Source organism: Shewanella sp. SM32 (genome assembly GCF_025654235.1).
GTDB classification, from domain to species: Bacteria; Pseudomonadota; Gammaproteobacteria; order Enterobacterales; family Shewanellaceae; genus Shewanella; species Shewanella oncorhynchi.
Window position 1 is genome coordinate 115,344 of the sequence record NZ_JAKKRO010000004.1, and the last position, 48,773, is coordinate 164,116.

The window sequence follows — 48,773 nt, forward strand, 5'->3', positions numbered from 1 at the left end:
GCTTATTATTAGCCGCAGAAAGCCAAGCAAAGGAGCGCGGCTGCCAATTTGCCCTACTCGATACCTTAGATTTTCAAGCTAAGCCCTTTTATGAGCGCCACGACTATCGCGTGCAGTGGATACAACAAGCCTATCCAGAAACCGGCAGTAAATTTTTTATGGTAAAAGTGTTGTGATGTTTAAGGTCAGCGGTCATAACCGAACCCAATGCTTAGGCTACCATTTCTGATATCTAACTCAGACCGCTTCAATGAACTTGAGCTAATTGCGAGTGGTTAATGATTTGCGCACCTTTTACTCGCAAAGCTACAAACGGAAAAATAAGACATAGGACAGACGTCCTCAGCCAAAGCGATCCAATTGAATTAAAGCTTTAACCTAATCCGGCTTAAACACGCCGATCACAGCGCCGGTGGCTTTTTCAGTGACCTTTTCATCGGTTTGCTGTTCACGGTAGTCACACTCTGTGCATTCAACGGTTTCGATGCCGTTTTCCTTGTAGAGTAAAATGCTGTCTTTGGCGCTGCATTTTGGGCACTTAGCACCGGCTACGAAACGCTTTTTGATTTTAGTGTTTGTCATAATAGATAAAGGACCAGATAGCAGGGCCAAGGGACTCGGCCGAAGAAATTGGCGCTATTTTGCCACACTGATGATTGAATGCCAGTGTTACCTGAAAGTGTGAGGCCTTAGGTCGATGTGATGCGATTCACTGAAGATCGTCCTGAAAAGTCGAATAATTGTCCGAGTTATCGGGTCAGGCTGTGGTTTGATACGGGGTTGTACGCTATTATCTGTGCCCTGACGAATTCACGTTCTAACCAAGTTGTAGTCAATGATCAGCATCAACCAAGCGCAATTAATCCGTGGCAGCAAAACCCTGCTAGATGAGACCTCTCTCACGATTTATCCCGGCCATAAGGTCGGTTTAGTCGGTGCTAACGGCACAGGCAAATCTTCACTGCTCGCATTAATTTTAGGTCACTTAAGCCTAGATAAAGGTGAATTTAGTCTGCCTTCTGGCTGGCAAATTGCCACTGTGGCCCAAGAAACCCCTGCGCTCGACGTCTCGGCACTGGAATATGTGATCGATGGCGATAGCGAATATCGTCAATTAGAAGCCTTATTACACAAGGCCCAAGAAGATAACGACGGCAATGCCATCGCACTCTTACACGGCAAAATCGACGCTATCGGTGGTTATGCGATTCATTCGCGCGCGGGTTCATTGTTAGCGGGTCTGGGCTTTAGTGAAGCCGATCAAAGCAATCCAGTGAAAAGCTTTTCGGGCGGTTGGCGTATGCGCCTCAACTTAGCCCAAGCGCTACTGTGTCGCTCTGACTTATTGCTCCTCGACGAACCGACCAACCACTTAGACTTGGATACCATGTACTGGCTCGAAGGTTGGATTAAGTCCTATCAAGGCACGCTGATTTTAATCAGCCATGATAGGGACTTTATCGATGAAATCGTTGATGAAATCGTCCACGTTGAAAATCAAAAACTCAATTTCTACAAAGGCAATTACAGTGCCTTTGAGCGCATTCGTGCCGAACGTATGTCGCAGCAACAAGTTGCCTTCGAACGCCAACAAAAAGAACGTGCACACATGCAGTCCTTCGTTGACCGTTTCCGTTATAAGGCGAGTAAAGCCAAACAAGCGCAGAGCCGCTTAAAGGCGCTAGAGCGCATGACTGAGTTGTTGCCGTCTCAAGCCGATAGCCCATTTTATATGGAATTTCGTGCTCCAGAAGCCCTACCCAATCCGCTGATTAAGATGGAGCAAGTCGCTATCGGTTATAGCGATAAGCCAATCCTGAGCAAGGTGCATTTAAACTTAGTACCGGGTGCGCGCATTGGTTTACTCGGCCGTAACGGCGCGGGTAAATCGACATTAATTAAGCTGTTATCGGGTCAATTATCGCCAATGACAGGTTTGTATGAACCTAATCCTGGCGTCAATATCGGCTACTTTGCTCAGCATCAAATCGAATTTTTACGCCTCGACGACACGCCGATGCAGCATTTAGTACGTCTTGCACCCAATGCCAGAGAGCAAGAGCTACGCAACTTCTTAGGCGGTTTTGGTTTTAACGGCGATATGGCGCTTTCACCTGTGCGCCCCTTTTCTGGCGGCGAGAAAGCCCGTTTAGTGTTAGCGCTATTAGTTTGGCAACGCCCTAACCTATTGCTGCTCGATGAACCCACCAACCATTTAGACTTAGAGATGCGCCACGCCCTGACAATGGCATTGCAAACCTTTGAAGGCGCTATGGTTGTCGTCTCGCATGATAGGCATTTACTACGATTAACCTGTAGCGATTACTATCTGGTGGATCAAGGTGAAGTACGCGCCTTCGACGGCGACTTAGACGATTATCACCAATGGTTGCTCGATGCGGCGAAAGCCAACTCGAATCAAAACAGCACCAGCGACGAGATCAAACCTGCCGCCGATAAGAAGATACAGAAACGCCTCGAGGCCGAGATCCGCCAAAAGGTATCGCCGCTCAAGCGCAAACAAACTAAGTTAGAAACCGAGCAACAAAAGCTGAGCGAACGCCTCGCCGAGCTAGAACACTTGCTGGCCGATAGCGAATTGTATGATCAAGATAACAAAGCCAAGCTAACCTCGGTATTAACCGAGCGAACGAGCTTGACGCAAACCTTAGAAGACAGTGAAATGCAATGGCTCGAGTTGCAAGAAGAGATAGATGCAATGGAGCAAGAGGTCATGGAGCAACAATAACTCCAGCGTTCTTTTAAATAAAAGTCAGTAGCAGCGGCAATACAAGGAAATAGTATGGCGGTTTTAACCCAGTTCGACAGTCAACTCTGGCAATGGTGTGATATGAGCTATGCGCAAAACAAAGCGCTCTGTCTCGAATTGCAAAATAGCTGTCAGGTGAACGTCAATCTACTGCTACTGGCACAATATTTAGATATCACTATGGATGTGTCTGGGCCGCAGCAATACAGCACGGACCAATGGCAAACGCTGATGAATGCTGTGGGTGAATGGGATGAAAGGTTTCTCATGCCCTATCGCAAATTACGTAAACTCGCTAAGTCCAGCCTGAATGAACAAGAGTATCAGCAGATGCTCGCCGTTGAGCTGATGATGGAACGTAAAGCGCAACGAACCATCTTGAATAAACTCAATGAACTCAGCCCAAGCGGCCAAGCGACAAATCTAGTGAGCTACTTAAGCCTGTTTGGACTCAGTGACATTGACGCCAACGAAATCGGCCTCATTGCGCCCTGATCTCCCCCAAACAAATCACGTTAAATCAAGCACCGCCAAGTTAGCTCGATCAAATCAACGCAGTGATCATCTGATCCGCTAACGGCTTCGTGCTTGCGGATAGCGTTCACAGTCATCCTTAATCACCAACCAGTTCAGCTGACTCTCAGTATAAATATGGTACTTAGGCTGAACTTGGTTAGCATCGTCCAGACTCGCTATGCTCAAGGTCGAATAATCAGGATATTGAGTATGCCGGTAAGTTAACGATGTACCGCATTGGTCACAAAATCCACGGCGAATAAACTCGGACGATGCGAACTCAGTCACCTGACCTTTAAGCCAAATCACTTGGCTGAGTTTAAAATCCATCCAAGCCCCAAATGCAGAGCCCGTGCTTTTTTGGCACGAACGGCAGTGGCAATAATCCGTATCAAAGGGTTCACCTTCAATCTGATAACGAATCGCCCCGCATAAGCAACCACCTTCCCGTAATATGTTTTCAGACATTCACACCCCATCAAGCTTTATCAAGCTAAGCTGCATTTTGATAAGATAACATCACCCTTTACCGTCAGTGAGCTTCTGTGCGAGTGCGGTGGCATTACGTGCCGTGATGCCATAAATCGACAGCTGCGGGTTAGCACCAAGGCTGGTCGGAAAGATAGAACCGTCCATTACAGACAAGTTTTCTAAATAGTGCGACTGACCATAACTGTTCACCATAGAAAGCTTTTCATCTTCGCCGAAGGGACAACCGCCCATCACATGCGCCGATGCAACGATAGTGCGCAGTGGCGCGAGTGACATCTGCGCAATGCTCTCTTTGGCGTCTTTCCACGAGGACAAGTAAGGCATGCCATCGCTGATCGGCAACACTTTTAAGGCGCCCGCCGAGAATTGTAACTCCGCCATACTAGCAAAAGCGCGTCTCGCGGCCCGCCAAAAAGCATCGGTCAACGGATAATCTAAAGCAAAGCCCTTATCCGTTAAGTGTACTTCACCGCCTTGACTGTCGGGATGATAGCCATCGCGGATCAAAGCGATAGTTACTTGTAACTGATTGAATTGTGACATTAACTCAGCATGACTCGTACCATAACCTAAAGTTTTAGAGGCGATTAAAATCGGATGCACCGGCGGCACTTCGAGTTTATAACCCAACTCACCATCGGCGCCATTGTTCCACACAAACTCATCGGAATAGATAGATTGCGGCGCACCGCTATGGCCATTGATCGAATCGGCAAATACGCCGCCGGATAACAAAGTAGGATGTAAAAAGGTGCGTTTACCCAAAAGTTGGTGGGGATCGGGCACTTGCGAACGCATCAAAATCGTCGGTGTATGGATAGCACCCGCACTCAAGATATAATGTTTAGCCTTAAATAACAGCTCAACGTCAGTGGGTCGTAAATTCACATCCAACGCCTGCGCCTTTAACGCAAACACTTGGCCATTATGGTGCTCAATCTTAGTCACTTTAGCGCGACTGATCAGCTGCGCGCCTTTCTCAAGTGCCGCGGGAATAGTAGTGACTAACATAGATTGCTTCGCATTGACCGGACAACCCATGCCGCAATAGCCAGTATTCCAGCAACCCGCCACATTGCGTTTAATCACAGTGTATTCCCAGCCAAGATTGATACAACCTTGCTTCAGGGCGGCATTATTGCGATTAGGCTCATAATTCCATTCATGAATGTTGAGCCGTTGTTCCATTTGCTCAAACCAAGGATCTAAACTCTCGCGATTAAGCCCAGCAACCGATTTATGTTGCGCCCAAAAAGCTAACGCCTCGGTCGGAGTGCGGATTGAAGTGGTCCAGTTAACTGTGGTTGAGCCACCGACTGCGCGGCCCTGAAAAATTCCAATCGCCTTGTCGGCGGTTTTCATCGCCGCAGCTTGTTGATACAAGTTGGGATAAGCAACTCGCTCTTCCATATTAAAATCGCTGGAGGATTTTAGCGGTCCCGCCTCAATCATGATCACGCTCAGCCCTGCTTGGGTGAGGATTTCAGCCGCCACACCGCCGCCAGCACCTGTACCGACAATAATCACATCGGCTTCAAACTGCTGGTTTTCTTGCAATTGGCTCGCATCAGTGTGCAACCAACCAGAGTTTAAACCATTCACTATAGGATCTATGATTGCCAACTTGAGTGCTCCACTGTCGCGGGTAAGATGCTTATTATTCGGCGTTTGATTAGGTTAAAAATGGACTCGCTATTTGAACAGTTCAGGCTTGGCATAATGCAGGCGGCTCCAGTGCTCAGGACAAGCGTAGTAACTTGCCATCACTAATTCCCGCAATCCGAGATAAGCCGTTTGTAACAAAGCAAAATAACTGTGCCGCCAGGTTTCTAACATATCAGTTAACTCGGCGGGAGAGCGCATCAATAGCGGCGTCATGCTCGAGGTGAGTACCAGTAAACCAAGACGATTTTCGAGCATATCGAGCAGCTCAAACAATTCGGTCTGCTGCTCATCGGGTAACACAGCAATCGACTGTTTGATGGCATCTAAAGTGCGGTTTTGCGCCGCTAACTTATGAATGGCCACATCAGGCAAGGCGCCGTCGAGCATCACAGGCAAAAGCACGCTAAACAACAAACGATAATCTTTGCCTTCGCTATCCTCGGGCAAACTAAACTCAGGAGAATAGAGATTAACCCCTAAGGCTAACGCCGCCGTACCGGCAAACGCGCCCATAATAAAGGTTCGTCGCTTCATCTCTATCTCCTAATTATCAACCTAAATGTCGGCCTAAATATCAGCATAAAAAACAATTGTGCTACAATGGCCGCGAGTTTATACCCAAGCGACCTCAAAATACGAATTTCAGCATTTTGAGTTGGTTTGGGTATAAATTAAACACACGTTTTAATTTTCAGCAATAGCCGATACCAAGATAAACATCTATGCCAAATTCCTTTATGCCACCTTGGTGGGCCAAGAGCCCCCATATACAAACGATTTTACCCGTATTCACTAAAGTGGCCAAACCAGCATTACAGCGGCAGCGCTTAGAGTTACCCGATGGCGATTTTATCGATTTAGATTGGCAGGATGTTCCACAGTCTGGCAAACCGATCGTGGTGATCATCCACGGCTTAGAAGGAAGTGCTCAATCCCATTATGCGCGGCGGATACTGCAAGCCTGTAAGGAACAGCAACTCGCTGCCGTCGTGCATCATCACAGAAGTTGTTCGGGTGAGGCCAATCGCCTCGCCCGCAGTTATCACAGTGGCGATACGGACGATTTACAGTTTAGTCTATCGACACTGAAAAGCGCGTATCCGCAATCGCCCTTATTAGCCGTAGGTTACAGTTTAGGCGGCAATGTGCTGACTAAGTATCAAGGCGAATATCAGGATGATAGTTTATTAGCCCGCGCTGTGGTTGTCTCTGCGCCGCTGCAATTGTCAGCCTGTGCTAAACGCTTGGAAAATGGCTTTTCAAAGGTGTATCAAAGTTATTTAATCAAACAGTTGCAACAGAAGATAAGCCATAAACTGAATGATCCCGATTTAGCCATCTCTATGCCGCTAAGCCAGTTGCAGGTCGACCGTTTAAATACCTTCTATGATTTTGACGATAAAGTCACAGCGCCATTACACGGCTTTGACGGCGTCGACGATTACTATACGCGTGCCAGTGGCTTACCCTTTATCAGCCGTATAACTAAACCGACGCTCATCATACATGCTAAGGACGATCCCTTTATGACCGATGAAGTGATCCCCCAATCGAGTCAATTGTCGGGCTATGTGGAATACGAACTGCATCCCTATGGCGGCCATGTCGGCTTTATTGAAGGCGGTACACCTTGGAAACCGCGCTTCTACCTTGAGCGACGGATTTTACACTTTTTACTCGGCGATCAAAGTGTTGACCCACTTAGCGTAGACCCAATCAACGGCGACAATATTACCCAAGGAAACACCGATGCTCATTCCCTATGAAACCCTGTTACAACTCCCCAAGGAAACGCTCGCCAATGTGATCCGCGAATATCTCTTCGGTCAAGTGGAGGATGGCAGCTTTGCCAGTCTCGATGAACAGGAGCTTGCTCAGGCGATAGTCCAATGTCAACAAGCACTTAAACAAGGTAAGCTGAAATTAGAGTACAGTGAAGATGATGAATCCTTCGCGATACGTTCAGCGGAACAAATAGCACAGCAGCAAGATTGACCAGTCCTACCTCTGTACCGTATAAATAGTACTCGCGTTTTTATCGCTTCCCCATAAGCGGCTCTTTTGGTTCCTAGCTAGGTAGAAAAAATGTCAGCAAAACATCCCATTATTGCAGTTACAGGCTCATCAGGCGCGGGAACCACCACGACGACCACCGCCTTTAGCCATATTTTTCGCCAACTCGGGATCAACGCCGCCTTTGTCGAAGGCGACAGTTTTCATCATTTTACCCGCGCCGAAATGGAAGTCATGATCCGCAAATCCCAAGCTGAAAATCGCAATCTTAGCTATTTTGGCCCAGAGGCTAATAACTTTGCTCGTTTAGAGCAATGCTTTCGCGATTACAGCACCACAGGCCAAGGTGAAACCCGCAGCTATTTACACACCTTCGATGAGGCAGTGCCTTTTAACCAGATGCCCGGCACTTTTACTCAATGGCGACCACTACCTGAAAATACCGATATGCTCTACTACGAAGGCTTACATGGCGGCGTAGTTACTGGTGATGCCAATGTCGCCCAGCATGTGGACTTGCTGATCGGCATGGTGCCCATAGTCAACTTAGAGTGGATCCAAAAAATTATCCGCGATACTTCGGAACGTGGTCACAGCCGTGAAAAAGTCATGGGCTCGATTGTGCGCAGTATGGATGATTATATTAAGCACATGACGCCGCAGTTCTCCCGCACTCACATTAACTTTCAGCGAGTACCGACGGTCGATACTTCTAACCCATTTAGTGCCAAAGATATTCCGAGCTTAGATGAGAGCTTTGTGGTGATCCGCTTCCGCGGTATCAATAATGTCGACTTCCCCTATTACCTCAATATGATCCAAGGTTCATTTATGTCACGGGTCAACACACTCGTCGTCCCCGGCGGCAAAATGTCGCTGGCGATGGAGCTGATCCTAACGCCTTTGATTAAAGATTTGATGGAAAAACGTCAACAACTTAATACCCCAGAGGCGAACTGAAACCTTGAGGATTTACGGGTAAGTTTGACTAAAGGCTAAGGAAATAAAGTCTTTTTTTGCAATGGATTAAGTTTTATTTAAGCCACTAGCGCTAATCTTGTCGGCATCGGGATTTCAGGCGAAAGAACGATAGTTGGCATACTCTTGGGAGTTAATTCCCCCATCTTGATCTGTTGATTTCCTTGAGTATGTCAGCAACCTTTTTAACGAAACTATATAAGTTAATTCCGCATCCATGCTTGATCTCTTGATTCCCTTGAGTATGTCAGCAACCTTTTATGAAGAATGAATTCCACATCTATGATTGATCTGTTGATTCCCTCGAATATGTCAGCAACCTTTTTAACGAAACTATATAAGTTAATTCCGCATCCATGCTTGATATATTGATTACCTTAAGTATGTCAGCAACCTTATCTTAAACTCTAAATCTTCAGAGTTAATTCCACATCCATACTTGATCTGTTGATTTCCTTGAGTATGTCAGCAACCTTATATGAAGAATAAATTCCACATCTATGCTTGATCTGTTGATTCCCTCGAATATGCCAGCAACCTTATCTTAAACTCTAAATCTTCAGAGTTCATTCCACATTCATACTTGATCTCTTGATTCCATTGAGTATGTCAGCAACCTCTCAGAAAATAGGTTCTAGGCTTTAGATTCTAGGAAAACAGAACGTTCGTAAACTCACTCATAGAACGCTGCACTTACCGAAAGGGCAAAGCCTGTTCCGTAAATCGTGAGTCACAAAGTGACGTTCTGTAGCAGTTTGCTGCATGCCGTTATCCGTAGCCGCAACGCGACGCGACGTTCTAGCAGTTGCGAAGCAACGCCCTAGCAGACCAAAGACCGTCCTAGATTTTTATACATCACCATGCACTCTAAGGCTATTCCTCTGGGCGAACAGTAGATAGATTCCTCCTCTAAACCCTCACCACCAAAACCACAGTGGCGATAGAAATCCACCGCATTTAAAGTTGATTCTAATCTGAGCTGGGCAATCCCCTGATTAAAAGCCATAGTTTCAATAAATTGCAGCAGCACTTTACCAACTCCTAACCCCATAGCATTGGGGGAAACAAACAAGGCTTCTAACTGGGCATAGGGTTCATCCAACATGGCAGTGCCGACCACAGTCTTAAGCTGCGACTCGTCAGAGGACAACTCTGCCACATAAAAATGTGCATCGACGATACGGCTAAATTGCTCGGTCAGTTCGCCCTCGGTCCAAATCACCAGATCGCCCGCATCATAAAATCCAGCGCAGCCCTTATTGATCGCCGCATTGCGGATATCCCAGCAGGCCTGAGCATCCGCTTTCGTTGCTTTTCGTATAGTTATCATCATGTTTCCCTATTAAAAATGCTCAGCCATAACATGCCATGAAGCCGCTAAAACGCCAAGTAAACGAGTGTTCTCATCTTTCAACCAATAAAAAACCGCCCGTAGGCGGTTTTAATCAAAGCTACAGAATCTTAATGGATCTTAGCTAACATATCTGATTTAGTCTTAGCGCTTGGCTTAGCCTTTAATCAATTCACTAATGGTCAATACGCCGTGGGTTGTTGCACCCGCGCCCCACATGGCAGAAGCTGAATCTTCAAAAGCGCCTGCTAAATCAACGTGTAACCATTTAGCTTCGGGTGACACGAAACGCCATAAGAAACCAGCAGCATTAGAAGCACCACCTGCACCACCGCCTTTCATTGCGCGGCTGTTGGCGGTGTCAGCATAGGCAGATGGACACATTTCTTTGTGCCAAGGATCCAGCGGCAGCGGCCATACGCGCTCGGCAACGCTAGTGGCTTTTTGCTGGGCCAGTTGCAACACATCCGCCTGTGGCGAGAAAATCGCGTTGTAGTTAGAACCCACTGCCATCACAGCGGCGCCTGTAAGGGTCGCTGCATCGATAATAAAAGGTGCGCCTGTCGCAGAAGCAGCTTGTAGGCCATCGGCCAACACTAAGCGCCCTTCCGCATCCGTGTTCACCACTTCAACTGTTACACCATTTTTGTAGGTCAGAATGTCACCTAACTTATAGGCGCGACCGCTGATCAAGTTTTCAGCACAACATAAGAAGAGTTTAACGCGTTTGTTGAGGCCAGATTTGATCGCTAAACCAAGTGCTGCAGTCACAGTCGCCGCGCCGCCCATATCGCATTTCATGCCTAACATGCCTTCAGAGGCTTTGATGCTGTAGCCGCCAGAATCAAAGGTAATCCCTTTACCCACAAGCGCCACAGACACAGGTGCATCGGCGGCTAATGGGTTGAAGTCTAACTCTAACATTGCCGGTGGACGCTCACTGCCGCGACCGACGGCATGGATACCAATCCACTGTTCTTCCAGCAGCGCTTCACCTTCGATAATCCGATAACTCACCTTGTCGCCACCAACCTCAGCCAACCATTTTGCGGCTTGCTGGGCGAGTTTCACTGGCGACAGGTTCTCAGGCGTATCGTTGATCAGTTGACGGGCAAAAGTCGCCACATCGAGTCGACGTTGCAATTCTGCTTGCACTGACTCATCACCACACCAATGGATTTGATAGCCTGGTTTTGCCGTCGCGAAACCTTGGGCAAACACCCACTGGCTATTGAGGTCCCAAAACTGCCCAGCTAATTCCACACAGCTAATACCTTGATTGCGCAGTTTACGGGCCGCCATTTGAATTTGACGCAGCTCATCGCCACCCGCTAAATGAATTTGCGCACCGTCGGCAGTATAAGTCACATCAGCCTTGCCCCAGTGCGCGGCGGGTGCTTCTTTGGTTAATTGCACTTTCATCAATTCAGTTACTTTTAGTTCACTCATTAGGGATCCTTATTTTTCGATTCGTTTTAGAACAATCAATCAGCAATCAGAACAAACTTTATGGCGGCAGTTTACTGCTAGCAGGCGATGACGCAAAGCGATTGGCTGAAGTTACTCAGGTAAAATCTGTAAACATTTGCGAAATTTGCTAGGCTTTGCGACCTAGAACAGCCGAGATAGGTATACCTATGGAATTTACACCGCCACTACAACAGGGCATTTTATTGCGCCGCTATAAGCGTTTTCTGGCCGATGTGCAGCTAAGCGATGGCAGTGAGATCACCCTACATTGCCCCAATACCGGCTCTATGCGTAATTGCCTGTATCCCGGTGAAACCGTATGGTTTTCTACCTCTGATAACCCTAAACGTAAGTACGCCCATACATGGGAACTGATGACCACGCCAGATGCTGGCTTAATCGGGATCCACTCGGGTCAGGCGAACACCTTAGCCGAAGAAGCCATCAATAAAGATATCATCAAGGAGCTCACGGGTTATGATAGCCTCAGCCGTGAAGTCAAATACGGTGATGAAAATAGTCGCATCGATATCCTGCTACAGGGTGCTCAAAAACCCGCCTGTTATATAGAAGTCAAAAGTTGTACTTTGCTCGAGGATGGCCAAGGTTATTTTCCCGATGCTGTGAGCCTACGCGGTCAAAAACATTTACGTGAATTGATGCTCATGGTGAGTCAAGGCTATCGAGCCGTATTGCTATTTGTGGTGCAGCATAGTGAAATATTCAGTGTTGCCCCCGCAGCACATATCGACCCTGAATATGCTAAGTTACTGAAAATGGCTGTGTTAGCCGGCGTTGAAGTGCTAGCCTATCGCTGTAAAATCTCCCCTACAGAGATTCACCTAGCCCAAGCCTGCGATGTACGAGTATGATGTTAAGGCTGAGTTAAATTTGATTTCATTTGAATTAGCGAACATAGTCAAAAAATTCAATCAAAGCAGAATGAAAAGTTTGCCTCGATGTGAAGATTCTGCTATAGATAGCGGCCGTTCTTAAGGACGCCCTACAAACGCAAATGATTACAGGAGATGCGTTATGCCTGAAGGCACCAAAAAACTTGGCGTACTCGCTATCGCAGGTGTAAATCCTTACCAGGAAAAGCCGGGTGAGGAGTATATGAACGCTAAGCAACTGGGTCACTTCAAGACAATTCTTGAAGCTTGGCGCAATCAGTTGCGTGAAGAGGTCGACCGTACTCTTAGCCACATGCAGGACGAAGCCGCAAACTTTCCCGATCCTGTTGACCGTGCAGCACAAGAAGAAGAGTTCAGCCTCGAACTTCGTGCTCGCGATAGAGAACGTAAGCTGATCAAAAAAATCGAAAAAACACTGCAAAAAATTGAAGAAGACGATTTCGGCTTCTGTGATTCTTGCGGTATCGAAATCGGCATCCGCCGTCTCGAAGCGCGTCCAACAGCCGATCAATGCATCGACTGTAAAACGCTTGCAGAGATCAAAGAGAAACAAATGGCTGGTTAATCAAGCATACTGGGCGGGGATTTCCCCGCCTATTTGTTTCTAGCAACTCGTAAACTCGACGAGCTTAAGCCAAGCTCACTCCAATTTACCCCGATTCGCTTTTCTCTTAGCATCCCTCTAAAATACATCCACTTTTACCGTCGCGACTTTAAAACGCCATCTAGTTGTTATGTCAAAGCCATTACATTCCTATTTATCCAGCCAGCCCTATGTCGGCCGCTTTGCGCCTTCGCCTTCGGGTGCCTTGCACTTTGGCTCGCTTATCGCCGCCCTTGGCAGCTATCTGCGCGCACGCTCGCTACAGGGTAAATGGCTAATTCGCATCGAAGATATAGACCCACCGCGGGAAGTCAAAGGCGCCGCCGATGATATCTTACGCACCTTAGAAGCCTATGGATTTGAGTGGGATGATGTGCCTCTGTATCAAAGCCAGCGCACAGTGGCTTATCAAGCGCAAATTGACTCGCTGCTCGCCCAAGATAAAGCCTATTTCTGCCAATGTAGTCGCAAGCAAATTCAAGCCATGGGCGGCGTCTACGATGGCCGCTGCCACCGATTGCCACAAACCCAGTCTGCAAATCTTGTTAGGTTGGGTGCGGTGCGAATCGTCAACACGGCGCAAGTGCAAGAATTTGATGACAATCTAATGGGCCATATTTGCGTTGATAGCCATTTTGCCGCAGAGGATTTCATCATCAAACGCAGTGATGGTCTGTACGCCTATCAATTGGCCGTAGTACTCGACGATGCTTATCAAGGGGTCACCGAAGTGGTTCGAGGCTGCGACTTAATCGAGGCCAGTTGTCGCCAACTGAGTTTGTATCAAAGCTTTGGTTTAGCCGCACCGCAATGGCTGCACTTGCCACTCGCCTGCATAAGTAAAGGCTTTAAGCTCTCAAAACAGAATCATGCACAGGCAATTGATACACTTAATCCACAGGCGAGCCTCAATGCGGCACTGGCATTTTTAGGCCAAACACCCGTCGAAACCCGCGGCTCTGTGGCGCAAATGCTCGCTCAAGCCGTGGATCAGTTTCAATTATCCACTATACCGCAACAATCTGAGATACTGATCGAGCCCTGATATACTCATTAGGCCGCATTTGGTATATGATAGCCGCCAGATTATTTAATCAAATAACAGATCATATTTCGAGGTGTCCCATTTTTCGCCGTATCAGCCAATTCTGCAAACAGCTATTTGAAGACGCGCCTAAAACGACCGCTCCGACTCCAGCTCAGATTGAACCAACAACACCTGAACAAAGTTCCGGTGCTTTGAGTTTAGAGTTAGTACCAAGAGATGCCCATACCATCTCGCGCAAACAAATCAGCGAGAATGCCCTTAAGGTATTATACAGACTGAATAAATCTGGCTTTAAAGCCTATTTAGTCGGCGGCGGTGTACGCGATTTACTCTTAGGGATTGAGCCTAAAGATTTCGACATAGTGACCAATGCAACACCGGAAGAAATCAAAAAATTATTCCGTAATTGCCGTGTTGTCGGTCGCCGTTTCCGCTTAGCGCACATTGTTTTCGGCCGCGATGTGATTGAAGTCGCCACCTTCCGTGGTCACCATGGCGAAAGTAATGAGAAAGTCTCTAAAGCCAATGCCGAAGGGCGTTTGCTGCGCGATAACGTCTATGGCGAAATCGATGAAGATGCCGAGCGCCGCGACTTTACCGTCAATGCCCTCTATTACGATATCAGCGATTACTCGATTCGCAGCTATGGCGGCGGTATGGCCGATCTCAAAGCGGGCACCCTAAGATTAATTGGCGATCCAGAAACCCGTTACCGTGAAGATCCGGTGCGTATGTTAAGGGCAGTGCGTTTCGCCACTAAACTCAACATGGGTATCGAAACCGTCACAGCCGCGCCGATTAAACAATTAGCGCCGCTGCTAAAAGATATTCCGGCAGCACGTATGTACGAAGAAGTGTTAAAACTCTTCTTTGCAGGTAAAGCCTTAGCCAACTTCGAACTGATGCAAGAATACAAGCTATTCGCACCGCTGTTTCCGCAAGTGGCGGCACTGCTGAAAGATGATCCTAAAGGTACGACCATGAAAATGGTGCAAGCCATCATGAAGAGCACAGATCAAAGAGTTAACGAAGATAAGCCGGTCACACCTTCATTCTTCTATGCTGCGCTTCTCTGGTATCCACTGCGTCAACGCGCCGAAGATATCGCGGTTGAAAGTGGCCTGACGTTATACGATGCCTTCTTTGCCGCCATGGGCGATGTGATGGAGCAGCAATGCCAAACCATTAGTATTCCGCGCCGTTTTAGTACGCCGGCAAAAGACATTTGGCAGTTGCAGTTACGCTTTGATCGTAGCCAAGGCACCCGCGCCTTTAAACTGATGGAGCATCCTAAGTTTAGAGCCGCATACGATTTACTCTTACTCAGGGGCGAAGTCGAAGCGGGTAATGTCGCTAAAAGTGCCGCTTGGTGGCAACAATTTGTCGAAGCCGATGAAACAGAACGTTTAGCCATAGCGCGTAGCGGCAGTAAATCGCCAAACCGCAACCGTAATGCCACCCAACGTCGTCGCCGTCCTCGTGCACCGAATGCCGATGGTTCAGCGCCGACGAGCGCACCTAAAGCGAGTGGCACACCTAAAGTTAAAACGGCTGAATAATGCCCCGCGTCTACGTCGCATTAGGCGCAAATCTTGAAGATCCCAAGGCTCAATTGGACAATGCCGTGACGGCATTGTCCGCCTTAGGCAATAGTCTCGTCGTTTCTCCCTATTACCATTCGACGCCCATGGGCGATGTCGTGCAACCCGATTATGTGAATGCGGTAGCGAGTTTCGATACTGATCTTGCGCCATTAGCTTTACTCGATGCACTGCAGCATATTGAAAACACCCAAGGACGAATCCGCCTAGAGCGTTGGGGGCCTAGAACCTTAGATCTCGATTTACTCTTGTATGGTAATGAGAACATTGATATTCCTAGACTCAAAGTGCCCCACTACGGCATGAAAACGCGCAGCTTTGTGCTCGTGCCTTTAGCCGCAATTGCACCGGATCTGATTCTGCCGTGCAACACTGCCATCGACAGTCTTATCGATACAAAAATGTTGGCCGAGTTACAACAACTGGGCATTGATCATTGAAGTCCGTCCTCAGTTAGCTTATAACACCACTTCTATTTGGTTTGAAGATCATCCATATGTCTAAAATTACTAGCTCAACCCTGTTGAAATACAAACAGGAAGGTAGAAAATTCACGGCACTGACAGCCTATGATGCCAGTTTTGCCAGCGCGTTCGATAGCGAAGGTGTCGATGTGCTGCTGGTCGGCGATTCTTTGGGAATGGTTCTCCAAGGCCATGACGATACCCTGCCCGTCACTACTGCAGAAATCGCTTACCATACTCGCTGTGTTCGTCGCGGTATCGAACGTGCCCTGCTGATCGCCGATATGCCCTTTATGAGTTACGCCACGCCAGAACAAGCCATGGTCAACGCCACTGAGTTAATGCAAGCTGGCGCAAACATGGTCAAAGTCGAAGGCGGACACTGGTTACTCGAAACCGTCACTAAGCTCACCGAACGCGGTATTCCTGTATGTGCCCACTTAGGCTTAACGCCTCAGTCGGTTCATGTGTTTGGTGGTTTTAAAGTGCAAGGCCGCGATGCCGAAAATGCCCAGCGCATCCTCGACGAAGCTAAGGCTTTAGAAGCCGCGGGAGCTCAACTACTCGTAGTGGAATGTATCCCTGCACCACTCGCTGCGGCGATCACTCAAGCCTTAACGATTCCAGTCATTGGAATTGGCGCAGGTGCATCGACTGATGGACAAATCTTGGTGATGCATGATGTGTTAGGTATTTCAAGTGGTTACATTCCACGTTTCTCGAAAAACTACCTAAAACAAACCGGTGAAATTCGTTCTGCGGTACGTGCTTATATCGACGAAGTTGTCCAAGGAACTTTTCCTGGCGAAGAACACACTTTTAACAAATAACAGATTTATGCAAGGTAAGGCTCAATGATCACTAGCGCCCATATTGATGATATTCGCACTCAAGTGCGTGCATGGCGTGCCAAGGGCGAAACTGTCGCCTTTGTGCCGACCATGGGCAATCTCCATCGGGGACACATCACCTTAGTGAAAGAAGCGGCTAAACGTTGTGATCATGTGGTGGTATCGATTTTCGTCAATCCAATGCAATTTGGCCAGAACGAAGATCTCGATGCCTACCCACGCACACTCGCCGCCGACAGTGAAGCCCTCACCGCCGCTGGCGCTGAGTTGCTGTTTACCCCAACGCCAGCCGTGATGTATCCCAAGGGCTTAGCGCAACAAACCTATGTTGAAGTACCAGGTATTTCAGATCTGCTCTGCGGCGCTAGCCGTCCGGGGCATTTTCGAGGCGTTGCGACTATCGTCTGTAAACTATTCAACATAGTACAGCCCGATGTGGCACTCTTTGGCAATAAAGACTATCAACAGCTATTAGTCATTGAAACTATGGTTGAAGACTTGTCATTACCGATTGAGATTATCGGTGTTGATACCATACGTGAGGACTCAGGTTTAGCCATGAGTTCGCGCAATGGTTATCTCACCGCCGCAGAAAAAGCCGCTGCACCAGCATTAAAACAGGCGATAGATGCTATGGCTGCAGGGATCAAACAAGGTCAGAGTGTTGATGCTGTCACCGAGCAAGCGAAAATCAGTTTAGTGGCGGCGGGCTTTACGCCGGATTATCTGGAAATTCGTCATGCCCACACGCTTGAGAAAGCGCAGAGCCAAGACCAAACCTTAGTCATTTTGGCCGCCGCCTATATAGGTAAAGCGCGACTTATCGACAACTTAAGGTTCGATCGCTAATCTCTTAAGCGTTATCAATAAATAAAAAGGAGCAGTCGCTCCTTTTTATTTATCCAATGATCGACCAGAAGCTATTTTCTTCTTTAGAATCAATCTCAGCGCCAAAAATTTGAAGCGTCAAAAAACTGGTTTTATCCCTAAATTTACGCCATAGTATGATGCAGATGTTAATTTAAGGTAAATGATTAGCGGCAGACATTGACGAGTGAATTTGACCTTATAATGATGTATGGCTAATCCTTTAATTTATTGGGCTTAACAGCCGGTTAAGCCTAATAAAAACAGTTATAAAGGCATAATAATGTAAACGTCATAATCATTATTTATCATGCTTAATCAAACAATTAAATCATAATAGCTATGCAAGTGTACAAAGGATTTGTGGCCTCATGGCAAGACTGATACTCACCCTAATTTGTGTTATTTTGCCCACTGCAATACAGGCAAATACCATTTATAAATGCCGTAAAGATGACAAAATTGTCTTTAGCCAAACCGCTTGCCCGCAGGAATTTAGCCAACATAAAATCGAATACCAGTTAGGGATAACGACTGAAGTAGACTCTGATAAAAGAGACATTCCTGTCGATCCCTTACACACTCTACTGAATAGTCGAACCATTTCTAAAGAAAAATTATTGCAGTTACTCGACGGCGAGATATATCGTCTTAAGCAGGAAAATAGCTATTTTGAAATTCTGCGCGCCAGTGAATTGCAGAAATTAGAACGTAAACGTTATTGGCAAAATAAAGAGAAAACCGATCCTGAATACATTAACGAAATGGACGATATCAATACTCGCTTCAATGCGTTAACTGTGAGTAATAACAGTGCGATGCAACAACTGGAAGACCGTAAAAGCCAAATCAGTACCGAAGCATTCCATGAAGAGTTAAAAAAACCAGAAAAGCACTGATCTCGCATAAGACGGTAGTATTAATCTTCTCTCTACCCGATTAAGAAATTCAATCATAATAATGGTTAATCTTCCGCTCACAGTAATGTCCCTTTGTTTAACCTAGGATTCATTACCGCAAGGACAAGAAGCCTGTTGTTGCACACAGGGTAAATGACATAGGTTGCTACAGTTAATTAAACTCCTCAGCAGTTTCTCGCTGGCACAAACGCGTACTTTTTTATCAAGAAAATGCAAACGCGATAGTCAATGTATTTCCCTTCACTTGTTATTGCATTGTTTAAAAATCAAATACTCGCTTCACAACAAATACGACTTAACTACTAGGACAACTAGATTAGACCCCTTAAATAAAAACACGTCAATAAACATATAAAATCTATTTAATCAATACGATATAAATACAGCTATCATTTACCTTCCGTTAATCCTTTCTAGAATAAATACCCGTTTGGCCAATTGCGACATATTAACGGGACTCGTATCTTCAGGTCTGAATTTGGGATGCAAGTTGCTTTAAGCAGCCCAAGATATTTGATGCAAGGAGTCACCCGTGCCAAATACCTCTATACGCTTTTTGGCGCCGCTGATCTTGCTCTGTAGTTGTATGACTTCAGCACAAGAGCTGAATGTCAACGAGTTACCCGTAACCCTTCAGGCATTACTGGAACGTTCCGGTCGCGATAACCTTATCGAGCTGGTTCAACAAGGCACTGCCAACCAAGGATTACTGTTCCAGTCAGGCAGCGATAACAAGGCCGATGTAACACAAGTGGGCAATGATAACGATGCGCTAATCACACAGATTGGTTCAAACAATGAAGTCCAACTACTGCAAGTCGGCAGTCAAAATACGGCTTCAGTGACACAAATTGGCAATGACAATCTCGTGCAACTGAACCAACTAGGAAGCGGCAACTTTTCGATTCAACAGATTGCGGACGGTGCTGCAATCTCAATAACTCAATATTAAACAGGGAGCGTCACATGAAATCACAAGCTAAAAAATCACTTATTGCTTTGGCCATTGCAACAGGTTTAAGCGGTCAAGCTTTTGCGGCCAGTACAGTGAGCGAAATTAGCGTAGTACAGTCAGGCCAAGCCCAAGACACTTTAGTCTCACAAACGGGTGGCCTTAACGCTGCTGCGGTTGTGCAAACAGGTACAGATCAAACCGCAACCGTCATCCAAGACGGTGTGTGGCATGAAGCGGCTATTAATTCAACGGGTGATGATAACAAGGTCCAAATAACGCAACAAGTTGACTGGCATGTGGCAAGTGCAAATGTTGTAGGTGACAACAACAATGTAAATGTGTCGCAAGATGGTTTCTTTAACCAAAGCAGTAGCGATGTTACTGGCAACGATAACACGGTATTCGTTAACCAATTAGGCGAAGTCAACGAAAGCCAAGTTGAAATCACTGGCGCTGAAAACAGCGTGTTTGTTGAGCAAGAAGGCGATGCTAACTTTGCAGTTTTTCGCGTTGAAGGCAGCAACAACGACGGTAAAATCACACAAATCGGTGACAACAACCAAGCGGGTTTAATCGCTCTCGACTTAACCGCTAACGTGGGTAACAACAACGACGTTTCTGTTAATCAAGCGGGTAACAACAACTTTGGCGCGGCTAAGGGTATTGCAGGCGACAACAACAAAGTAGACATGGTCCAAAAGGGTGATAACCATGTAGGCTTCGTTTACGCACTGGCGGGCAGCAAAAACGATATTTCAATGGATCAAAAAGGTACCGGCAACACGGCTTATCTTGCTATGACTACGGGTGATGACAACAGTGTCGATATTACCCAAAATGGCAGCGGCAACACTATCGGTGATACTTTAGTGGCCGATATCCAAGGTGATGATAACGATATTACTATCACTCAAAAAGGCGATGTCAACGGTGCAGAGTTCCAAGTATGGGGCGATAGCAACGACGTTGACTTGAAACAAAAAGGCGATGCGAACTTCGCAACCTTTGGTGCATACGGTACAGATAATGACTTCGATTTATCTTCTAAAGGCGATAACAACGAAATCATTGCCTTCGCTGATGGTGAAGATAACAGTATTGAAGTTAGCCAAGAAGGCGATGAGAACTTTGCTTATGTAGATGCCGTGGGTAGCGATAACGAAGTTGATGTTGAGCAAGATGGCGCTGAGAACGAAACATTGATTTCTGTTGCTGGCAACAACAATGCCGATGTCAGCGCACTTCAAAGTGGCGATCTTAACGTTATTGACCTGATTATTGAAGGTGATGAAAACACCGCGCAAATTACTCAATCAGGTAACGGTAACTGGGTAGGCGGCGATAACGACACTTCATTTGCTTCAAATTCATTTGGCGTTAGCGGTGACAATAACAGCCTGTCAATCACTCAAACGGGTAATGACAACTTAGTGTTAGGTTCTCAAGCGGGCACTAACAACAGCATCAACGTGAACCAATCAGGCAATATGAACGTTGCCACTGTAGTGCAATACTAGTCAATACTGTTAAACCACCACAGCTAAACTCTTTGGTGGTGGTTTATAAAAAGGGTGTTAAACAAAAAGCGGGAATGTTTAAATAAACATTCCCGCTTTTCTATGTTGATATGCTAGTAATCATTAACATTAACCACTCAAAGCGAAAAGCTAACGACCAATATCTTTAACTGACTAACTGCACAGCTCAAAGTGAGTTTGATAGGTTTGCGCCCAACGTAAAAGCTCAACCCGATTACGAGACTGGGTCTTGCGGAAAATAGAAGAAATATGCGCCTTCACTGTATGTTCGCTGATACATAACCTATGAGCGATTTCTTTATTCCTCGCACCACTCGATACGAATTGAATGATAGTGCGTTCACGGGATGTCAGCATCTGCAGCATAGCCACAGTATCAGAGGGCATTTCATTATTACCTTCTAACTTTTGTACGACACGGCGAAACATTTTGCTTAGCAAAGTTCTATCGTACCAAAGTTCCTCTGCCACCATTTTACGTAAACCCGTTAACATCAGATCCATACGTTGATCGGCAAATAAAATACCTCGAATGCCGAGTAACATTGCAGATTCTTGGTCTAAGGAGTCTCGCTCAACTTGATACAGCGCCACAGGAAAATGTGACACTAATCGCGAAGCTAACAGAGGTATCCCTTTGTTATCTAATGCTGAACCTTTTTGGGTGATCAGATAAAAACTACGGCGACTCTTGTCTAAATCCAGTTCTGCCGCATGCTTTACTATACGCGTTTTCAAACCTATGGATTCAGCAAGTAACGCTAAATGACATGGCGCGGCCATTTGGTGTAAAAAAACCAATTCATTAATTGTGCTCAATGACTCTCCTCCCTGAAAAGTATTCTCTATTGCAAAATGGTATGTTTGACTCGTCTTTTTAGTTAGATTTTTCAACATTCCATTAACCTAGTTAATTCTGACTAGTTAACGATTGAAAAACATCACCCAAATGTACTATTCCCTGTTTAATGCTAGTAGGTTCGACTAACTCACCACAATAAAATGGAATAACAGTCAAAAATACCGTTTTACTTGGCCAACGCCCAGCACCTAATACTTTCCAACCATGACGTTATCAATCCAAAGTTGCAACACAAAGAAAACACAATAACAACACTAAAGTATGACAACTCAATGTCATCACACTCACACCATATATTTCAGGGAAGAAAGTCTTACAACTCAAACAGAGAGCATCACCCACTTTTAGCCGCTAAATCCTCTGCTTGAGTCTCGCGATTTGTTTATCTTGAAAACGAGACAGTAAAGCTAACGCGACAATTGCGCCAATGAGGGCAAGAAACATGTCGGATTGGGTATCCCATACATAGCCTTGAGTCCCTAAAAAGGCTTCAGCCCCTTCGCCGGTTGCCACGGCAACCCACCATTCGATCAGTTCATAAAACGCCGAAAATGCGAGCACAAAACAAGTAGCAAGAAACGCGCACCAAGCCCCAGGTTTGACAGCTTGATTACGCAACATAATTTCACGGGCGAGCATGGCTGGGATAAAACCTTGCGCAAAATGACCCACTTTATCGTAATTATTACGTTCTGAACCCATCCAATCGGCAATCATGTCGAATAACGGCACTTCAGCGTAAGTATAATGAGCGCCTACAAACAACACACAGCAGTGTATTAAGACGAGAAAATACACTAAAGGTGTCAGTGGAAAACGTTTGCGAGTAAAGAATAAAATCGGTACAGCAATCAATGCAGGTAAGGCTTCGAGCCACCATGTGAAAGGATCTGCGGGTTTTATCGCCGACCACACCAAAACTGAGAGGTAAATACCGCACCATGCGATTTTGTTATTCAATGTTTCTTCCTCTTATGCGATATTGTTCTAAATTTAGAATATTAACTTTAGCCATCTAGCCCTCCACACTGAACAAAAAAAGTGCTACTTTGGTGGGTGAAGGTTGTGAGCATATCATAAGAAACATTTCTATTAATTAGAGGGTACCCATATCATGGCGAAACATTCGCTGGACAAGGATAAGATCAAGATCCTGCTGTTGGAAGGCGTCCACCAATCTGCGGTCGATGTATTTGAACGTGCGGGATACACCAATATCGAATACCACAAAGCTTCCTTAAGCGATGAAGCCTTACTTGAGTCCATTAAAGATGCGCATTTTGTGGGACTTCGTTCGCGTACCCAATTAACTGCAGAGGTGCTGAAACGTGCAGAGAAGTTAATCGCGATAGGATGTTTCTGTATTGGAACCAACCAAGTTGACCTTGCCACCGCCGAATCCCTTGGTATCCCAGTATTTAACGCGCCATTCTCAAACACTCGCAGTGTTGCCGAACTCGTGATTGGCGAAATCATTATGTTGATGCGGGGTATCCCTGAACGCAACGCTATCGCTCACCGTGGTGGCTGGATGAAAACCGCAGCGGGCAGCTATGAAGTGCGTGGTAAAACCTTAGGTGTGATTGGTTACGGCCATATTGGTACTCAGCTTGGCATTCTGGCGGAAACCTTAGGTATGCGCGTCGTGTTCTTCGATATCGAAGACAAACTGCCACTAGGTAACGCACAACAAGTCCATTCGTTAGAACTCCTATTAGCACAAGCTGATGTAGTAAGCTTACATGTCCCTGAAACTCCACAAACAAAAGACATGATAGGCGCTGCCGAGTTTGCGGCGATGAAAAAGGGCAGCATCTTTATCAACGCATCACGCGGTACTGTAGTCGATATTGAAGCTTTAACCGTTGCGTTAAAAGAACGTCACCTCGCAGGTGCCGCAATCGATGTATTCCCCGTTGAACCACAATCGAATGACGATGAATTTATCAGTCCTCTACGCGGTTTAGACAATGTTCTACTCACGCCGCATGTCGGCGGTAGCACGGCCGAAGCCCAAGAAAACATTGGTATCGAAGTCGCGGGTAAGCTCGCTAAATACTCAGACAACGGCTCAACCGTTTCTGCGGTTAACTTCCCTGAAGTGTCATTACCAACGCATAAAGGCACCTCGCGCTTGCTGCATATTCACCAAAACCGTCCGGGCGTGTTGATCAAGATCAACCAAGCCTTCTCGGAAAAAGGCATCAACATCGCCGCCCAATATTTGCAGACCACCGCAGAAATTGGTTATGTCGTGATGGAAGTAGACACAACTCAAGCGGAAGAAGCCTTAGTTGAACTCAAAGCCATTGAAGGTACATTACGTACCCGCGTGCTGTTTTAAACTTTAAACTCCACTCGCTTTAAGCCTATCGACTAAAGCACACATAATAAGGCGCACAGATCATTCACAGATATGTGCGCCTTATGCTTTTGAGCCAACTGGAATTCCGTTACAATCTAGCCTCTCACATCGTCTTCATTTTCAGGATCTCGCTATGACTATTTCAGTTTCTACGCCCCATTGGGATCTGGACGCTACCTTGCCTCCACTTATGCTTGCCAACTTATCTCATTTGGGCCTCATCAAAGTCGTTGGAGAACAAGGCCGCAGTTTTATCCATGGCCAAGTGACCACAGATATCAGCTCATTGGCCACAGATCAATGGCGCTGGGGCGCCCATTGCGATCCTAAAGGTAAAATGCTGGCCAGTTTCAGAACCTTTGCCATTCAAGATGCACTCTTTATGTTGATGCCAAAGGATGCCATCGAGGTCGATTTACCCCAGTTACAAAAATATGCCGTGTTTAGTAAAGCCACCTTAAGCAATGCATCCGCTGAGTGGACTCTGCTCGGCGTTGCCGGTGAACAGGCAAGCCAATTCGTGAACAAACATTTTGGTGACATTCAGCAAGAGCTCACACTCATTGAAAATGGTGCGATTTTAAAAGACGCTGAACGTTTTATTTTAGTATTAACACCAGATGCCGCAGCGGCTTTAGTTGCGCAATCGGAACTGAGTGTATTTGACGCCAGTGCATGGCAGGCGTTAGAGATTTCAGCGGGTTATCCAAATATTGCCGCTAGCCATGCCAGCCAATACGTACCACAGATGTGTAACCTACAAGCGGTCAATGGTATCAGCTTTAACAAGGGCTGCTACATGGGGCAAGAAACCATAGCGCGGATGAAATATCGCGGTGGCAATAAACGCGCCCTGTATATTTTGCGCGGTCACACTAGTCTTCAAATCACCCTAGCATCAGGCCTCGAAATCGCGATGGAAGACAGTTTTCGCCGTGGCGGTCAAATCATTGAGTTTGTACAGCGTGGCAATCAAGTCTTGTTAACCGCCGTACTTCCTAATGACACGCCTAATGATACTCAGCTGCGTTTTGCCGACGATGAACAATCACATTTAACGATCCAAGCCCTGCCCTACTCATTAGATGAAGCGTAATGCTTTGATTTAATATAATTAGTATAAAATATTGAAGCAAAATAAAGGCGCCAATGGCGCCTTTACCTTAGTCAATGCACTTCGAGCATCAATTTTCTAAATAAGTATCTCGAATGGCAATTGCTTCTGGCAGGATTTGCTTGAACTCCTCCACCAACTTAGGATCGAAATGTTTTCCCGCTTGATTTTCAAATAGCTCCATAGTCGCTTCAATCGTCCAAGCCTGCTTATAAGGCCGTTGCGAAGTCAGCGCATCGAACACATCCGCAATCGCGGTGATACGCCCTTCAAGGGGGATTTCTTCGCCAACCAAGCCATTGGGGTAACCTGAACCATCCCACTTCTCATGGTGAGTTAAGGCGATACGACGGGCCATTTGCAATAACGGATCGCTATGTTCACCAATAATTTCTGCACCTATGGCGGCGTGCTGCTGCATAATTTCCCATTCCTGCGCATCAAGTTTCCCTGGCTTTTTCAGCACTGCATCGGGTGTACCGATTTTACCAATATCGTGCATAGGCGCCGCATTAAAAATCAAGTCACAAAAGGTTGTCGGTAAGCCGAGCTTTATCGCTAATATGCGGGCGTAATGACTCATACGCACAACATGTAGACCCGTCTCGTTGTCCTTGTATTCAGCGGCACGGCCAAGACGACGGATAATCTCGAAGCGGGTTTATTCTAATTCGTGAGTACGAACTTTAACTTGTTGTTCAAGTAGACGTTTTTGATCATAGAGCGCAAGATGCGTTTTAACTCGCGCTTTAACGACAGGCGCACTGACAGGCTTAGTAATGTAATCCACCGCACCCAATGCAAAACCTTGGGCTTCATCAGCAATTTCAGATAAGGCGGTCACGAAGATCACCGGAATATGGCTGGTCAGCGGCTCTTGCTTTAGCAGCTTGCAGACTTCATAGCCATTCATACCAGGCATCATGACATCGAGAAGAATCAAGTCAGGCTGCGATTTTGTCACTAACGCTAATGCCCTTGGCCCATCGATCGCCACTTTGACTTTATAATCATCACCTAGAATACCAATCAAAATATCAATATTCTCAGGTGTATCATCGACGACTAATATTGTTGCTTTTTCCATTAACAACTCCACTCAATGTCACGCATTATAAATTCGCGCTACCGCTTTCTATCCTAACTGTGTAATCACATCGTCAATTAAGTCGATTGCCTCATCAAACTGATACTGGTTAATCATAGATAAAGCGGGGCTTAATGTTTGCCACATTGCACTACTCACCTTCGGCTTTAACGCATCAATTTTTGCCACAGCGCTGGCATCGGCTTCATCTAAGTTCTGCCGCAAGGCCTGTAATGCCGCCCTTAAATCTTCAGCAGATAATAAATCAACGGCTTGAGGTTCGGCTTGATTTACCGCTGCTGGTTTGGCGTGTTCAATCGCATCGCAGATAGAGGCCACTAGCGGTTGAATTTGAACCAATTCATCTTCATAGGGCGCTTTCTCTGTTAAATGCAACTCAAGCAAACGCGCTAATTCCACCAACTTTGCCGAACTTAAATTACCCGCTAAGCCTTTAAGGGTGTGGGCGATACGCACGGCATCTTCGACTTGATTCGCTGCAATCGCTTTGCGAACCTGCTCCACCACATTACGCTGACTGCTCACAAAACGATCAAAGATTCGTTGATAAAGACGCGTCGAATGCTGCACCAGTTGCAAACCTCTATCGATATCCAGCTCAGGGTGTTCTGGCCATTTGAGCAATACCGTTTGATCAGCGCCATTGCTGACTTCACCCTGTGCGCTGGACGAAGTTAACTGAGTTGAGGCTTCCGCCCTTATCGCAGCAGAAATTCCAGAAGAAGATCCGAGGTATTTCAATAGGGTTTGATAGAGCACATTCACTTCTATGGGCTTGGCAATATGATCATTCATCCCAGCCCGAAGACACATATCTCTATCACCAGCCATCGCATTCGCAGTCATAGCGACGACAGGTAAATTTGCCAACTCAGGCCTTTTCCTTATCGCTTTAGTGGCTTGATAACCATCCATCACCGGCATTTGACAGTCCATTAACACTAGATCGAAATGCTGTTGGGATAGCTTATCTAAGGCAATTTGGCCATTGGTCGCTATGGATAAAATAATCCCCACTTGCTCTAAAAACTCGCTGGCGACTTCGAGATTCATCTCGTTATCTTCCACTAATAAGATACGTTTCCCTTGAAGCGGCAATAATAACTGCGGCGCCAGCTCTTCAGTGCGGCGTCTCACTGGCAATATGCCTTCACGGCCAATCGCATTCATTATGCCATCGAGCATGCGTGAGGCGCTGATGGGTTTACTTATGTACCCCGCCAGTGCTAATTGCTCAATTTGAGTGATAAATTCATGATTAGCATGGGCGGATACCATCAAGATCTTAGGCTGAGACTTAGCCTGTAGTTGGATCTGACGAGCGGTTTCTAACCCGTCCATATTGGGCATTTTCCAATCGATTAATGCCACTTCATAGGTCTGCAGTAAACAGCGGCTTATTGCTTCTTCACCTGAACGAACCGTATCGACTCTAAAGCCCATACTTTCGAGCGTTGTACGCATTATGTCTCTGGCGGTCGCGTTATCATCTACCACCAGCACAGACATGCCCTCAAGCTCTTGCTCAAGCACTAATTTTTGGCCCTCGGAAATTTGTAACTTCACAGTGAAATAGAAGGTGCTACCATGACCAAATTGACTTTCGACACCAATATTGCCCCCCATGAGTTCAACGAGTTGCTTGCAAATAGCCAAGCCTAAGCCTGTACCACCGTATTTACGGGTGGTTGAAGTATCCGCTTGGGTAAAGGATTTAAATAATTTTGCTTGCTGCTGCTCAGTTAAGCCTATGCCGCTGTCACGCACGCTAAAACGCAGCACGACATCATCATCTTGTTGCTCAACTAAACTTAGCGACAATAACACCTCACCCCGTTCGGTGAATTTAATGGCGTTATTCATCAGATTAATCAACACTTGGCCTAAGCGTAGCGAATCACCATATAAATAACGCGGCACGTTAGGGGCGACTGCAAATAACAATTCAATCTGCTTGTGGGCGGCTTTCTCAGAAAACATATCGCTGAGATCTTCCAGCATAGTATCGAGCTGAAATGGCACAGATTCTATGTCGAGCTTACCCGCTTCAATCTTAGAGAAATCCAGAATGTCATTGATAATAGACAGTAAAGACTGCGATGCCCGCTCAATCTTCTCCACATAATTCTTCTGTTTCTTATCTAATTCGGTCTGTAAGCACAGCTGGGACATGCCGATAATGGCATTCATTGGGGTGCGTATTTCGTGGGACATATTCGCCAAGAAGTCACCCTTTGCTTTACTGGCGGCATCGGCTTGCTCTTTGGCAAGTAACAGTTCATCGGAGAGCAATTTAAGCTCTGTCATATCGACCATACTGATCACAGCCGATTCAAATTGTCCTTGGGCATCTAACAATGCCGACACATTGACCGTCATCCATAAAGGCGCACCGGAAGGACGAATAAAACTCCTCTCGCCACGATAATGGTCAATTTTGCCACCGACCAATTCCTTAAATTGCGCCTTGGCAATATGCTTATCTTGCGCGCTAAGGACCTCAAAAATTGCGGTATTGCGTAAACTCTCCCTTGACCGCGCCATATCGGCACAAAATTGGTCATTACAATCTAAGATAACGCCTTTAACATCCACATTGACGATACCAATGGTCGCACCATCGAACAGTGCCTTAAAGTGCGCTTCACTGAGGGCTAACTCTTGTTCTATGCTCTTGCGTTGGGTAATGTCCATTACATACCCATTCCAAGTAATAGCGCCATCCTCCTCTATATGGCCGCTCGCACCCGCTTCCATCCAACGTATGCTGCCATTGGGATGGCGATAACGAAACTCGCGGATCCATTGAAACCTATCTTCACTCTTACCTGAAAGTGCCCGCACGACGTCCGGCCTTTCGTCATCAAAAATCCGCTCAGCGATGGTGTCAAAATTACTAATAAGATCATCACGATGTAGCCCCAGCATTTTCATTGCCGCACCAGAGAGAAAGGTAAATTTGCGATCAGTAGGCGAGTGCCATAACAATTGGTATACGGTACAAGGAATAGACTCTGTAATATTGGTCAATTGCAGGCGCGAAGCCTCCAACTGCCCTATAGCAAGCTTACTCTCTGTGATGTCATCAATACTGCCGTCGAACCAAAGTGGAACGCCCTCTTCGGTATAACTTGCCTTACCTTTCTCATGCACCCAGCGCACACTGCCATCGCGATGGCGGATTCGATATTCCACTTCAAAGGTTTCTTGCTGCGCGAGTGCTCTATCAATATGCAAATGACATGTAGGCCGATCCTCTTCTAAAATCAGCGAAGCAAAAGTACGTTGGCGATTTTCAATAAACTGACTCGCTGCATAACCCGTAATCTCAGCAATATTGTCACTGATATATTCCATGAACCATACATCCCCGATACGAGTCCGATAAACGGCGCCGGGAATATTAGTCACTAAGCCACGAAAACGCTGTTCGCTATCACGGATCTTCTGCTCAACGGCCAGTTTTTGTGTCATATCGCGTATTGAAGCCGCCACTTGCCTTTGTCCATCAAAGGCAGGGGGAAGAATACTCAGCGCTATTTCCGCAATAAATTCATTACCATCGGCTTTTAAAGCCCGAACATGACGCGCATTTGCCATGCCTCTATCGCGGCCTTCGCGCAGGAATGTTTGCCGCTCAAGTACATGCCCGTTTCCTAACTCTTGCGGCAATAACGCCTCAACCTGCAAACCCAGCATAGCGCCCGATTCGTATCCAAAGAGCTGCTGACAGCGACTGTTAGTAAAGACGATTTTCCCAAGTTCGTCGACAATGAGCATGGCCTCTGGAGCGGCTTCTAGTACGGCATTTGACCAGACTGCTGCTGAAAACTGCTCAGTAACATCGGTAAATAACATCTCCACCGACATTAACTCACCCGTATCTGATAATAACGGCTGCATAAATACATCGAGCCTTCTTAAATGCCCTTTTTCATCCAGCATTTCAACTTGATGCGAAGGCACATTTTGGCCCTTTAAGGCCAAATCGGTATATTCCCAGTTTTTCTCATTAAGGGGATTAGCCGAGAAGAGCCTTTGATATTTTCGCTTGAGTAAATCAGGTGAGATCCCCAGCACCTTAGTTACCCCCTCACTAACCTGGGCGAGTTGGCCATTAGGTTCGAGGGAACAATAGAAAGATTTATCACTCATACCATCAATTAGGCGCGCAAAGCGATTACCGCGGGAATCAAGAATGGCTTGTTCACGTTCTGCAAGTAATTCCGCCATTTGATTGAAGGTATTACTCAGCGTCACAATCTCACTTACGGCACCTTTAGGTACAATAAGCTGCTGAGTTTTACCCTGTCCAAAGGACAAGATACCCGACTCGAGTAGCTCTAACGGCCGAGTTAACCGTTTCGCCGCCAGATAACAAGTCAGCAATAATAAGAGGGTTAATAAGCTTAAATTGAGGATGATAGATGCCAGATCATCAAGCAGGGAGTTGAATAAATCTTGTTCTGGCGCTAATACAATCACACGCCACTTTAAATGCGGTACAGTCGCAATACTCGCAAGATAAACAACATCTTGGTTATCGACAAACCTTGCTTGACCATCAAGCCTTTTATCCTGTAGCGTCCAAAAATCGGCATTTTTATCTTTATTCTTATCGAGCCACTGGGCTGAAGTCGTTGCCAGTACTTTTTCTTTATCTATATGATAAATAAGCCGCCCTTGATCGTCTAAAACCACCAGACGATTTGGTGCAATCCCCAATTGTTTTGGCAATTCATCTAAAGCTAAATCAACCGTGGCGACCCCAAAATAATTGCCTACCTCACCAAAAGGAGCCGAATAGGTCAACATCAGAATATTTCCCGCCCCCTCATCAAAGTATGCCTTTGACCAATAACCGTTCGCTTGATTGATAGCCTTGCTCCACCAATCCCAAGTGCCATCGGTATAGTCGTAGCCTTCAGCGCCAATATCGAGGTAGTGTAAATCGTTACCACCACTTGTATCGCGGTAAACATAGGGGGAAAAGAGCTTTCGATTGGGGAAGGTATTAGGTTTAAATGCGACTGCGGAGCCAAAAAAGTCAGGATGACGTTTGACTCGATTCATCAAGACACTTTTAACACTCTCAGTGTCATTCATGTCTTCTTTACTTGACAAAAAACCAATAAAATCAGCAAGACCTTGGGTGTTGGCCTGCGCATGTTCGAGCAGAAACTGCAGACGAGAAGCCGAATGACTCGCCTCTTGTGTCAGGCTATGGTAAAGCCGATTCTCTGTGGAGATATAACTAAACCAAGCGTTTACACCATAGACACTCGCCATAATTAAAATGAGAGGCAAGGCTATGTGGGATAATATCCTGCTGCGAAAAGTACGAAGTTTACTTTTTTCCATGGCGTCGCCCTAAAGCCCCCGATTTTATAAACACTGCATTCAAAAATAGCACTTATAAAGTAAACGAAGAATTTAGTGGCGACAATGTTAAAGTTAAAATAATGTGAAGTAATTTATTGTTTTAAAAACACTAATAAGCCGTCTCTAAGAAGCCGTCTCTAAGGTTTGATTAGGTAAGATACGAGCAAAATAGCTTTGGGTTTCGGCGATAATGATATGCCTCAAGCCCACAATGGCAATCAAGTTTGGAATCGCCATCAAACCATTAACCGTATCGGCCAACAACCAAATCACATCAAGTTTGATAAAAGCACCACCCGCAATCAGCACCAAAAACACCACTTGATACATGCGTAACCCGCGCTCACCGACTAAGTAATACCAACAGCGTTCACCATAATAATGCCAGCCCAAAATCGTTGTAAACGCAAAACACACGAGCGCAATCGTCACCAAATACTGACCCACAAGCGCTGAGCCTCCCAGAGCAAAAGCTGCACTCGTCATCGCAGCACCTGCCGTCTCACCACTCCATACCCCAGTGATGATCAGCACTAACCCCGTCATAGTGCAAATGATGATGGTATCGAAGAAAGTACCCGTCATGCTAACGAGACCTTGCTCAACGGGTTCATTGGTCTTAGCTGCAGCGGCGGCAATGGGTGCACTACCTAATCCAGATTCGTTTGAGAACACACCGCGGGCAATACCGATTTGAATCGCCTGCGCGACTGTCGCCCCTAAAAATCCCCCCGCAGCTGAGAGTGGCGTAAAGGCAGATTCAAGCACTAAAGCTAAGGCGGGTAAAATCTGCTCGGAGAAACCGACTAAGATCCACACGCAGGCCAGCACATAACCAATCGACATCGCAGGCACAAGTTTTTGCGCCACATTTGAAATACGCTTAACCCCACCCAAGGTAACTGCGGCCACTAAAAATGTCAGTACGGCCGCGGTTAACCAAGTCGGCACCTCAAAGGCGATCGTCAGCGCATCGCTAATGGCATTGACCTGTGCAAAAGTACCAATACCGAAAAAGGCCACACCAACCCCAAAGAGAGCGAACAATTTCGCCATCCAAGGTAGACCAAGGCCGCGCTCGATATAATACATAGGGCCACCCGCAATCTGCCCACGAGCATCGGTGGTACGGTACTTTACCGCCAACATACACTCGGCATATTTAGTCGCCATGCCGAAAAATGCCGCCAGCCACATCCAAAATAACGCCCCTGGCCCGCCCATTTTTATCGCCGTCGCCACGCCAACAATATTACCGGTACCGATAGTGGCGGACAGCGCCGTACAAAGCGCTGCAAAGGAAGATAAATCCCCATGACCTTTGGCGGGTTTAAACAACAATCCCATCGCCATCGGCAGACGAAATACTTGGATAAGCTTGAGGCGCGCAGTGAGATAAATCCCCGTGCCCACCAGCAAACAAAGGGTGATTGGGCCCCAGACTATGCTATTAATGCTGGCAAGAAAAGCTTGAAAACTCATGATATTCCTCGAATATTAAACAACAAAATTAATAAACGGAGGAGGAAAAGAAATGGCTGTGACGCGCCGCAGTCGGACGCTATAGCGAACTATTTTGACCTAATCTCGGCAGAGAATCGCCTAAGCTGAACGCTAAAAGCGTAGCAAGCGAGAGCTCTACACGAGTGCTTTCAATAAGAGCAAAAGTGCTCCATCTCAAGCAAAAGAGTAAAAATAGCCCACGACGACAAACGACAGGGACTGTGCAGTCATCCTCTCCTCTGTCCTTTTGCCTGAGCGTTTCGCGTCGCAGGTTATACAATAACACCACGACACTTTCGCCTTCGGCGCCACCTGATTGCACAATGAGTGCAACTGGTAGTCTCTCCAGAGGCTCGTCCAGTAACAGTCCACGCCTATCGGCACCTGAAAGAGTGCTTTGTTTTTATAAGAAGACTCGCTTCTGTAAAACCAAAGTTGCCTCGTCGGTGTGGGGTCTATTCCCCACTCTCCTGCTACCTTCATCCGAACGGATTGCTAGATTGAGATTTACTCCCAAGCTAACAGGACGCACAGAATGCAACAAATGCGGCGTCAGCTCAAGCCGTTTGCTCACAGTTCGCGGAGGATTTAATCCAGTTGACTATTTTTACACCAAATGACGATTTATGTTTTGTTACTCAGTGGATGATCCTATTACAAGAAAAATCAGTATCTATCTGAATAGAAAATGCTTTATCTTGAACATAGAATGGCAATGCTAAATTGCGGCCACTAAGTAAGTTGCCGCCGCAGTTTGAAACACGGCTTACCACACCCGCCGCCAATGGATATAAAGGAGTTGCTCAATGGCCGACGTCGCTAAGCTTAACCAAGTCACCAAAGGCTTTCGCGATGGTGAGCAATATCATCAAGTACTGCAAGCGGTTAATCTACAGATCCACAGAGGTGAAACCGTGGCGCTTACAGGTCCCAGCGGCAGCGGCAAAAGCACCTTACTCAACCTGATCGCCGGTTTTGAAATGCCAGACTCGGGTGAAATCTTGCTAGAACAAGCATCCACCTCAACTTGGCAAGATAAAGAGTGGAGCCGTTTCAGACGTAATTCCTTAGGTGTCGTGTTTCAGCAATTTAACTTACTCACGCCACTCAACGTGAAAGACAATATCGCCTTCTCCTTAAGTTTAACCGCGCAGCCATGGTCGCCTTGGTGTGACTATCTGGTTGAAAAACTTGGGCTGATGCCATTACTTCACCGCCAAGTTGAAGCCCTGTCAGGCGGTCAACAACAGCGTGTCGCCATCGCCCGCGCCTTAGCCCATAAACCGACCTTGCTACTGGCCGACGAACCCACAGGTAACTTAGATGATGTATCGGGCAAACAAGTGATGGCACTACTGTGTGAACTGGCACGAGAAAGCCAAACCAGTATCTTAATGGTCACCCACAGCGAAGAATGCGCAGCCTTTATGCAAAAACGTTGGCACTTATCCCAAGGTGCAGTCGCTATTTATGAACAATAAACAGCTCACTAAGGCGACTCCCACAGCGCTTAAGCAAACAGAACTTAAACAGACTGGACTTAAGCAAACTTGGCTGAGGCTGACGTGGCTCAGCCTAAAGGTTTTTATCGCCCATTATCGCCATGCGCCCATACAAGCAGGTGCCATTCTGCTCGGTATCGCCTTAGCCGTCACTCTGCTCATTGGAGTCAAGGCAACCAATGACAATGCCGTGCGCAGCTATAGCGATGCGACTGAGTTACTGAGTCAACGCGCCGATGTGCTACTCACGCCGCCCCTAGGACAAAACACTTTAGATGAATCTGTCTATTTCGCCTTGAGACGAGCCGGATTAAGTCAGAGTCTCGCCGTCGTAAGTGGTAAAATCTCCGGTAAAAACGGTCAGTTCTGGCAACTGGAAGGCAGCGATTTGATCGCTGCATTAACACTACAAAAATCGAGAAGTAACGCCTCGACTGACACACAATCAGCCACCTCACCACAGATGAATGACTTACCGCTTGCCGATCTCCTCAGCGGCGCAGCCACAGTAATAATGAGCCGCAGCCTAGCTGCCAAAGTGGCACCAGAAGGTAAACTTGTTTTAGAAAATAGCACCTTAGATATCATTGCAATTGATGACAGTTTTGGTCTAGGCAGCGCCATCTTGGCCGATATGTCCCTCGCCCAGCGATTACTAAATATGCAAGGCAGATTGAGCTATATCGGCATGTTCAGTGAGCGAGAAAACCTACCTAAACTAAAATCCCAACTCGACGCTTTAGGGATTACGCCCCACAAGGCCAGCTTTAGCCAGCAAGATCAAGGTCAAGCGCTGATAGCGCTGACCCGCAGTTTTCATCTTAATCTTAATGCTATGAGCATGTTAGCCTTCGTTGTCGGCCTCTTTATCGCCTACAACGGTGTGCGCTACAGCCTAATGAAACGGCAAAAACTATTAGTGCAATTATTACAACAGGGAATCGAGCGCCGCGCCTTGATGACGGCGCTGATGTTCGAATTAATTTTGTTAGTTGTCATAGGTTCAAGTTTGGGCTTTATCAGTGGTTTGCAACTCAGCCACTGGCTGCAACCTATGATCGCCATGACCTTAGAGCAAATGTATGGCGCCCACTTGCTCCCCGGTATTTGGCAATGGACTTGGCTTTTTGAGGCAATTGCCCTCACCTTAATTGCCGCGCTCGCCGCTTGCTTGCCCTTGTATTTAGATCTTACGCGCCAAGCGCTTGCACAAGGGGCGAATCGTTATCAGCAAATGCAGGCACACCGCAAAAACCATAGCATTCAATTTGCCTTAGCCTGTGGCTTATTGACCTTAGCGGCTCTGCTGTTTCCCTTCAGCCAAAGCTATAACATCAGCTTAGTGTTGCTCGGTATCGTCGCTATCGCTATTCCCTTATTGTTGCCGCAATTATTGCATTGGGGCGTCAGTGCGTTAATGCCCTTGGCGCGTCCTGGATTATGGCAATATCTGCTCGCCGAAACCCGTGAGCTTATTGCACCGCTTTCCTTGGCTATGATGGCGATCTTACTGGCGCTCAGTGCCAATGTGTCGATGAACACCCTCGTTGGAAGCTTCGAACAAACCCTGCGATCTTGGCTAGAAACTCGCTTGCATGCCGATCTCTATATCCGCCCACCAAGCCAGCGTATCGACACTATTCAAACCCAATTGATGCACGATCCAAGAGTTAGCGGTCTTTATCAGCAGTGGCAGATTGAAGCCCAGCTTTCACTGCCAGTTTCAACGGATAATCCGAGCGAGCAGACGATTCCGGTGAGCCTACTCAGCCGCGATGAATTTTCGACTCGGCACACCAGTGCGCTTAAGGAAAGCCTGCCCACATTGTGGCAATCCTACTTTAATGCACCCATTGTATTGGTGAGCGAACCTCTAGCCATCAAATACCAATTACAGCTTGGTGATACTGTGTCATTGGATGTGCTTGAGAAAACAGGTAACAGCAAAGCCATTATTGGCGGCATTTATTATGACCACGGCAATACCCGAAACGAGGTCATTATCAGCCAGCCACTTTGGCAACGGGCCCAGTTACCTGTACTGCCGGTGAGTTTAGCGGCAAGTTTTCGCGGTAAAGAGCAAGGCAGTAGGATAAGTGAAGCAGAACTGGATCAACTACAAGTCCAACTGGCGACTGAGCTAGGTTTATCCCAAGCGCAAATCTACAGCCAAACTAAGATTAAAACCCAAGCTATCGCTATGTTTAAACGCACTTTTTCCATTACCTTAGTGCTGAATAGTTTAACCTTGATTGTCGCCGCGATTGGCCTCTTTAGTGCCTGCTTAATGTTGACTCAGGCAAGGCAAGCGCCACTGGCACGGCTGTATTCCCTCGGCGTCAGTCGTAATGCTCTGCGCGGTATGGTGTTTATGCAAATGTTGATTGTGGTACTGATCACTTGCCTGCTCGCTATGCCAACGGGCGCGCTGTTAGGTTACCTACTTATTAATAAGATCACCTTGCAAGCCTTTGGCTGGACGATAAAAATGATTTGGGATTGGCAAGCTTACGGCCATGCAATACTGATTGCCTTAACCACCTGCACCTTAGCCGTACTCTTACCGCTGTATTGGCAAACCCGCAAGCCACTGGTCGCCAGTCTGCAGCAGGAGACACTGTGATGAAAACACTCAGTATTGTATGGGCAGTAGTTGGGTTAATGCTTATCGGCGGCTGTGATAAAACGCCATCGACGCAAAACACTCAGTCCAAATCCATGGCCAATGTGGTGGGGAAAACCTCGACTAATCAAGATGATTTAGCTTTTACGCCTGTTGTTCCCGGCTATAGATTTGAATTTCCGCGGGATCACTTAGCACATAACAGTTTTCGCCAAGAATGGTGGTATCTAACCGCGAATTTGACCACAGAGAAAGGTGAGCAACTCGGCGCCCAGTGGACGCAGTTTAGAGTCGCCCTGAAACCCACAACTCTGCAAACAATCGCTCCACAAACAACAGTTCCGCAAGTAACAGATGCAACGCCCAAAAGTGAATCCACTTGGGAGACTCAGCAGCTTTATTTAGCCCACAGTGCATTAACCTCGAGTAATGCTCACTTGGCCAACGAAAAGTGGTCACGCCGTCATAGCGAGTTTGCCGAGGTAAAATTAGATCCTTATCAAATCCGCCTCGATAACTGGCACTGGCAGAGCGAAACCAATGCACTCTTTCCCGCGACCTTAACGGTGGAGAATTCTGATTTTAGCTATCGACTTCAACTTAATAGCCAAGCGCCACTGCAATACCAAGGCGTTAACGGCTATAGCCTTAAAAGCCGCGACGGCCAAGTAGCCTCTTACTATTACAGCCAACCCTTTATTGAAATTTCAGGTGAAATCAACCGCAATGACAAAGTGGAGCAAGTCACAGGCCAAGGTTGGCTCGACAGGGAATGGAGCTCGCAATTCCTCACTAAAACGCAACAGGGCTGGGATTGGTTCGCGCTCAGGTTAAATGATGGCTCGACGCTGATGTTGTTTCAGCTACGGGATCAGTCTCCGGCAGAGTCCGCAAAGAATGCACCTATCTCAGCATTTTATAGCGCCAGAAGAATGTTTGCCGATGGCACAGGGCGCAACATTAATTCCACTGACAATCCCAATGACATTCAGATGACGCCTCTTAGATGGCAACACACAGTCAATGGCGACTATCCCGTTAGCTGGCAAGTCAAAATCCCCAGCGAAAATATCGATCTCACTATCACCCCGCTCAATCCCAATAGCGCTATGCCATTATCAACGCCCTACTGGGAAGGCCCAGTGCATCTCTCTGGCAGCCATACAGGTACGGGTTATATGGAGCTAACGGGCTATTAACGTCTTATATATACTAAACAATGTGAATATAACTAATTATTCCTAAATATGTTCTATCGAAGGATTTTGCAAACATGCACGTCAGCTATTGCTCTTACTCAGAAATTTTATAAACACCTGTAATTGGTAAAAAGTATAGGATTCCTATCTACACACTTGTGCTTCCGTTAATGTTCACGGGTTCCAGATATGCACAATAGTATTCTCCATAAATGTACTCCTCACTATGTCCTAGTGACGACAGTGCTAACCGCTTAAATATCAAACTGGGAGTTAGATCACTCGCAAAACTTTGATCCGGATCGACTATCGCTTTCAATACCTCTTGTGAGGTATACCCACATTTTTTATCAGGTCTAGACTCGCCAGTATCAGCACTCGGTTACCCTCCTTTTTAATCTTAAGTAACCGAGTTTACGCTACTACAGGTCATCCAGTATGAGTCAGGAATACCACGTCACCAGCCTTGTGGTGCATGCCACGCCTAAAGCCTTACAGCAGGTTGAAGCCAATATCCGCGCATTAGTGGGTACTGATATTCATGCAATTACACCCGAAGGAAAATTGGTCGTTACCCTAGAAGGGAGTAGCCAAAGAGCGATTCTTGACAATATTGAAGCCATCAATGCCCTGTCCGGCGTGTTATCTGCCAGCTTGATTTACCACCAAGTAGAACCCTTAGTACAAGAGAGTGAGGAAATATTATGAGCATAAGCCGCCGCGAGTTTCTCAAGGCCAACGCAGCGGTTGCCGCTGCGACAGCCGTTGGCGTCACACTTCCCATTAAGATGGTCGAAGCCGCCGAACAAGCTGACAGTATCAAGTGGGATAAAGCTCCCTGCCGTTTCTGCGGTGTGGGGTGTAGCGTATTAGTGGGCACCCAAGCGGGCAAAGTGGTCGCCACTAAGGGCGATCCTGAAAGTCCAGTCAACCGTGGCCTTAACTGTATTAAAGGTTATTTCCTATCAAAAATCATGTACGGCAAGGACAGATTAACCACGCCATTGCTGCGGATGAAAGACGGCAAATACCATAAAGAAGGTGAGTTCACCCCAGTCAGCTGGGATGTGGCCTTCGATACTATGGCCGCGAAATGGAAACACAGTCTCGCCACCAAAGGCCCGACGTCGGTAGGTATGTTTGGCTCTGGTCAATGGACTATTTGGGAAGGTTATGCCGCCTCTAAACTTCATAAAGCAGGCTTCCTTACCAACAATATAGATCCTAATGCGCGCCACTGCATGGCCTCAGCCGTAGGCGGCTTTATGCGCACCTTCGGTATCGATGAGCCCATGGGTTGTTATGACGATTTAGAAGCCGCCGATCAGTTTGTGCTCTGGGGCGCAAACATGGCTGAGATGCACCCAATTCTGTGGGCAAGAATATCCGATAGACGTTTAAGCAGTCCAACGTGCCGAGTGCATGTGCTGTCAACCTTTGAGAATCGCAGCTTCGATTTGGCCGATAACCCTATGGTGTTCCGCCCACAGTCGGACTTAGTGATCCTCAACTATATCGCCAATTACATTATTGAAAATAAAGCCGTTAATACCGACTTTGTTACCAAACACACTAAGTTTGCCCTTGGGGTAGATGATATCGGCTATGGCCTGCGTCCAGAACATCCATTAGAGAAAAAAGCCAAAAATCCAGGCAATGGTAAATCCACGCCCATTAGCTTTGACGAGTATGCCAAGTTTGTCAGCACTTATACGCTGGAATATGCCGTCAAGATGAGTGGCGTCGAGCCAGAGAAGCTGGAGATTTTAGCCAAAGCCTATGCCGACCCTAACGTTAAAGTCATGAGTCTGTGGACCATGGGCATTAACCAACACGTTCGCGGCGTGTGGGCGAACAACATGCTTTACAACATCCATTTGCTCACGGGCAAAATTGCCACACCGGGTAACAGTCCTTTCTCATTAACAGGTCAACCTTCGGCTTGCGGTACTGCACGTGAAGTCGGTACTTTCGCCCACCGTTTACCCGCCGATATGGAAGTCACTAACGACAAGCACCGCGCCATTACCGAAAAGCTATGGCAAGTGCCAGAAGGGACCATTCCCGCCAAACCTGGCTACCATGCCGTACTCCAGAGCCGTATGCTCAAAGATGGCAAGCTCAACTGCTACTGGACCATGTGTACCAATAATATGCAGGCAGGCCCCAACATCAACGATGAAATCTATCCAGGTTTCCGTAATCCAGAAAACTTTATCGTGGTTTCAGATCCCTACCCAACCATCACAGCTATGGCGGCAGATTTAATTTTGCCAACGGCAATGTGGGTTGAAAAAGAAGGAGCTTACGGCAATGCCGAGCGCCGTACTCACATGTGGCATCAGCAAGTAAAAGCCCCAGAAGGCGCAACCTCAGATCTGTGGCAACTAGTCGAATTTTCGAAACGATTCAAAGTCTCCGAAGTCTGGCCAGCCGAACTGATAGCCAAACAACCGGAATACGCGGATAAAACCTTATATGAAGTGCTATTTGCCAATGGCGTGATCGACAAGTTCCCAACTTCCGATTGCAAAGCCGAATTAAACGATGAGAGCGAACACTTCGGTTTCTACCTGCAAAAAGGTATTTTCGAAGAATATGCAGCTTTCGGTCGTGGCCATGGCCACGATTTAGCCGACTTTGACCGTTACCACGAAACCCGCGGCCTACGCTGGCCAGTCGTTAATGGCAAAGAAACGCTGCGTCGTTTCGTTGAGGGGAGCGATCCTTATGTCAAAGCGGGTGAAGGCTTTAAATTCTATGGCAAGCCAGATGGCAAAGCGGTGATTTTCGCCCTGCCCTATGAACCCGCCGCCGAAGAGCCGAATGAAGAGTACGATTTGTGGATGTCGACTGGCCGCGTGCTGGAGCATTGGCACACAGGCTCAATGACAGCCCGCGTACCCGAGCTTTACCGTGCCTACCCCGACGCGCAGATTTTCATGCATCCAGAAGATGCGAAAGCTCGCGGCGTACAACGTGGTGACGAAGTCATAGTGGCCTCACCGCGCGGTGAAGTGAAAACCCGAGTTGAAACCAAAGGCCGTAACAAACCGCCACGCGGCGTAGTATTTATGCCTTTCTTCGATACGCGCCAGTTAGTCAACAAACTGATATTGGATGCGACCGATCCCCTGTCAAAAGAAACTGACTTTAAAAAATGCCCAGTGAAAGTCTTCAAGGCGGAGAATAACCAATGAGAAAAATACTCACCTTAACTGCGTTACTTGTCGCCATTACCGGCTGTTCAGGTCAGCAAACCGACACCAACGTAGCACCAGTTAATATTCAATCCCTCGCAGGAAACATGGCGATCACCGACATTCGCCCAGCCGATGCCATGGCGATTTATCCTAGTCGCGGCACCGCCATTGAGCGCAGTTTTAGCGAGCAACCCCCGCTCATCCCACATAAGGACGATTACAAGATCACCTTAGATAAAAATGGCTGTTTGAGCTGCCATAGTTGGGACAAGGCAAAACGCATGAAAGCCACGCCAGTAGCTAAGTCCCACGTGATTGATGATAAAGGCACAGTTAACGGACATAACTATGCCTGTACTCAATGCCATGTGGCTCAGGCCGAAAACAAGCAACCACTCGTCGAGAATCAATTCTCCGGCAAGTAAATCTCCATCCCCTGCAAAGCCAAGCCACCCGAATTGATTAGGGTGGCTTTTTTGCTATTTAAGCATCCAATTCTAATGAGTTAGCTTAGAGCCAGTAATGAGTATTCAAGTAAACATAAGACTAAACGTCTATCGCTGGTTCAGCGTCCGTTGCTGAACAGTACTTTCACCAAGGAAGGGATTGAGCAGAAGTTAAAAAGGCAGAGTGAGAATCGAGGGAAATAAAAATAAGAGCAGAATCTAAAACACAGAAAAGTAAAAACCCAGCCTAGGCTGGGTTTACTTGTTGTTTTGCTTTATGCAAATCACCCGCTGGAGCCGTTTTAGTTACTTGCGCCGCTTTAGCGTTTTGCACATCTTTTGCCACAGGCATAGCCGCCTGCCACAAAGCACCTACCCACAGACTTGAACTTGATTTCATCGGTATTCCCCTGTTTTGTTAACAAGGTCAAAGTAATACTTAGACTATCATTAGTAAAATGAATAAATTCCATAATATGGATTCCATTTGAGCATGAACATCCCAATCAAGACCTTACAGTGTTTTCTGACCTTAGTGGAAACTGAAAACTTTACCCGCGCCGCGCAGAAATGTTTTATCACCCAGCCGACACTAAGCAAAATAATCCAGAGACTTGAAGAAAGCCTTGGTGAAACCTTGCTGATCCGGAATAACCAAAAGGTTGAGTTAACTCAAGCTGGTCAGCTCTTTGAGCACAGTGCACGGGAAATTCTCGGCCAATGGCATAGACTGCAGGAGGACATGAGTAACCTTAGCGGTCTCAAATCGGGGCGGTTGCGACTGGGTGTATGTCCTATGATGAGCAGTCTTATTATTGGTTTGCTCACTAGCTATCGTAAGCGTTATCCGGGGGTTGAACTACACATGTATGAGTACGGTGGATTCGGCTGCGAACAAGCATTGCTCAATAACAGTCTCGATATCGCCTTTACCGCGCTCCCCACGACCCATGAGACAGAACTCGTCAATCAACCCCTGACTAAGTACCCTTTACTCGCATGCCTGCCTGAGGGACATCCCTTAGCCGAGAAAGACCACTTAAAATGGCAGGACTTCCAGCCCTATCCTTTTATCCTCTATAACGAAGACTTCTCCCTCGCTAAACTGATTAATCGCCTCAGTCGCAAAGCAGGTGTTCAACTCAATATTGCCTTTCGCAGCGGCCAGTGGGATTTCCTCGCCGCCATGGTCGAAGCCGATATGGGCGTCGCTATTTTACCTGAGCCTATCTGCAATCGATTAAGCACCAGCAAACTGGTCTTTAAACCTATGCAGCCCGCAATGACATGGGATCTGGCGCTTATTTGGCGCCAAAGTTTACCTTTAACACCGGCAGCCAAGGCCTTGCTTGAATTGAGTAAACAAAAAACTGAACGCTGAGAAGATAAAGCGAGAACTAACATTATTTTAAACAACGGGATACGAAACTTCGTCAGCCGTAGCGGGTGATTACAGTTGGATCTCGCCCATAAAAAAACCGCTGCGAGCCTAGAGGCCGACAGCGGTTTTTATTAGCTAAGGTAAGTTAAGAATTACTTCTTAGCTTCAGCAGCCTTACGTTCTTTAACTTGAGCAACAACTTTCTCAGCTACGCTAGCTGGACATTGGCTGTAGTGTGAGAACTCCATCGAGAACTGACCACGACCAGAAGTCATTGTACGTAAAGTACCGATATAACCGAACATTTCTGATAACGGTACGTCAGCTTTAACGCGAACACCTGTTACACCAGCAACTTGGTCTTTGATCATGCCGCGACGACGGTTTAAGTCACCGATCACGTCACCCACGTTGTCATCTGGGCTGAACACGTCAACTTTCATGATTGGCTCAAGAAGTTGTGGTTTAGCTTTAGCGATAGACTGACGGAAAGCGCCTTTAGCAGCGATTTCGAACGCGATTGCTGATGAGTCAACTGCGTGGAATGCACCGTCAGTTAATTCGAACTCAACGTCTAACACTGGGAAGCCAGCGATAGTACCTGTGTTCATCATGCTCGCGAAACCTTTCTCAACTGCTGGCCAGAATTCCTTCGGAACGCTACCACCAACAACTGAAGATTTGAACACGAAACCAGTGTTTGGCTCACCTGGGCGGATGATATATTCGATCTTACCGAATTGACCAGAACCACCTGATTGTTTCTTGTGAGTGTATTGATCTTCAACCATTTGAGTAATGGTTTCACGGTAAGCAACTTGTGGCTCACCTACGATCAATTCAACACCATAAGTACGCTTCAGAATGTCTACTTTGATATCTAAGTGAAGTTCGCCCATACCTTTAAGGATGGTTTCACCTGAATCTTCGTCAGTTTCTACGCGGAATGATGGATCTTCAGCGATCATCTTACCGATTGCGATACCCATTTTCTCAGAACCGCCTTTATCTTTTGGCGCTACTGCGATAGAGATAACTGGCTCTGGGAACACCATAGCTTCTAAGGTAACTGGGTGTTTCACGTCACATAAAGTGTGACCAGTTTGAACGTTCTTCATACCCACGATAGCGATAATGTCGCCAGCTTGAGCAGATTCAATTTCAATACGGTCATCAGCTAGCATTTCACACATACGGCCGATACGTTCAGTCTTGCCAGTCGCGCTGTTCAGGATGGTATCACCCTTCTTCAGACGGCCTGAGTAGATACGTACGAAAGTCAGGGCACCGAAACGGTCATCCATGATTTTGAACGCTAACGCTTTTAATGGCTCATCAGCAGAAACGATAGCGAATTCGCCAGTTTCGTTGCCTTCTTCGTCAGTTAATGGCTGTGGTTCAACTTCGTCTGGTGCTGGTAAATAATCAACAACAGCATCAAGAACCAGTTGCATACCTTTGTTCTTGAACGCAGAACCACAGTATGTTGGGAAGAAAGCCATAGTACGAGTACCTTTGCGGATACAACGCTTGATATCTTCGATAGATGGCTCTTCGCCTTCCATGTACGCTTCCATCACAGCATCGTCTTGCTCAACGGCAGTTTCGATCAGCATTTCACGGTATTCTTCAACCATGTCAACCATGTCAGCAGGTACATCTTGGATATTAAAGTTTTCTGGTAAACCAGACTCATCCCACACGTATGCTTTACGAGATAACAGATCAACAACACCAGTGAATTCGTCTTCAACACCGATTGGCAGAACCATAACCAGTGGAGTAGCAGCTAATACGTCTTTAGTTTGCTTAACTACGCGTAAGAAGTCAGCACCCATACGGTCTAACTTGTTTACGAAGATAATACGCGCAACTTCAGATTCGTTCGCATAGCGCCAGTTAGTTTCTGATTGAGGCTCAACACCGCCTGAACCACAGAATACACCGATACCGCCATCAAGCACTTTCAGAGAACGATAAACTTCAACGGTGAAGTCAACGTGTCCTGGAGTGTCGATAACGTTGAAACGGTGATCTCTCCAGAAGCAACTTACAGCAGCAGACTGAATAGTAATACCGCGCTCAGCTTCCTGTACCATGAAGTCAGTGGTAGATTCGCCATCGTGAGTCTCACCGGCTTTATGGATTCTTCCTGTTAACTTAAGGATACGCTCGGTGGTCGTGGTTTTACCCGCGTCAACGTGAGCGAAGATACCAATGTTTCTGTATTTGGATAATTCGGTCATGATTCAACTTTAATGAGTAGTTTAAGAAGTAGACGGAGTATGCGACAAACACCGACACACCGCACATCAGATTATTTTAGGCGCATATTGTAAATTGGAACCCTGCTCGGCGCAAATGGCTAGAGTACTTTTTCACGATAAAGTCGCGTAATAATTTAGATAAATAGCCATAAACACGAACTAAAACAGATAAGTAAAACACTTTAGCTTATTTTTCACTCAATCAATAAAAACCGTTAAATAAACCTCATTTTAATGGGATAAGGCGATTTTCAAGGGATTTCGATCATATCGTCAGTACAAACATCAAACATTAACCTGCAAGCATGGATGCTAGAACAATCATGTTATACCTATCTCCAAAATAGAGATGACATCCGCGACTCACTTCAATCGCAGTCTTTTAGCCAAATAACCACAAATCAGTCTTGAGTAAACCCTTACGTGTCGATGCACATTTGATTACGCCCTTGTGTTTTAGCACGATAAAGGGCTCGATCTGCCCGCTCAAAACACAATTGTATAGGTTCGTTTTCTGCGAGCTTAGCGACACCAAAACTACAAGTTAAGTGAACATTGTCAGTAAATTGATAATTATTAATCCTCTGCGCAATCCGCACACACAAGCTTTCAACTAATGGCAATGATGACTGTTGGCAGAGGATAACAAATTCTTCGCCACCCCAACGTGCGACCACATCAGAATCACGCACACAGTGCTGTAATACCTGTGACACTTGCTCAAGAATGCGATCGCCGACGTTATGCCCTAGCGTGTCATTAATCTCTTTAAAGTAGTCGATATCAATCATTACAAGGCACATGCCTGCCCCAGCAGATTTATCATGCTGCTCGTTATTAATAAAAAAGCGATTAAAGTAATGTCGGTTATACAATTTAGTTAAGGGGTCGTGGGTAGATAAAAATTCGAGTTCGGCATTTGACGCTTCAAGCTGTTCGCGTAAAGCTTCCAACTGCTTATTCTTATCGGTTAATCTTCGATTATATTGACTCATAAAGTAAGTTCTCGCCCCCAACATTAGGAGCAACAGACACGTCGCGCAGATAATTTGATACACAAGCGAATAGTTAGTCTCATCTATCACAGTCACATTATTCCACTTCTGATAAATCGTGATCCGCTCTTGCTCACTCACAGTGTTTAAGGCTTTATTTATCACGGGTAACAAGGACTCTTGACCATAAGCGACCCCCATCCGTAACTCATCTTCCGGCCCGCCCCAACCCGCAATTTTTAAATGATCAAATCCCATTTGTTGAATGTAAGCGTTAACCGAAAACATTGACCCAACAAACAGATCTGCACGTTTATCCAGAACCGACTGCAATCCCGCAGGTTCACTGGCAACAGTAAGCATTTCTATCTGAGGATAATAATGCTGAATATACTCGGCTAAACGATAACCTTTGGGCACGGCTAAAATACGCGTATTGATATTCTCCAATCCTTGCAGAAAAGGCTGTTCTTTAAGTGAAACGAGCACATTGGGTGAGCGGAAATAGACATCACTGAAGTGCAGATAAGTCTCGCGTATTAGCGTTTTATTCAACATAGGGGTTAAATCGCACTGACCACTTTGCAAAAAAGATAAAGTTTCGGTCCAAGAAGATGTCGGCACTAGCTGAAACTTAAGGGAAGAATGTGACTCAACATAACGAATATAATCCGATGAAATCCCCAGATGTTTACCTTCTCGTATTCCTTCATAGGGCAGCCAATCAGGATCAACGCAATAACGGACTATCACAGCAGACTTGACGCTAACATCTTGATCCGCAAGTTTAGTACTAGACACCATGAAACGATCAGCATTCACCAGTAATGGCATACACAGCAATAGCGACAATAACCTCAATAAGCCACGCAATTCCATTGAAATTTCAACCTAAAAGCTGATGCTAGATGGGGAATGTAAAAAAAGTGTATACGTGAAAACCACACAATACCAATTCCCATCATTGCTTATACGAAACGCTCGTTTGTCCATTGTGTCTTAACGCCTTCGTACATCAGCAAAACTTATCTTCATAAGGTAATCAGTTGATGGGAAAGAACGTTGCTAAGTTCACTCAGTCCTAAGTTCACTCAGTCTGAGTTTGGTATCACATTTAAAAAGCCAATATTTATCGCTTGCTTCATCAGGGCTATCCTAAATAACCCCCCTTACTCGCCATCCAAAGCCATCATAACGCCTTTTGCAAACTACGATTATTGCAGCTGCACCTCGCCTTAACTTCTGCAGCTACGTTCTTTGGCCGCTATACCGCGATCATGATGGACTGTGCGGGGACATCAAACAAAGATGGCAGAAGATTTTATAATCTGAGATAAAACTGCAGCCTTATTCTCCGGAACTGAATCTGATAGAACCGTTGTCGCGGATATTAATAGAATTGATATAAAGCCAAATGGTGCAAATTATTCGTATCGTGGAAGGTAAAAAAGGGATTATCGAGAGAAAAATAGGAGGAAAACTGACTAATTAAATAGACACTAGGCTGGATTTAACAAATTGCGAATGCAAAAAAGCCAGCTTATTCAGCTGGCTTCATTACATCTCAATGAGATAATTAGGCGCTTGGCGATGACCTACTCTCACATGGGGAGACCCCACACTACCATCGGCGCGTTTGCGTTTCACTTCTGAGTTCGGGATGGGATCAGGTGGTTCCACAAGGCTATTGTCACCAAGCAAATTCTGTTTATTACCGTGTCCATCTCTGGACCACGTTAATAATAATTCGGAAAGCTGATTTGCTTTTTGAGTCCACACTTCATTAAGTGTTTATATTCTGTCTAA

Annotated in this window: 38 protein-coding genes, 1 rRNA gene, 1 pseudogene and 1 riboswitch (1 of these 41 only partly in view); of the genes and pseudogenes, 25 read left to right on the plus strand and 15 right to left on the minus strand. The window is 46.4% G+C overall.

The window, feature by feature from the left end; translation table 11 throughout:
- On the plus strand, window positions 1-176 hold the final stretch of the coding sequence (locus L5M10_RS02900) for a GNAT family N-acetyltransferase (protein ID WP_219255813.1). Its footprint begins 238 nt before the window's first position; the window shows 176 of its 414 coding nt (coding positions 239-414); its start codon lies off the left edge, out of view; the stop codon is at window positions 174-176.
- Between the two features lie 202 nt (window positions 177-378).
- Here L5M10_RS02900 and L5M10_RS02905 read toward each other — a convergent pair whose 3' ends face one another.
- Window positions 379-582, minus strand: a complete 204-nt coding sequence (locus tag L5M10_RS02905; RefSeq protein ID WP_012088350.1) for a YheV family putative zinc ribbon protein — start codon at window positions 580-582, stop codon at window positions 379-381.
- A 253-nt stretch (window positions 583-835) separates the two neighbouring features.
- Here L5M10_RS02905 and L5M10_RS02910 point away from each other — a divergent pair, with 253 nt between their 5' ends.
- Together L5M10_RS02910 and L5M10_RS02915 are read left to right on the plus strand one after the other, a co-directional pair.
- A complete protein-coding gene (locus L5M10_RS02910; RefSeq protein WP_263198111.1) occupies window positions 836-2,749 on the plus strand; it encodes an ABC transporter ATP-binding protein in 1,914 nt (637 codons plus the stop codon).
- Window positions 2,750-2,803: 54 nt separating this feature from the next.
- On the plus strand, window positions 2,804-3,265 hold the full coding sequence (locus L5M10_RS02915) for a TIGR02444 family protein (RefSeq protein ID WP_113939753.1): 462 nt from the start codon (window positions 2,804-2,806) through the stop codon (window positions 3,263-3,265).
- 78 nt (window positions 3,266-3,343) lie between these two features.
- On the opposite strand, the gene L5M10_RS02920 is transcribed toward L5M10_RS02915, so the two are convergent.
- The 3 genes from L5M10_RS02920 to L5M10_RS02930 form a co-directional block, all read right to left on the minus strand.
- On the minus strand, window positions 3,344-3,754 hold the full coding sequence (locus L5M10_RS02920) for a GFA family protein (RefSeq protein ID WP_263254817.1): 411 nt from the start codon (window positions 3,752-3,754) through the stop codon (window positions 3,344-3,346).
- A 51-nt stretch (window positions 3,755-3,805) separates the two neighbouring features.
- Window positions 3,806-5,401 (minus strand): GMC family oxidoreductase, encoded by a 1,596-nt coding sequence (locus tag L5M10_RS02925; protein ID WP_131525357.1) that lies wholly within the window; start codon window positions 5,399-5,401, stop codon window positions 3,806-3,808.
- Between the two features lie 69 nt (window positions 5,402-5,470).
- Complete coding sequence (locus L5M10_RS02930) at window positions 5,471-5,977, minus strand: TAT leader-containing periplasmic protein (protein ID WP_105251529.1); 507 nt, start codon at window positions 5,975-5,977, stop codon at window positions 5,471-5,473.
- A 188-nt stretch (window positions 5,978-6,165) separates the two neighbouring features.
- Here L5M10_RS02930 and L5M10_RS02935 point away from each other — a divergent pair, with 188 nt between their 5' ends.
- The 3 genes from L5M10_RS02935 (at window position 6,166) to L5M10_RS02945 (ending at window position 8,416) form a co-directional block, all read left to right on the plus strand.
- Complete coding sequence (locus tag L5M10_RS02935) at window positions 6,166-7,209, plus strand: hydrolase (protein ID WP_263236620.1); 1,044 nt, start codon at window positions 6,166-6,168, stop codon at window positions 7,207-7,209.
- Window positions 7,193-7,438, plus strand: a complete 246-nt coding sequence (locus L5M10_RS02940) for a YheU family protein (protein WP_173246707.1) — start codon at window positions 7,193-7,195, stop codon at window positions 7,436-7,438. Before L5M10_RS02935 ends, L5M10_RS02940 begins: the two co-directional genes overlap by 17 nt.
- A 90-nt stretch (window positions 7,439-7,528) precedes the next feature.
- On the plus strand, window positions 7,529-8,416 hold the full coding sequence (locus L5M10_RS02945) for a phosphoribulokinase (protein ID WP_011847692.1): 888 nt from the start codon (window positions 7,529-7,531) through the stop codon (window positions 8,414-8,416).
- 838 nt (window positions 8,417-9,254) lie between these two features.
- Here the strand turns inward: L5M10_RS02945 and L5M10_RS02950 are convergent.
- Both L5M10_RS02950 and pepB read right to left on the minus strand, forming a co-directional pair.
- Window positions 9,255-9,764 carry a GNAT family N-acetyltransferase gene (locus tag L5M10_RS02950; RefSeq protein WP_263236617.1) on the minus strand — a complete coding sequence of 170 codons (510 nt, stop codon included), beginning with the start codon at window positions 9,762-9,764 and terminating at the stop codon, window positions 9,255-9,257.
- A 177-nt stretch (window positions 9,765-9,941) separates the two neighbouring features.
- A complete protein-coding gene (pepB, locus tag L5M10_RS02955; RefSeq protein WP_263236614.1) occupies window positions 9,942-11,234 on the minus strand; it encodes an aminopeptidase PepB in 1,293 nt (430 codons plus the stop codon).
- 188 nt (window positions 11,235-11,422) lie between these two features.
- On the opposite strand from pepB, the gene sfsA reads away from it, so the two are divergent.
- The 10 genes from sfsA to L5M10_RS03005 all read left to right on the plus strand — a co-directional run bounded on the left by sfsA (window position 11,423) and on the right by L5M10_RS03005 (window position 20,996).
- Window positions 11,423-12,127 (plus strand): DNA/RNA nuclease SfsA, encoded by a 705-nt coding sequence (sfsA, locus tag L5M10_RS02960; RefSeq protein ID WP_263254818.1) that lies wholly within the window; start codon window positions 11,423-11,425, stop codon window positions 12,125-12,127.
- 163 nt (window positions 12,128-12,290) lie between these two features.
- The gene (gene dksA, locus L5M10_RS02965; protein WP_006082967.1) at window positions 12,291-12,734 is read left to right on the plus strand and encodes an RNA polymerase-binding protein DksA; all 444 of its coding nucleotides are present in this window, start codon (window positions 12,291-12,293) and stop codon (window positions 12,732-12,734) included.
- 169 nt (window positions 12,735-12,903) lie between these two features.
- Window positions 12,904-13,818: a tRNA glutamyl-Q(34) synthetase GluQRS gene (gluQRS, locus tag L5M10_RS02970; protein WP_263254819.1), complete on the plus strand. Its 915-nt coding sequence runs from the start codon at window positions 12,904-12,906 to the stop codon at window positions 13,816-13,818.
- A gap of 26 nt (window positions 13,819-13,844) precedes the next feature.
- The gene (locus L5M10_RS02975; RefSeq protein ID WP_263236606.1) at window positions 13,845-15,380 is read left to right on the plus strand and encodes a polynucleotide adenylyltransferase PcnB; all 1,536 of its coding nucleotides are present in this window, start codon (window positions 13,845-13,847) and stop codon (window positions 15,378-15,380) included.
- Window positions 15,380-15,862 (plus strand): 2-amino-4-hydroxy-6-hydroxymethyldihydropteridine diphosphokinase, encoded by a 483-nt coding sequence (folK, locus tag L5M10_RS02980; RefSeq protein WP_263236603.1) that lies wholly within the window; start codon window positions 15,380-15,382, stop codon window positions 15,860-15,862. Before L5M10_RS02975 ends, folK begins: the two co-directional genes overlap by 1 nt.
- A gap of 56 nt (window positions 15,863-15,918) precedes the next feature.
- Window positions 15,919-16,716 carry a 3-methyl-2-oxobutanoate hydroxymethyltransferase gene (panB, locus tag L5M10_RS02985; protein ID WP_263236600.1) on the plus strand — a complete coding sequence of 266 codons (798 nt, stop codon included), beginning with the start codon at window positions 15,919-15,921 and terminating at the stop codon, window positions 16,714-16,716.
- A gap of 24 nt (window positions 16,717-16,740) precedes the next feature.
- Window positions 16,741-17,586 (plus strand): pantoate--beta-alanine ligase, encoded by an 846-nt coding sequence (panC, locus tag L5M10_RS02990; protein ID WP_173246722.1) that lies wholly within the window; start codon window positions 16,741-16,743, stop codon window positions 17,584-17,586.
- A 389-nt stretch (window positions 17,587-17,975) separates the two neighbouring features.
- Window positions 17,976-18,503 carry a DUF4124 domain-containing protein gene (locus tag L5M10_RS02995; RefSeq protein WP_168822497.1) on the plus strand — a complete coding sequence of 176 codons (528 nt, stop codon included), beginning with the start codon at window positions 17,976-17,978 and terminating at the stop codon, window positions 18,501-18,503.
- A gap of 553 nt (window positions 18,504-19,056) precedes the next feature.
- Window positions 19,057-19,476, plus strand: a complete 420-nt coding sequence (locus tag L5M10_RS03000; protein WP_263236594.1) for a curlin — start codon at window positions 19,057-19,059, stop codon at window positions 19,474-19,476.
- A gap of 14 nt (window positions 19,477-19,490) precedes the next feature.
- The gene (locus L5M10_RS03005; protein WP_168822495.1) at window positions 19,491-20,996 is read left to right on the plus strand and encodes a curlin; all 1,506 of its coding nucleotides are present in this window, start codon (window positions 19,491-19,493) and stop codon (window positions 20,994-20,996) included.
- A gap of 174 nt (window positions 20,997-21,170) precedes the next feature.
- Here the strand turns inward: L5M10_RS03005 and L5M10_RS03010 are convergent, their stop codons facing one another.
- Together L5M10_RS03010 and L5M10_RS03015 are read right to left on the minus strand one after the other, a co-directional pair.
- Window positions 21,171-21,836, minus strand: coding sequence for a helix-turn-helix transcriptional regulator (locus L5M10_RS03010; protein ID WP_014611267.1), 666 nt, complete (start codon window positions 21,834-21,836; stop codon window positions 21,171-21,173).
- A 394-nt stretch (window positions 21,837-22,230) separates the two neighbouring features.
- A complete protein-coding gene (locus L5M10_RS03015; protein ID WP_168822493.1) occupies window positions 22,231-22,839 on the minus strand; it encodes a DUF2238 domain-containing protein in 609 nt (202 codons plus the stop codon).
- A gap of 154 nt (window positions 22,840-22,993) precedes the next feature.
- Between L5M10_RS03015 and serA the strand changes: the two genes are divergently transcribed.
- Window positions 22,994-24,223 carry a phosphoglycerate dehydrogenase gene (serA, locus tag L5M10_RS03020; RefSeq protein WP_105251515.1) on the plus strand — a complete coding sequence of 410 codons (1,230 nt, stop codon included), beginning with the start codon at window positions 22,994-22,996 and terminating at the stop codon, window positions 24,221-24,223.
- 154 nt (window positions 24,224-24,377) lie between these two features.
- Window positions 24,378-25,340 (plus strand): tRNA-modifying protein YgfZ, encoded by a 963-nt coding sequence (ygfZ, locus tag L5M10_RS03025; protein WP_263254820.1) that lies wholly within the window; start codon window positions 24,378-24,380, stop codon window positions 25,338-25,340.
- Window positions 25,341-25,428: 88 nt separating this feature from the next.
- On the opposite strand, the pseudogene L5M10_RS03030 reads toward ygfZ, so the two are convergent.
- The 3 genes and pseudogenes from L5M10_RS03030 to L5M10_RS03040 form a co-directional block, all read right to left on the minus strand.
- Window positions 25,429-26,445: pseudogene (locus L5M10_RS03030) on the minus strand (two-component system response regulator).
- Between the two features lie 48 nt (window positions 26,446-26,493).
- Window positions 26,494-31,827 carry a PAS domain S-box protein gene (locus tag L5M10_RS03035; protein ID WP_263254821.1) on the minus strand — a complete coding sequence of 1,778 codons (5,334 nt, stop codon included), beginning with the start codon at window positions 31,825-31,827 and terminating at the stop codon, window positions 26,494-26,496.
- A 144-nt stretch (window positions 31,828-31,971) separates the two neighbouring features.
- Complete coding sequence (locus L5M10_RS03040; protein WP_263254822.1) at window positions 31,972-33,330, minus strand: alanine/glycine:cation symporter family protein; 1,359 nt, start codon at window positions 33,328-33,330, stop codon at window positions 31,972-31,974.
- Window positions 33,331-33,580: 250 nt separating this feature from the next.
- Window positions 33,581-33,710, minus strand: a riboswitch (glycine riboswitch).
- Between the two features lie 447 nt (window positions 33,711-34,157).
- Between L5M10_RS03040 and L5M10_RS03045 the strand changes: the two genes are divergently transcribed.
- The 6 genes from L5M10_RS03045 (at window position 34,158) to napB (ending at window position 42,303) form a co-directional block, all read left to right on the plus strand.
- On the plus strand, window positions 34,158-34,832 hold the full coding sequence (locus L5M10_RS03045; RefSeq protein ID WP_105251511.1) for an ABC transporter ATP-binding protein: 675 nt from the start codon (window positions 34,158-34,160) through the stop codon (window positions 34,830-34,832).
- Window positions 34,822-37,476 (plus strand): ABC transporter permease, encoded by a 2,655-nt coding sequence (locus L5M10_RS03050; RefSeq protein ID WP_263163868.1) that lies wholly within the window; start codon window positions 34,822-34,824, stop codon window positions 37,474-37,476. The genes L5M10_RS03045 and L5M10_RS03050 overlap by 11 nt, the downstream gene beginning before the upstream one ends.
- Window positions 37,476-38,675, plus strand: a complete 1,200-nt coding sequence (locus L5M10_RS03055; protein WP_263163870.1) for a lipocalin-like domain-containing protein — start codon at window positions 37,476-37,478, stop codon at window positions 38,673-38,675. The genes L5M10_RS03050 and L5M10_RS03055 overlap by 1 nt, the downstream gene beginning before the upstream one ends.
- Window positions 38,676-39,113: 438 nt before the next feature.
- Entirely contained in the window at window positions 39,114-39,383 is a 270-nt protein-coding gene (locus L5M10_RS03060; protein WP_198572888.1) for a chaperone NapD, read from the plus strand.
- Complete coding sequence (napA, locus tag L5M10_RS03065) at window positions 39,380-41,875, plus strand: nitrate reductase catalytic subunit NapA (protein WP_263165005.1); 2,496 nt, start codon at window positions 39,380-39,382, stop codon at window positions 41,873-41,875. The genes L5M10_RS03060 and napA overlap by 4 nt, the downstream gene beginning before the upstream one ends.
- A complete protein-coding gene (gene napB, locus L5M10_RS03070) occupies window positions 41,872-42,303 on the plus strand; it encodes a nitrate reductase cytochrome c-type subunit NapB (protein WP_113939717.1) in 432 nt (143 codons plus the stop codon). The genes napA and napB overlap by 4 nt, the downstream gene beginning before the upstream one ends.
- A 268-nt stretch (window positions 42,304-42,571) precedes the next feature.
- Here the strand turns inward: napB and L5M10_RS03075 are convergent, their stop codons facing one another.
- Window positions 42,572-42,724, minus strand: a complete 153-nt coding sequence (locus tag L5M10_RS03075) for a hypothetical protein (RefSeq protein WP_081729124.1) — start codon at window positions 42,722-42,724, stop codon at window positions 42,572-42,574.
- 93 nt (window positions 42,725-42,817) lie between these two features.
- Between L5M10_RS03075 and L5M10_RS03080 the strand changes: the two genes are divergently transcribed.
- Window positions 42,818-43,705 (plus strand): LysR family transcriptional regulator, encoded by an 888-nt coding sequence (locus L5M10_RS03080; protein WP_105251505.1) that lies wholly within the window; start codon window positions 42,818-42,820, stop codon window positions 43,703-43,705.
- A gap of 152 nt (window positions 43,706-43,857) precedes the next feature.
- Here L5M10_RS03080 and fusA read toward each other — a convergent pair whose 3' ends face one another.
- From fusA to rrf, 3 genes are all read right to left on the minus strand, one after another.
- On the minus strand, window positions 43,858-45,951 hold the full coding sequence (gene fusA / locus L5M10_RS03085; protein ID WP_107402610.1) for an elongation factor G: 2,094 nt from the start codon (window positions 45,949-45,951) through the stop codon (window positions 43,858-43,860).
- Between the two features lie 440 nt (window positions 45,952-46,391).
- Window positions 46,392-47,846 (minus strand): diguanylate cyclase, encoded by a 1,455-nt coding sequence (locus L5M10_RS03090; protein ID WP_263165007.1) that lies wholly within the window; start codon window positions 47,844-47,846, stop codon window positions 46,392-46,394.
- Between the two features lie 703 nt (window positions 47,847-48,549).
- A 5S ribosomal RNA gene (rrf, locus tag L5M10_RS03095) occupies window positions 48,550-48,665 on the minus strand.
- Window positions 48,666-48,773 lie beyond the last annotated feature (108 nt).

Bases quoted from the DNA above. Each gene is read 5' to 3' on its own strand.
- L5M10_RS02905 (WP_012088350.1), bottom strand. From the start codon at position 582: ATGACAAACACTAAAATCAAAAAGCGTTTCGTAGCCGGTGCTAAGTGC.
- L5M10_RS02910 (WP_263198111.1), top strand. From the start codon at position 836: ATGATCAGCATCAACCAAGCGCAATTAATCCGTGGCAGCAAAACCCTG.
- L5M10_RS02915 (WP_113939753.1), top strand. From the start codon at position 2,804: ATGGCGGTTTTAACCCAGTTCGACAGTCAACTCTGGCAATGGTGTGAT.
- L5M10_RS02920 (WP_263254817.1), bottom strand. From the start codon at position 3,754: ATGTCTGAAAACATATTACGGGAAGGTGGTTGCTTATGCGGGGCGATT.
- L5M10_RS02930 (WP_105251529.1), bottom strand. From the start codon at position 5,977: ATGAAGCGACGAACCTTTATTATGGGCGCGTTTGCCGGTACGGCGGCG.
- L5M10_RS02935 (WP_263236620.1), top strand. From the start codon at position 6,166: ATGCCAAATTCCTTTATGCCACCTTGGTGGGCCAAGAGCCCCCATATA.
- L5M10_RS02940 (WP_173246707.1), top strand. From the start codon at position 7,193: ATGCTCATTCCCTATGAAACCCTGTTACAACTCCCCAAGGAAACGCTC.
- L5M10_RS02945 (WP_011847692.1), top strand. From the start codon at position 7,529: ATGTCAGCAAAACATCCCATTATTGCAGTTACAGGCTCATCAGGCGCG.
- L5M10_RS02950 (WP_263236617.1), bottom strand. From the start codon at position 9,764: ATGATAACTATACGAAAAGCAACGAAAGCGGATGCTCAGGCCTGCTGG.
- pepB (WP_263236614.1), bottom strand. From the start codon at position 11,234: ATGAGTGAACTAAAAGTAACTGAATTGATGAAAGTGCAATTAACCAAA.
- sfsA (WP_263254818.1), top strand. From the start codon at position 11,423: ATGGAATTTACACCGCCACTACAACAGGGCATTTTATTGCGCCGCTAT.
- dksA (WP_006082967.1), top strand. From the start codon at position 12,291: ATGCCTGAAGGCACCAAAAAACTTGGCGTACTCGCTATCGCAGGTGTA.
- gluQRS (WP_263254819.1), top strand. From the start codon at position 12,904: ATGTCAAAGCCATTACATTCCTATTTATCCAGCCAGCCCTATGTCGGC.
- L5M10_RS02975 (WP_263236606.1), top strand. From the start codon at position 13,845: ATGATAGCCGCCAGATTATTTAATCAAATAACAGATCATATTTCGAGG.
- folK (WP_263236603.1), top strand. From the start codon at position 15,380: ATGCCCCGCGTCTACGTCGCATTAGGCGCAAATCTTGAAGATCCCAAG.
- panB (WP_263236600.1), top strand. From the start codon at position 15,919: ATGTCTAAAATTACTAGCTCAACCCTGTTGAAATACAAACAGGAAGGT.
- panC (WP_173246722.1), top strand. From the start codon at position 16,741: ATGATCACTAGCGCCCATATTGATGATATTCGCACTCAAGTGCGTGCA.
- L5M10_RS02995 (WP_168822497.1), top strand. From the start codon at position 17,976: ATGGCAAGACTGATACTCACCCTAATTTGTGTTATTTTGCCCACTGCA.
- L5M10_RS03005 (WP_168822495.1), top strand. From the start codon at position 19,491: ATGAAATCACAAGCTAAAAAATCACTTATTGCTTTGGCCATTGCAACA.
- serA (WP_105251515.1), top strand. From the start codon at position 22,994: ATGGCGAAACATTCGCTGGACAAGGATAAGATCAAGATCCTGCTGTTG.
- ygfZ (WP_263254820.1), top strand. From the start codon at position 24,378: ATGACTATTTCAGTTTCTACGCCCCATTGGGATCTGGACGCTACCTTG.
- L5M10_RS03035 (WP_263254821.1), bottom strand. From the start codon at position 31,827: ATGGAAAAAAGTAAACTTCGTACTTTTCGCAGCAGGATATTATCCCAC.
- L5M10_RS03040 (WP_263254822.1), bottom strand. From the start codon at position 33,330: ATGAGTTTTCAAGCTTTTCTTGCCAGCATTAATAGCATAGTCTGGGGC.
- L5M10_RS03045 (WP_105251511.1), top strand. From the start codon at position 34,158: ATGGCCGACGTCGCTAAGCTTAACCAAGTCACCAAAGGCTTTCGCGAT.
- L5M10_RS03050 (WP_263163868.1), top strand. From the start codon at position 34,822: ATGAACAATAAACAGCTCACTAAGGCGACTCCCACAGCGCTTAAGCAA.
- L5M10_RS03055 (WP_263163870.1), top strand. From the start codon at position 37,476: ATGAAAACACTCAGTATTGTATGGGCAGTAGTTGGGTTAATGCTTATC.
- L5M10_RS03060 (WP_198572888.1), top strand. From the start codon at position 39,114: ATGAGTCAGGAATACCACGTCACCAGCCTTGTGGTGCATGCCACGCCT.
- napA (WP_263165005.1), top strand. From the start codon at position 39,380: ATGAGCATAAGCCGCCGCGAGTTTCTCAAGGCCAACGCAGCGGTTGCC.
- napB (WP_113939717.1), top strand. From the start codon at position 41,872: ATGAGAAAAATACTCACCTTAACTGCGTTACTTGTCGCCATTACCGGC.
- L5M10_RS03075 (WP_081729124.1), bottom strand. From the start codon at position 42,724: ATGAAATCAAGTTCAAGTCTGTGGGTAGGTGCTTTGTGGCAGGCGGCT.
- L5M10_RS03080 (WP_105251505.1), top strand. From the start codon at position 42,818: ATGAACATCCCAATCAAGACCTTACAGTGTTTTCTGACCTTAGTGGAA.
- fusA (WP_107402610.1), bottom strand. From the start codon at position 45,951: ATGACCGAATTATCCAAATACAGAAACATTGGTATCTTCGCTCACGTT.
- L5M10_RS03090 (WP_263165007.1), bottom strand. From the start codon at position 47,846: ATGGAATTGCGTGGCTTATTGAGGTTATTGTCGCTATTGCTGTGTATG.